Annotated in this window: 49 protein-coding genes and 1 riboswitch (1 of these 50 only partly in view); of the genes, 42 read left to right on the top strand and 7 right to left on the bottom strand. The window is 44.7% G+C overall.

What is annotated here, in order from left to right; translation table 11 throughout:
- Positions 1-179 precede the first annotated feature (179 nt).
- Positions 180-2,594, top strand: a complete 2,415-nt coding sequence (locus tag DWX28_RS04955; protein WP_118252038.1) for a GH36-type glycosyl hydrolase domain-containing protein — start codon at positions 180-182, stop codon at positions 2,592-2,594.
- A 12-nt stretch (positions 2,595-2,606) separates the two neighbouring features.
- On the top strand, positions 2,607-5,306 hold the full coding sequence (locus DWX28_RS04950) for a GH36-type glycosyl hydrolase domain-containing protein (RefSeq protein ID WP_118252037.1): 2,700 nt from the start codon (positions 2,607-2,609) through the stop codon (positions 5,304-5,306).
- A 93-nt stretch (positions 5,307-5,399) separates the two neighbouring features.
- On the opposite strand, the gene DWX28_RS04945 is transcribed toward DWX28_RS04950, so the two are convergent.
- The gene (locus DWX28_RS04945) at positions 5,400-6,140 is read right to left on the bottom strand and encodes a helix-turn-helix domain-containing protein (RefSeq protein WP_118252036.1); all 741 of its coding nucleotides are present in this window, start codon (positions 6,138-6,140) and stop codon (positions 5,400-5,402) included.
- Positions 6,141-6,293: 153 nt separating this feature from the next.
- On the opposite strand from DWX28_RS04945, the gene DWX28_RS04940 reads away from it, so the two are divergent.
- The 4 genes from DWX28_RS04940 (at position 6,294) to DWX28_RS04925 (ending at position 12,061) form a co-directional block, all read left to right on the top strand.
- The gene (locus tag DWX28_RS04940) at positions 6,294-7,655 is read left to right on the top strand and encodes an ABC transporter substrate-binding protein (protein ID WP_118252035.1); all 1,362 of its coding nucleotides are present in this window, start codon (positions 6,294-6,296) and stop codon (positions 7,653-7,655) included.
- A gap of 58 nt (positions 7,656-7,713) precedes the next feature.
- Positions 7,714-8,676, top strand: coding sequence for a carbohydrate ABC transporter permease (locus tag DWX28_RS04935; protein WP_022215751.1), 963 nt, complete (start codon positions 7,714-7,716; stop codon positions 8,674-8,676).
- A complete protein-coding gene (locus tag DWX28_RS04930) occupies positions 8,673-9,518 on the top strand; it encodes a carbohydrate ABC transporter permease (protein WP_022215752.1) in 846 nt (281 codons plus the stop codon). Before DWX28_RS04935 ends, DWX28_RS04930 begins: the two co-directional genes overlap by 4 nt.
- Positions 9,519-9,637: 119 nt before the next feature.
- The gene (locus DWX28_RS04925) at positions 9,638-12,061 is read left to right on the top strand and encodes a glycoside hydrolase family 3 protein (protein ID WP_118252034.1); all 2,424 of its coding nucleotides are present in this window, start codon (positions 9,638-9,640) and stop codon (positions 12,059-12,061) included.
- 5 nt (positions 12,062-12,066) lie between these two features.
- Here the strand turns inward: DWX28_RS04925 and DWX28_RS04920 are convergent, their stop codons facing one another.
- The 4 genes from DWX28_RS04920 to nudC form a co-directional block, all read right to left on the bottom strand.
- Positions 12,067-13,143, bottom strand: coding sequence for a CdaR family transcriptional regulator (locus DWX28_RS04920; RefSeq protein WP_118252033.1), 1,077 nt, complete (start codon positions 13,141-13,143; stop codon positions 12,067-12,069).
- Entirely contained in the window at positions 13,140-13,520 is a 381-nt protein-coding gene (locus DWX28_RS04915) for a diguanylate cyclase domain-containing protein (RefSeq protein ID WP_022215757.1), read from the bottom strand. The genes DWX28_RS04920 and DWX28_RS04915 overlap by 4 nt, the downstream gene beginning before the upstream one ends.
- 146 nt (positions 13,521-13,666) lie before the next feature.
- A complete protein-coding gene (locus tag DWX28_RS04910; RefSeq protein WP_118252031.1) occupies positions 13,667-14,788 on the bottom strand; it encodes a glycerate kinase family protein in 1,122 nt (373 codons plus the stop codon).
- A gap of 311 nt (positions 14,789-15,099) precedes the next feature.
- A complete protein-coding gene (gene nudC, locus DWX28_RS04905) occupies positions 15,100-15,948 on the bottom strand; it encodes an NAD(+) diphosphatase (protein ID WP_022215759.1) in 849 nt (282 codons plus the stop codon).
- Between the two features lie 208 nt (positions 15,949-16,156).
- Positions 16,157-16,348: riboswitch (cobalamin riboswitch) on the top strand.
- Between the two features lie 366 nt (positions 16,349-16,714).
- Between nudC and DWX28_RS04900 the strand changes: the two genes are divergently transcribed.
- Positions 16,715-16,996 carry a cysteine-rich small domain-containing protein gene (locus tag DWX28_RS04900; protein WP_022215760.1) on the top strand — a complete coding sequence of 94 codons (282 nt, stop codon included), beginning with the start codon at positions 16,715-16,717 and terminating at the stop codon, positions 16,994-16,996.
- A 608-nt stretch (positions 16,997-17,604) separates the two neighbouring features.
- On the opposite strand, the gene DWX28_RS04890 is transcribed toward DWX28_RS04900, so the two are convergent.
- Positions 17,605-18,318, bottom strand: a complete 714-nt coding sequence (locus DWX28_RS04890; protein ID WP_118252029.1) for a phosphatase — start codon at positions 18,316-18,318, stop codon at positions 17,605-17,607.
- A gap of 335 nt (positions 18,319-18,653) precedes the next feature.
- On the opposite strand from DWX28_RS04890, the gene DWX28_RS04885 reads away from it, so the two are divergent.
- The 17 genes from DWX28_RS04885 (at position 18,654) to recQ (ending at position 35,163) form a co-directional block, all read left to right on the top strand.
- Positions 18,654-21,173, top strand: coding sequence for a glycyl radical protein (locus tag DWX28_RS04885; RefSeq protein WP_118252063.1), 2,520 nt, complete (start codon positions 18,654-18,656; stop codon positions 21,171-21,173).
- 12 nt (positions 21,174-21,185) lie between these two features.
- Positions 21,186-21,977 (top strand): glycyl-radical enzyme activating protein, encoded by a 792-nt coding sequence (locus DWX28_RS04880; protein WP_199611797.1) that lies wholly within the window; start codon positions 21,186-21,188, stop codon positions 21,975-21,977.
- 208 nt (positions 21,978-22,185) lie between these two features.
- Positions 22,186-23,064, top strand: a complete 879-nt coding sequence (locus DWX28_RS04875; protein WP_022215764.1) for a class II aldolase/adducin family protein — start codon at positions 22,186-22,188, stop codon at positions 23,062-23,064.
- Between the two features lie 43 nt (positions 23,065-23,107).
- Positions 23,108-24,496: an aldehyde dehydrogenase family protein gene (locus tag DWX28_RS04870; RefSeq protein WP_118252027.1), complete on the top strand. Its 1,389-nt coding sequence runs from the start codon at positions 23,108-23,110 to the stop codon at positions 24,494-24,496.
- Positions 24,497-24,514: 18 nt separating this feature from the next.
- The gene (locus tag DWX28_RS04865) at positions 24,515-25,756 is read left to right on the top strand and encodes a zinc-dependent alcohol dehydrogenase (protein WP_022215766.1); all 1,242 of its coding nucleotides are present in this window, start codon (positions 24,515-24,517) and stop codon (positions 25,754-25,756) included.
- A gap of 23 nt (positions 25,757-25,779) precedes the next feature.
- The gene (locus DWX28_RS04860; protein ID WP_005427726.1) at positions 25,780-26,094 is read left to right on the top strand and encodes a BMC domain-containing protein; all 315 of its coding nucleotides are present in this window, start codon (positions 25,780-25,782) and stop codon (positions 26,092-26,094) included.
- A 58-nt stretch (positions 26,095-26,152) separates the two neighbouring features.
- A complete protein-coding gene (gene pduA / locus DWX28_RS04855; protein WP_022215767.1) occupies positions 26,153-26,428 on the top strand; it encodes a propanediol utilization microcompartment protein PduA in 276 nt (91 codons plus the stop codon).
- 42 nt (positions 26,429-26,470) lie between these two features.
- The gene (locus DWX28_RS04850) at positions 26,471-26,782 is read left to right on the top strand and encodes a BMC domain-containing protein (RefSeq protein ID WP_022215768.1); all 312 of its coding nucleotides are present in this window, start codon (positions 26,471-26,473) and stop codon (positions 26,780-26,782) included.
- A 180-nt stretch (positions 26,783-26,962) separates the two neighbouring features.
- Positions 26,963-27,241 carry a BMC domain-containing protein gene (locus DWX28_RS04845; protein ID WP_118252026.1) on the top strand — a complete coding sequence of 93 codons (279 nt, stop codon included), beginning with the start codon at positions 26,963-26,965 and terminating at the stop codon, positions 27,239-27,241.
- A 70-nt stretch (positions 27,242-27,311) separates the two neighbouring features.
- Complete coding sequence (locus tag DWX28_RS04840) at positions 27,312-27,923, top strand: phosphate propanoyltransferase (RefSeq protein WP_417192168.1); 612 nt, start codon at positions 27,312-27,314, stop codon at positions 27,921-27,923.
- Positions 27,924-27,999: 76 nt separating this feature from the next.
- Positions 28,000-28,266 (top strand): EutN/CcmL family microcompartment protein, encoded by a 267-nt coding sequence (locus DWX28_RS04835; protein ID WP_118252025.1) that lies wholly within the window; start codon positions 28,000-28,002, stop codon positions 28,264-28,266.
- Between the two features lie 4 nt (positions 28,267-28,270).
- Entirely contained in the window at positions 28,271-29,599 is a 1,329-nt protein-coding gene (locus DWX28_RS04830) for a 4Fe-4S dicluster domain-containing protein (protein WP_022215772.1), read from the top strand.
- 16 nt (positions 29,600-29,615) lie between these two features.
- The gene (locus tag DWX28_RS04825) at positions 29,616-30,164 is read left to right on the top strand and encodes a BMC domain-containing protein (protein WP_022215773.1); all 549 of its coding nucleotides are present in this window, start codon (positions 29,616-29,618) and stop codon (positions 30,162-30,164) included.
- Positions 30,165-30,196: 32 nt separating this feature from the next.
- A complete protein-coding gene (locus DWX28_RS04820) occupies positions 30,197-30,970 on the top strand; it encodes a DeoR/GlpR family DNA-binding transcription regulator (protein ID WP_022215774.1) in 774 nt (257 codons plus the stop codon).
- A gap of 16 nt (positions 30,971-30,986) precedes the next feature.
- Positions 30,987-32,138 (top strand): 1-propanol dehydrogenase PduQ, encoded by a 1,152-nt coding sequence (locus DWX28_RS04815; protein ID WP_118252024.1) that lies wholly within the window; start codon positions 30,987-30,989, stop codon positions 32,136-32,138.
- 27 nt (positions 32,139-32,165) lie between these two features.
- Positions 32,166-33,209, top strand: a complete 1,044-nt coding sequence (locus tag DWX28_RS04810) for a cob(I)yrinic acid a,c-diamide adenosyltransferase (RefSeq protein ID WP_022215776.1) — start codon at positions 32,166-32,168, stop codon at positions 33,207-33,209.
- Positions 33,210-33,324: 115 nt separating this feature from the next.
- Complete coding sequence (gene recQ / locus DWX28_RS04805) at positions 33,325-35,163, top strand: DNA helicase RecQ (RefSeq protein ID WP_118252023.1); 1,839 nt, start codon at positions 33,325-33,327, stop codon at positions 35,161-35,163.
- A gap of 56 nt (positions 35,164-35,219) precedes the next feature.
- Here recQ and DWX28_RS04800 read toward each other — a convergent pair whose 3' ends face one another.
- Positions 35,220-36,068, bottom strand: coding sequence for an AraC family transcriptional regulator (locus tag DWX28_RS04800; RefSeq protein ID WP_022215778.1), 849 nt, complete (start codon positions 36,066-36,068; stop codon positions 35,220-35,222).
- A gap of 214 nt (positions 36,069-36,282) precedes the next feature.
- On the opposite strand from DWX28_RS04800, the gene DWX28_RS04795 reads away from it, so the two are divergent.
- The 18 genes from DWX28_RS04795 to DWX28_RS04715 all read left to right on the top strand — a co-directional run.
- The gene (locus DWX28_RS04795; protein WP_118252022.1) at positions 36,283-38,079 is read left to right on the top strand and encodes an L-fucose isomerase; all 1,797 of its coding nucleotides are present in this window, start codon (positions 36,283-36,285) and stop codon (positions 38,077-38,079) included.
- A gap of 213 nt (positions 38,080-38,292) precedes the next feature.
- Positions 38,293-39,402, top strand: a complete 1,110-nt coding sequence (locus DWX28_RS04790; RefSeq protein WP_118252021.1) for a hypothetical protein — start codon at positions 38,293-38,295, stop codon at positions 39,400-39,402.
- Positions 39,403-39,603: 201 nt separating this feature from the next.
- Positions 39,604-42,252 (top strand): Ig-like domain-containing protein, encoded by a 2,649-nt coding sequence (locus tag DWX28_RS04785; protein WP_158565280.1) that lies wholly within the window; start codon positions 39,604-39,606, stop codon positions 42,250-42,252.
- A gap of 200 nt (positions 42,253-42,452) precedes the next feature.
- The gene (locus tag DWX28_RS04780; protein WP_158565279.1) at positions 42,453-43,358 is read left to right on the top strand and encodes a hypothetical protein; all 906 of its coding nucleotides are present in this window, start codon (positions 42,453-42,455) and stop codon (positions 43,356-43,358) included.
- 18 nt (positions 43,359-43,376) lie between these two features.
- Entirely contained in the window at positions 43,377-44,246 is an 870-nt protein-coding gene (locus DWX28_RS04775) for a hypothetical protein (RefSeq protein ID WP_118252018.1), read from the top strand.
- A complete protein-coding gene (locus tag DWX28_RS04770; RefSeq protein ID WP_118252017.1) occupies positions 44,243-45,103 on the top strand; it encodes a hypothetical protein in 861 nt (286 codons plus the stop codon). Before DWX28_RS04775 ends, DWX28_RS04770 begins: the two co-directional genes overlap by 4 nt.
- 2 nt (positions 45,104-45,105) lie before the next feature.
- Complete coding sequence (locus tag DWX28_RS04765; RefSeq protein WP_118252016.1) at positions 45,106-45,888, top strand: hypothetical protein; 783 nt, start codon at positions 45,106-45,108, stop codon at positions 45,886-45,888.
- A 21-nt stretch (positions 45,889-45,909) separates the two neighbouring features.
- Entirely contained in the window at positions 45,910-46,722 is an 813-nt protein-coding gene (locus DWX28_RS04760; protein ID WP_118252015.1) for a signal peptidase I, read from the top strand.
- Complete coding sequence (locus DWX28_RS04755; RefSeq protein ID WP_118252014.1) at positions 46,719-48,374, top strand: hypothetical protein; 1,656 nt, start codon at positions 46,719-46,721, stop codon at positions 48,372-48,374. Before DWX28_RS04760 ends, DWX28_RS04755 begins: the two co-directional genes overlap by 4 nt.
- Before the next feature lie 21 nt (positions 48,375-48,395).
- A complete protein-coding gene (locus DWX28_RS04750) occupies positions 48,396-50,138 on the top strand; it encodes a DUF2357 domain-containing protein (protein WP_118252013.1) in 1,743 nt (580 codons plus the stop codon).
- On the top strand, positions 50,135-50,761 hold the full coding sequence (locus DWX28_RS04745; RefSeq protein ID WP_118252012.1) for a signal peptidase I: 627 nt from the start codon (positions 50,135-50,137) through the stop codon (positions 50,759-50,761). The genes DWX28_RS04750 and DWX28_RS04745 overlap by 4 nt, the downstream gene beginning before the upstream one ends.
- Positions 50,762-50,788: 27 nt before the next feature.
- Positions 50,789-51,472, top strand: a complete 684-nt coding sequence (locus tag DWX28_RS04740; RefSeq protein ID WP_118252011.1) for a PilZ domain-containing protein — start codon at positions 50,789-50,791, stop codon at positions 51,470-51,472.
- Positions 51,469-52,476: a hypothetical protein gene (locus DWX28_RS04735; RefSeq protein ID WP_118252010.1), complete on the top strand. Its 1,008-nt coding sequence runs from the start codon at positions 51,469-51,471 to the stop codon at positions 52,474-52,476. The genes DWX28_RS04740 and DWX28_RS04735 overlap by 4 nt, the downstream gene beginning before the upstream one ends.
- 209 nt (positions 52,477-52,685) lie before the next feature.
- Complete coding sequence (locus tag DWX28_RS04730) at positions 52,686-53,525, top strand: hypothetical protein (protein WP_118252009.1); 840 nt, start codon at positions 52,686-52,688, stop codon at positions 53,523-53,525.
- A 103-nt stretch (positions 53,526-53,628) separates the two neighbouring features.
- The gene (locus tag DWX28_RS04725; RefSeq protein ID WP_118252008.1) at positions 53,629-54,606 is read left to right on the top strand and encodes a hypothetical protein; all 978 of its coding nucleotides are present in this window, start codon (positions 53,629-53,631) and stop codon (positions 54,604-54,606) included.
- 187 nt (positions 54,607-54,793) lie between these two features.
- Entirely contained in the window at positions 54,794-55,012 is a 219-nt protein-coding gene (locus tag DWX28_RS19335) for a hypothetical protein (protein ID WP_158565278.1), read from the top strand.
- A 213-nt stretch (positions 55,013-55,225) separates the two neighbouring features.
- Positions 55,226-56,812 carry a GGDEF domain-containing protein gene (locus tag DWX28_RS04720; protein ID WP_158565277.1) on the top strand — a complete coding sequence of 529 codons (1,587 nt, stop codon included), beginning with the start codon at positions 55,226-55,228 and terminating at the stop codon, positions 56,810-56,812.
- A 52-nt stretch (positions 56,813-56,864) separates the two neighbouring features.
- Positions 56,865-57,671, top strand: partial view of an NAD(P)-dependent oxidoreductase gene (locus tag DWX28_RS04715; RefSeq protein WP_118252006.1) — the 5' end (the start) only. The gene runs 1,305 nt beyond the window's last position; 807 of the gene's 2,112 nt are visible here — the first part of the coding sequence; it begins with the start codon at positions 56,865-56,867; its stop codon lies off the right edge, out of view.

Genomic DNA, 57,671 nt, shown 5'->3' with positions numbered 1-57,671 from the left:
AGAAATTTGTGACCGGAGTAACTGTTTACAGGTAATATTCCGCAGTTTTTGAGTATAACAAAGACTTTCATGTCACGAATCTGATATTTTCAGCTTGTATTTTGTATATTCAAAATATGATATAGGGTATAGTGTAAGAAAAATCAGGCGAAGAATAGCTGGAACAGGAGATGAGAGATATGAGATATGGATATTTTGATGAAGCAAAAAAGGAATATGTGATCACACGTCCGGATACACCGGCACCGTGGGTAAACTATCTTGGCTCACCAGAGTATGGGGCAATCGTTTCAAATAATGCAGGAGGATACAGTTTTGCAAAATCTGGAGCAAATGGAAGAATCCTGAGATATATTTTCAATCAGTTTGATCAGCCGGGACGGTATATTTACCTTCGCGATAATGAAAGTAAAGATTACTGGTCTGCATCCTGGCAGCCGGTAGGCAAAGATCTGGAGACGTACAAAAGTGAATGTCATCATGGGACAGCATACACAAAAATGATGGCAGATTACAGTGAAATTCACTCAGAAGTAAGATATTATGTGCCGTTGGAGCGGTCTTATGAAGTATGGAGTCTGGCAGTAACAAACTATTCTGAGAAAAAACGTGAACTTACAGTAACAGGATATGCGGAATTTACCAACAACAGTAACTATGAACAGGATCAGGTAAATCTTCAGTATTCTCAGTATATCACACAGACGGTTTTCAGAGGGAACCGTGTACGTCAGATGATCCACGCAAACCTGGATCGTCTGGAAGAAGGTGAAAACATTGATAACAAAAATGTATTTAACAGATTCTTCGGACTGGCAGGAGCTGACGTGAATTCCTGGTGCGGAGACAAAGAAAGCTTTCTCGGAAGATATCACGGATATAACAATCCAGAGGGCGTGATCACGGGAAAACTCAGCAATAAGGGAAATTATAATGAGAATAGCTGTGGAGCACTTTCAACAGTTTTAAGCCTTGCTCCGGGGGAAACAAAAGAAATCACTTTTCTTGTTGGAATGAAAGGTGATGCAGAAGCGGGCGAGATCGTGGAGCATTACAAAAACTGCCAGGATGTATGTAAAAGAGAACTGGAAGAACTGATCGAATACTGGCATGGTCAGCTTTCTCACTTCCAGATCAGAACCCCAAGTCCGGAATTTAATACCATGATCAATACATGGAATGCATACAACTGTTTTATGACCTTTATCTGGTCACGGGCAGCTTCTTTTACCTACTGTGGACTCCGCAATGGATATGGATATCGCGATACAGTTCAGGATATTCAGGGAGTGATTCATCTGGCACCGGAGATGGCGGTGGAAAAAATTCGATTCATGCTTTCAGCACAGGTGGATAACGGCGGTGGACTTCCGCTTGTAAAATTTACACATAACCCGGGACATGAAGATACTCCGGACGATGCTTCCTATGTACAGGAAACAGGACATCCGGCTTATCGTGCAGATGATGCGCTGTGGCTTTTCCCTACAGTCTATAAATATGTTTCAGAAACAGGCAATGTGGCATTCATGGATGAAGTGATTCCGTTTGCAAACAAAGGTGAGGCAACCGTATATGAACATCTGAAACGTGCAATTGCATTTTCTGAAAATCATCTTGGAAAACATGGAATGCCGGCAGGTCTTTATGCAGACTGGAATGACTGTCTCAGACTTGGAAAAGATGGAGAATCAACTTTTGTAGCACTGCAGTATTATTACGCAATGACGATTCTCAGAGAATTTGCAGAATACAAAGAGGATAAAGAATATATTGAATATCTTAACGAAAGTCAGAAGAAACTTGGAAAACTGATCCAGGATCTCTGCTGGAATGAAGACCGCTTTATCCGTGGATTTACAGAAGATGGAGCTGTGATTGGAAAGCGCACAGATCCGGAAGCGAATATGTGGCTGAATCCGCAGAGCTGGGCGGTGATCAGCGGTCTTGCAGACGATGCACAGGCAGATCTTGCACTGGATATGGTTTATAAGAGACTGAATACAGAATATGGAGCAATCCTGATGGATCCTCCATATCATGCTCATGCATTCGAGGGTGCACTGGCTGTGATCTATAATGCAGGAACCAAGGAAAATGCAGGGATTTTCTCACAGTCACAGGGATGGATCATTCTTGCAGAAGCTCTGAGAGGACATGGAGAGAGAGCTTTTGGCTACTTTATGGAAAATGCGCCTGCGGCACAGAATGACAGGGCAGAGATCCGAAGGCTGGAACCATACTGCTATGGACAGTTTACAGAGGGAAAAGCAAGCCCGAATTTCGGACGCTCTCATGTACACTGGCTGACAGGAACAGCATCTACCGTTATGGTAGGGTGTGTAGAAGGTATCCTTGGTATGCGTCCTGACTTTGGCGGACTGCGAATTGCACCATCTGTTCCGAAAGAATGGGATAAATTTGAAATTGATAAAGATTTCCGCGGATGTAAACTTCATATTACAGTCCATAATCCGGGACACGTGGAATCTGGTTTCAAGAAGATGATCGTCAATGGAGAAGAACTGGGAGAAAATTATATTCCTCAGGAAAAGCTTACAGAGATTACAGAAGTAGAACTGTTCATGTCATAAAAAGGAGACAGCATGAAATATATAAAATTTCAGGATAAAAAAGGAACGTTTACCATTCAGAGTCCGGAAAACTACAGTGGTCTGTATTTTCCGCTGGCGGGTGATGGGGGACTGAAATCCAGTATCACTCCGAACCTTGGAGGAGACAGCAAGACAGATCAGAACCATTTTCTTTTGGAACCGGTAAGTATTGAAAATCTTCACAATAATCGCAGTACCAGAAATTTCTGGTGTCGTATAGAAGGTAAGGGATGCTGGTCTGCAACGGGAATTTCAGCAGAGCAGGAATTACAGAAATTTACAGAAGCTCAGGATAAAAGCATTCTGGAAGCCGGTTTTATGTGGCAGAAAGTGACCAGAACTTCTGCAAAATATGGTCTTCAGTCAGAAATCACTTCTTTTGTTGATGTGGACGGAGCAGCAGAGATTGAACTGGTCAGAATAAAAAATATATCTGAAGAAGTGACAAAAATAACTCCGATCGCTGCAATACCACTTTATGGAAGAAGCGCGGACAATATTCGAGATCATCGTCATGTGACATCGCTTCTTCACAGAATCAATACAACAGAATATGGTGTGGAAGTCACACCGGTTCTGTCTTTTGATGAAAGAGGTCATCAGAAGAATCATACCACCTATTTTGTATATGGATATTCAGAAAAAGGCGATGCGCCGGAGGCGTTTTATCCTACTGTGCAGGAGTTTATAGGAGAGGGCGGTACCTATCTGAATCCAGAAGCAGTAAGAGAGAACAAGCCAGGCAGAAAGGCAGGAAGCAGAGCTGAGGGAAAAGAGGCAATGGGAGGCATCCGCTTTGCGGATGTTGAGCTAAAGCCGCAGGAAACAGCAGGTTTTATCATACTGGCAGGACTGACAGAGAAGAAAGAGAGTATTGCCAAAACTGTCGCAAAATACAGGACAGAAGAACAGGTGGAGAACGTTCTTGAAGAGGTGAAATCCTACTGGCAGAAAAAAGTAAATGTATCTTATGAAACCGGTGATGCAGATGCTGATAACTATATGAAATGGATCAGCTTTCAGCCGGTACTGCGAAGAATCTATGGCTGTTCTTTTCTCCCATACCACGACTATGGAAAAGGCGGACGGGGATGGAGAGATCTCTGGCAGGACTGTCTTGCACTCCTGATCATGAATCCGGCTGTAGTGCGTCAGATGATTGTTGCCAACTATGGCGGTGTCCGCATTGACGGAACAAATGCCACGATTATTGGAAATAAACAGGGAGAATTTATCGCGGACAGAAATAATATTGCCCGTGTCTGGATGGATCATGCATTCTGGCCGTTTGGAACGACGAAGCTGTATATCGACCAGACCGGTGATATGAATATTCTGTTTGAAAAAGTTCCATATTTCAAAGATCTTCAGTCAGGAAGAGGAACAACACACGATGAAGAATGGAATACAGCTTACGGAAAACAGCAGAAAGTAGAGAGCGGAGATATTTATTTCGGAACAATTCTGGAGCATATTCTTCTGCAGAATTTAACTGCTTTTTATGATGTGGGTGAGCATAATGAAATGAAACTCCATGGAGCCGACTGGAACGATGCCATGGATATGGCGTGGGACAATGGTGAGAGTGTGGCGTTTACCTGTGCCTATGCAGGAAATATGAATAACATTGCAGACTGCCTGGAAAACCTGGAACGCATAAGCGGAATTAACCGGGTTGAGATTGCCAGTGAAATGGAATGTCTGTTTTCCTGTGGAAGAGATCTATATGAGAATGCAGACAAAAAAAGAGAACTGCTGGGTTCTTACACCAAAAAGTGTGCACACAACATCAGCGGCGACACAGTGATTGTCAGAATTGATGAGATAGTCAGAAATCTGCGTGAAAAAGCAGAATGGATGATGGAAAATATCCGAAAGAATGAATGGATCACAGATGGTGGAGACGGATGGTTCAATGGTTATTATGATGACCACAAGAATCCGGTAGAGTGCTGCGAAAAAGATCGTGTACGCATGATGCTGACCAGCCAGGTATTCGCGATCATGAGCGGAACTGCAACAAAAGAGCAGACTGCCGCGATCAGCAGAAGTGCAGATAAATATCTGTTCGATGAGAAAGCAGGCGGTTATCGACTGAATACAAATTTCAGAGAAGAGAAATTTGATCTCGGCAGGATGTTCGGCTTTGCCTATGGTGAAAAAGAAAACGGAGCTGTTTTCTCTCACATGGCAGTCATGTATGCAAATGCTCTGTACAGTCAGGGATTTGTAAAAGAAGGATATAAAGTGCTCAATACACTTCTTCATGCGGCAATGAACTTTGAAAGCAGCTATATGTATCCAGGTCTTCCTGAATATTTTGACAGTGATGGAAGAGGGCTGTATGCATATCTTACCGGTGCAGCAAGCTGGTATATGCTGACCATGATCACAGAAGCTTTTGGAGTAAGAGGAGAGATTGGCAATCTTGTGATCGCACCAGCACTTATGGCAGAACAGTTTGATAAAGAAGGAAATGCATCACTCTATCTGGAATTTGCAGGAAAGAAATTTGAGGTTCACATTTCCAATCCAGACAAAAAGGAGTATGGAGAATATCAGATTGTTCAGGCGTACTGTGACGAAAAAGAAATAGAAAAAAGAGCAGGCGGAAGTGCCTGCATGAAAAAAGAGACGATTGAACAGTTGTCTTCAGATGAGACACATAATATTACTATAGTATTACAATAAAAACAACCCGACATTATGTAGCAAAATGACATAATGCCGGGTTGTTTTCTGTTTTTCTCAATGCCGGAGAGAGACAGAGGCATGTCTGCTGGTCTACCACATGGATTTGTAGTATTTGTCGCGGTATTTCTTTGGTGTCAGTCCTGTATAGCCTTCAAAAATCTGTATAAAGTGACTCTGTGAGGAAAAGGAAAGATACGCCGCAATATCCACGATAGACTGATCAGAATATCTGAGAAGATGAGTGGCTTTTTCTATTTTCTGTTCACGGATGTAGTCACTGATCGATACACCAAGATTCTGCTTGAATATACGGGAAAGATAATTGCAGGACAGCCCTGTATGTTCAGCCAGATCCTGAATGGTGATTCTTTCTTTTATGTGACTGTAGATATAGTTGATGCATTCAATGACAGGTTTGGACAGAACAGAACTTTTTTTCTGAAGAAGCATTTTTCCGGTAAAATCTTTTGCCATAATATGGTGGAGGTCTGCAACTTCACGGATCGAGGTACAGGAATCCATTTTTAAGATATAGAAGTCACTGAGGCGATAAGCCTGCTCCGGTTCCAGTCCTCCGTCAATGCAATAACGGGTCAGCATGGCGGTGGTTACCACAAAATGATATTTGATATTGGTCAGAGGATTTCTTGAAAGGACACCAGTTCCTTCGAGATGAAGAAAGGAATCGTTTTTGCAGTTTGCAGTGACAGTCTCCATGTCTCCGCTTCGGACTGCATTATAAAAAGAGTATTCTACGGAGGGAGAACGGTGCAGGATCTCCATATCATCGTTTTTCATTTCAGTGTGGTACCAGTCTTTTGAAATTGCCATAAACATCACTCCTTAATGTGTTGATTTTTTATATTATGACATGAATCTGACATTTTGTTAAGATTAATAATATATTTTGAATGTCAAAAATGATATAGTATCATCATCAAAGAGAAAACAGTGAAAAATGCTTTGAACAAGGAGGAATTTTTAATGAAAAGAAAATTTGTATCTGTAATCCTGACAGCAGCAGTTGTTGCAGGAACACTCTCAGCAGCAACTGTAGTAAGTGCGGATTCCGGAGAAGGAAAAGTGATCAATATTTATTCCTGGAATGATGAATTTCGTCAGAGATTGGAAGCTGTATATCCGGAAGTAGAATCTACATCAAAGGATGGAACAGTTACAACACTGAAAGATGGAACAGAGATTCACTGGGTCATTAACCCGAATCAGGATGGCGTTTACCAGCAAAAACTGGATGAAGCATTGATGAACCAGGCGGATGCGGCAGACGATGACAAAGTAGATATTTTCCTGTCAGAGACAGACTATGTAAATAAATATACAGACAAAGATGCAGATGTGGCAATTCCACTTAAAGACCTCGGAATTGATCCTGACAAAGATCTTGCAGATCAGTATGATTTTACAAAAACAACAGCATCTGACACTGATGGAGTACAGAGAGGTTCTACATGGCAGTGCTGCCCGGGAACTCTGGTATATCGTCGTGACATCGCAAAAGATGTATTTGGAACAGATGATCCGAAAACAGTAGGCGAGAAATTAAAGGACTGGGATACAACAAAAGCAACAGCAGAAGAACTGAAAGCAAAAGGATACTACACATTTGCTTCTTATGCAGATACATTCCGTCTGTATGGAAACAGCATCGAAAATTCATGGGTAGAGCCGGGAAGCACAACGATCAAAGTTGACCAGAAGATCATGGATTGGATAAGTGATTCAAAAGAATGGCTGGATGCAGGATATCTGAACAAAACTGTAAAAGGTCAGTGGAACGATGACTGGAACAAAGCTATGAGCTCTGACTCCAAAGTATTCGCATTCCTGTTCCCGGCATGGGGAATTGACTTTACCCTGAAACCAAACTGGGATGGCGAAGACGGTGCCTGGGCTGTTACAAACCCACCGCAGGAATACAACTGGGGCGGATCTTATATCCATGTAGCAACAGGAACAGACAACACGGAACATGCAAAAGATATTATCCTTGCTCTGACTGGAAACAAAGACAACCTGTTAAAGATTTCCCAGGACTATGCTGACTTTACAAATACAAAATCCGGTATGCAGGAGGCTGCTTCTGACGATGCATTCGCTTCTGATTTCCTCGGTGGACAGAATCCATTTGAATATTTTGCACCGGTTGCAGAAAACATCAAAATTGCCCCGCTTTCCCCTTATGATCAGGGCTGTGTAGAGCTGATCCAGAATGCTTTCAGCGATTATTTCCAGGGAAATGTTGAGTTTGACAAAGCAAAATCAAACTTTGAAACAGCAATCATGGAACGTTATCCGGAAATCACAGAAGTACAGTGGCCGGAATAAATGATCAGATCAGCAGGGTACAGAGTGCCCTGCTGTTTATTGGAAAGGAAAGGCATTTATGAAAAAAAAGAAAAAAAATATTGATTACGGAAAATGGGGCTTGTTATTTATTCTTCCATTTTTTATCGCGTATCTGATATTTTCTCTTATTCCTTTGATCGATACTGTAAGATACAGCTTTTTCGAATATTATCGTTCGGGTATCAAGGTAGTAGGTCCGAATTTTGTCGGCATGAAAAACTACATCAGTCTTTTGAAATCAGATATGTTCCTGTATGGAAAAAACACATTGATCCTGTGGCTGATCGGTTTTGTTCCGCAGATCGTGGTTGCACTTGTACTTGCCTGCTGGTTTACAGATCTTCGAATGAAGATCCACGGCAAACAGTTCTTTAAAGTAGTTATTTATCTGCCGAACCTGATCATGGCGTCTGCATTTGCCTTATTATTCTTTACGATGTTCTCTACCAATGGTCCGGTCAACTCTATTCTGCTGTCTCTGGGTGTTCTGAAAGCACCGATTGATTTCCTGGGTTCTGTTCTGGGAACAAGAGGACTGATCGGATTTATGAACTTTATGATGTGGTTTGGAAATACAACGATCATGCTGATGGCGGCAGTTATGGGTGTAAGTGTGGAGGTCTATGAGGCTGCTGATCTGGATGGATGCAATGGAATTCAGAGATTTTTCTATATTACACTGCCAATGATCCGTCCGATCCTTGCATACACACTGATCACATCTATCATCGGTGGTCTTCAGATGTTTGATGTTCCTCAGATCCTGACAAACGGACAGGGTAATCCGGACAGAACATCCATGACACTGATCATGTTCCTGAACAGTCATCTGAAGAGCAAGAATTATGGAATGGCAGGTGCATTATCTGTTTACCTGTTCATCATCAGTGGTATCCTCTGCTTCTTTGTTTACAGAATGACCAATGACAACGATCCAGATGGTTCAAAAAAGGCAGCTAAGAAACGTGCAAAAGAAGAAAGGAGAAGAGCAAGATCATGAAAACAAATTCAGGAAAACGTGTGATGAGCATTTTCGCACATATTGTACTCATTCTCTTATCTTTTATGTGTCTGTTTTTCTTTGCGATTCTGCTTATCAATGCAACGCATTCACATGCAGAACTGCAGAAAGGCTTTTCTATCATTCCGGGTAAACATTTTCTGGATAACCTGAAAAGTGTGGCAAATGATGGAAGCTTTCCAATGTTCAGAGGAATCATTAACAGTGTGATCGTGTCCGGATGCTCTGCAGCATTATGTACATACTTTTCTTCCCTGACTGCATATGGCATTTATGCTTATGATTTCAAGGGAAAGAAAGTTGCTTTTACTTTCATCATGGCAATCCTTGTTATGCCGACACAGGTAACTGCAATGGGATTCCTGAGACTGATCACAAAGATGGGAATGTATGATTCACTTCTTCCGCTGATTATTCCGTCCATTGCTTCACCGGCAGTATTTTACTTTATGTACAGTTATTTACAATCTTCTCTTCCGCTGTCACTGGTGGAAGCTGCCAGAATTGACGGATCTGGAGAGTTCCATACATTCAACCGTATTGTACTTCCAATCATGAAACCGGCGATCGCAGTTCAGGCAATCTTTACCTTTGTTGGATCATGGAACAACTACTTCGTACCGGCATTGGTTATCCAGTCCAAGAACAAGATGACGGTTCCGATCCTGATTGCAACATTACGAGGTGCTGATTACATGAACTTTGATATGGGTAAGATTTACATGATGATCACTGTTGCTATCGTACCGATCATTATTGTTTATCTGCTTCTGTCAAAATATATCATCGCAGGTGTTACGCTGGGTGGCGTAAAAGAGTAAAAAATAAAAGTTATCATCAGTCAGAAGAACGCAGCAGGATATTCTTGTATAAAGGATAAAGAATGCTGTCGTTCTTTTGTTGTATAAAATAAATTCAAACGTTAGCAGGAGGATTATATATGAAAGATGTATGGGGACACAGTGGAAGTATGGATCAGAGTCTGTCTGAACTTGAAATCAGACACCGGACTCTGGCAAGAGAAGCGGCGGTGGAAGGTATTGTACTTCTGAAAAACGAAGGAGTACTTCCTCTTTCCACAGCTTCAGCTATTGCACTGCTTGGAAGTGGGGCAGAAAAGACTATTAAAGGCGGAATTGGTTCCGGTGATGTAAATAACAGAGAAAATATTTCCATTTATCAGGGAATGAAAGAAGCAGGTGTGACTATTACCAGCGAGGACTGGCTGGAGGATTATGAAGAACGTTATAAAAACGCACGAAATGTCTGGAAAGAAAAAATCCTTGAGGATGCAAAGCACGTAGATAATCCATTTGATGCATACGCAAGCAACCCTTTTATTCTTCCGGAAGGACGGGCTGTTGAAGCAAAGGATATAGTAGATGCAAAAGCAGCTGTGTATGTGCTCAGCCGTATTTCCGGAGAGGGTAAAGACCGCCGCAGGGTAAAAGGAGACTATTATCTGAGTGAGAGAGAAGCAGCAGATCTTTTTTTCCTGAATGAAAAAAAGATTCCGGTCATCCTGCTTCTGAATGCGGGTGGTCCGATCGAACTGACTGACATTCTGGAAAATACAGAGAACATAAAGGCAATCCTTAATATTTCCCAGCCGGGGCAGGAGAGTGGATATGCGGTTGCAGACATCCTGCTGGGAAACTGTGTACCAAGTGCGAAACTGACGACAACCTGGGCGAGAAGATATGAAGACTGCCCTTTTGCAGAGGATTACAGTTATCTGAATGGAAATCTGGATACCGAAGAGTACAAAGAAGGGATTTTTGTCGGATACCGTTATTTTGACAGCTTTGGCAAAAAGCCACTGTTTCCGTTTGGATTCGGACTGTCCTATACAGAGTTTAAAATAGAATTCAAAGGGATTGAGACTTCGGAGAAAGAACTTACAGTTGAAATGAAAGTTACTAATATCGGAGATACTTATGCAGGAAAAGAAGTTGTGCAGATTTATGCATCTCTTCCTCAGACAGAGGTAAAGAAAGAATATCGCCGTCTCGTTGGGTATGCAAAAACAAAGCTTTTGCAGCCGGGAGAAGCTGAAACATTGAAGATCACAGTTGGACAGAAAGAACTGGCATATTTTTCTGAGGAAAAACATCAGTGGATCGTAGAAAAAGGAACCTATGGTATCTGGACCGGAAACAGTTCTGTATCTCTCGAATACAGCAGCACTGTGAAAGTAGAGCAAAGTGTATCGTTGGAGGATACCTGTGTCCTGGAAAACACAGCAGAGATAGAAGAAGAACTGTGGAAAACGTACGAATGCAGAAAAACAACGGCAGATAACAGCCATTGTATTGTTTTTACACCGCATCCAGAAGAGAAAAAAATATACAGATCAGCTTATGCCACGGAACAGATGGCAGAAGATCTGATTCCTCTTCTCTACGGAAATATTGCAGAAACAACAAGTACTCTGGGGGCAGCAGGAATCCGCGTTCCGGGAACCGCAGGTGAGACAACAGAAGGACTTCTTGACAAGTATGGTGTTCCATCGCTGATCATGGCAGACGGGCCGGCAGGTATCCGATTGCAGCAGCACTATGAAGTGGACAGGGCAACAGATACCGTTTATGGAATTGGTGTACTGGGGGCACTGGAGAATGGCTTCCTGGTAGACAGAGAAGAGCATGAGGGTGCTGACCAGTATTATCAGTACTGCACTGCATTCCCGGTAGGAACTGTAATGGCTCAGACATGGAACAGAGATCTGATGCAGAGATTTGGAGAAGCGGTTGCACTTGAGATGGAAGCATTTCACGTCAATCTGTGGCTGGCACCGGGTCTGAATATCCACAGAAATCCTCTTTGTGGACGAAATTTTGAGTATTATTCAGAAGATCCGTTCCTCTCAGGAACGCTGGCAGCATCTGTAACAAAAGGTGTGCAGTGCCGTAAGGGATGCGGTGTTACAATTAAGCATTTTGCATGTAATAATCAGGAAGACAACCGCATGGGGGTGGATGTAAAGATTTCAGAGAGGACACTCAGAGAAATTTATCTTCGTGGATTTGAAATTGCAGTGAAAGAGGGTCAGCCGGCAGCAATCATGTCTTCTTACAATCTTGTCAATGGAGTGCATGCGGCGAACAGCAAAGATCTGTGTACCAGAATTGTCCGGAAAGAGTGGGGATTTGATGGAGTTATCATGTCCGACTGGAATACAACCGTACCGGAAGATGGAAGTGTTGCATGGAAATGTGCTGCAGCAGGAAATGACATCATCATGCCTGGAAATGCAGAAGATGCCGAAAGTATTCGCGAAGCATACAGAAACGGAGATCTTACAGAAGAAGAAATCCGTTCCTGTGCAGGCAGGATTCTTGAACTGATCAGTCAGCTGGCATAGAATTGTTACATCTTTAGTGCCAGATACAGCCGCACAGCATCCTGAAACTCCCGCGGGTTGTATCCGCATTTCTTATGGATATGATTGAGCCGATACTGGATTGTATTCTTATGCAGATACGTTTCCTCGCAGGTCTTTTTGAGGGACATGTCACAGGAAAAGTAAATACGAAGTAATTCAAGGTCTTCCGGAGAAAGCTTATCGAGGGTTTTCTCCAGGAAGGCTTTTTTGTTACGGGAATTTATGGAGGCGAGGATCAGTTCCAGATCCAGAGAGGAAGCCTCTGCATAGTTAGATCCGGCAGGTATGGATTTCAGTGCAATCTCGGCAGAAAAAGCAGAATCTGCGATTTCATGGATTGAGGACGGGTTTCCCACAGCTATGCACAGAGTGCCTGCATATTTCTGTGCGAAATCCAGCAGAATCTGTCTTTGCCGGTGGAAAACCTTGTCTTCGATGACAGCAAGATACTCATCCGGGTACACAAAAGTAAAAAGCTGATTGTCAAGCTTCTGAAAAAGCCGGGAGATGGCAGTGTCCAGAGAAGCGGAGAGTGCAGGTCCATTGTCAGAATGGATTTTCAGGCGAAGAAGCTGCCAGGACTTTTTTTCACTGATGTTCCACCGGGTTAGATTTTCTCTGAGATAATCCGGGTGGATATCCTCATGGTCGATCAGCCCGCGCAGGATATAGCTTTTTTTGTCAGATTCTGTGCGGTTAAAAGCGTCCAGTTCCTTCTCACGGATCAAAAGCCGGGTGATCCGTTCAGCCAGTTTGGCATATTTGCGTACTTCATCGGGATTTCCGGTGATACCGATGACGGCGATCATCTTGTGATTATGGTAGACAGGAAGATTGACACCCTGCTGTGTGCCGGTAAAACGGTCATTTTCCCGAACTTCGATCACAGTACCGCGCTCGGCCGTCTGCTGTCCGATTTCATGAAAGGTCCCGATGCGTGTCGCATCTGTGCTGGCAAAAATCGTCCCGGAACAGTCAATGAAATTCACGTTCTGTCCGCACAGATCCCGGACGGTATCTACGATCTGCTGTGCGAGTGCTCTGGTGATGTAAGGTGTCATGGTGTTGCTCCTCGTGCTGCTTTGTGGGCTTTTTTAGTCTGGTACATTTTCTGGTCGGCGAGATTGATATAGTCATTGAGAGAGAATACAGGATCGTCAGCGATGACACTGCCAATGCTTGCTTCAATTGGAAACGAGAAATGACTGGCAGAAGAAAGTTCAGCCAGAGCGTGCTGGATATTTTGTTCCAGTTGATGAAGCTTTCTTATGTCAAGATCAGGAACGACACATACAAACTCGTCGCCACCATAGCGCATACATATGGAACCGACAGGACAGTTCTGCCGGAGAACGGAAGCAAAGCGGCGGTATCCCTCTACCCAGGCATAGGTAACGTAACGTTTCCAGCCGTCTGTGATAAGTGCTATTTTTTTCATGATAAAATACCCCATTATTTTATATAGTAAAAAACCCGTTCTTCATATTATAACGAATCAGCCGCCAAAATACCAGTTTTATACGCAAAAAAGCCCGCTGGCATACGGGAGAGGGACCAGCGGGCAAAGGGAGAAAAGGGACAAAGTTAAAGCAGACGGAATACCTGTTCCACCGCTGCAGCCATATTGGCTTTGGCAGTAGCCGGATCCATGGCTTCACTGAGGGTGGAGATTCCACGGACGATCGGAAAAAATGCATCAATACCGGCTTCGTTGCAGGCAACGGCTTCTTTTGTGACGCTTCCTGCAAAAGCGACGGTTTTTGCACCATATTTTTTGCCGAGTTTTGCGACGCCTACAGGAGCTTTTCCCATGGCGGTCTGATGATCCAGACGACCCTCACCGGTTACGACAACATCGGCGTTTTTCATTTCGTCCTCAAGATGGACAGCATTCAGGATAAGCTGGATGCCAGGAGTCAGTTCTCCGTTTAAGTAGCTTAAGAATGCAAAACCAAGTCCGCCTGCGGCACCTGCACCGGATGCGTTCATGTTGTCTTTTCCGATGGTCTGTGAGGTAACTTTTGCATAGTTTTCCATTCCGGCATCGAGGACCGGAAGCATTTCGGAAGTAACGCCTTTCTGCGGACCATAGATGTAAGTGGCACCCTGGAAGCCGCAGAGCGGGTTTGTGACATCACATGCGATCTTGAAATTACACTGGGAGAGAAGCTCAGCATTGTCGGAAAGTCTGACAGAAGCCACTTTGGCAAGCGCCTGTCCGCCTTCGCCGGTGTCCTGACTGTCTTTGTCAAGGAAAGTAAATCCAAGAGCCTTAAGCATTCCGATCCCACCGTCATTGGTAGCACTGCCGCCGATTCCGATGATGAAATTGCGGATTCCCTTGTTGATGGCGTGAAGGATCATTTCACCGACACCGTAAGTGGTAGCGATCATAGGATCTTTCTGCTCGGAGATCGTGATCCCGGCGGCAGAAGCCATCTCCATGACAGCAGTGTTGGTGTCCTTGAGATAACCATAATATGCGTTGACCGGTTCATGATAAGGTCCGGTAACTGTGACATCGACACGTTCTCCATTCAGCCCTTCGATCAGGGCATCCGTAGTTCCCTCGCCGCCGTCAGCCAGTGGTTTGACGATCACTTCTGCATCTTTATGTGCGGCAAGAACGCCGGCTTTGACAGCCATGCCGGCTTCCATGGAAGTCATGCTTCCTTTAAATGAATCAACAGCAACTACAACTTTCATAACAAAACCCCCTGTTGGTAATGTGAATGTTTTTTTGAAAAAGCTGCTCAGGCAGTAAACGCAAATGTGTAAGGTGATTGGAGGAACTGAACAGCTTTGATGATGTTACTATAGCATGTGCGGGATGAAAAAGATATGTCTTTGATACTGAAAAATAAAGATAAATTTACGAAATATATATACTATATAACAAAATATTTGAAATGAAGCGGATAAAAGAATTGTAAAGTGCAGATCTGCATGATGAGTATAATGCGATAGTCTGAACGTGGTGTCTGCTTGTAAAAACAGATACCACGTTTGTCTATTCTTTATTTTGGTTCTTTTCCAGCAGCAAATACCATCATCATCTCGTTGGTAAGACTGCTGTTGTTGTCCTGACCGATAATTTGATCACGCTCAAACCACTGTGCTATGGAAAGCTCTTCGTGATCCACCGTGAGAGTATCCTCTCCGTCTACATCACAGAAAAATCCGAAAAGTAAAGTGCCGGAGAAGGACCATGGCTGGCTCTTGTAATAACGAAGATTTTTGACTTTAAGGCCGACCTCTTCCATGACCTCACGCTGGACGGTCTCTTCAATGGTTTCCCCAATTTCTGCAAATCCGGCGATCAGAGCATATTGTTTAAAACTCCGGCCTTCATATTTGGAACAAATGATCTTGTCACCGTTTGTGATGCCGACGATGACAGCCGGCATAAGTACCGGGTATTCCCGACGGCCGCAGGAAGGGCAGTACATCATACGCTCTTTTGTGTCATGCTTCATTGGTTTTCCACAGCATCCGCAGAAACGCCGATTTTTGTACCAGAACCAGAGCTGATATCCAGTGACTGTGGCGAAAGCAAGATACTGTGGCTGGACATAACGAAGCTCTCTTGTTTCATGGAATTCATAGCCCGGCAGCAGGGATGTATCAAGTCCCGGGATCAGATAAAAACGTTCCTGATCAATGGAAAAAAGATAGATATAATTTTCGTACAGATCGCTTACATTTCCTTCCAGTTCGCGAAAACGTGGAAGAGAGATGGAAACGTCATCTTCTTTTTTATGGAAGAAACACTTTCCATTTTCGTAAGCGAGAATGATGCTGTTGCCATCCGGTGTGACTGGTTTATATTCATTGTGATAAGTATGCGGTGCGATATCCTGAATCATAAAAAATCCTCCTTTTGGTGATAACTACGTAGTGGTCATGCAGGACCGGAAAATATAATTCAGTATAGGACACACGCAGAAAAAATGCAACACAGAGAAAAAACGGGTGTGAAAAGAGATTATAACTTTTTACTTATGAATTTGTGAAAAAAGTATCAGATACTATTGACAATGACCAAAGGGTATGCTATTATAATGTCAGTATAATTCCATATTGAACATATGAAGTGCTGGCTGTGTCCGCGTAGCAGTCAGAAGAGGGAATCAGGTGAGAGTCCTGAGCGATCCGGTCACTGTAACAGAGGAGCGAACCTTCATTATCCCATTGTACATAGTATGAGAAGGGGAAGGCAAGCGATGATCCTGAAGTCAGGAAACCTGCTTTGTATGGCGAGGTTAAACTTCCGTGTAAAGTGTAACAACCAACTTAGGGATATCCGCAGTCCCAGAGTGTTGTCTGCTTATTGGAAGCAGGCATTTTTTTATGGAATTCGCCTGTTCGTATGAATTATACCTCATGCTTGTAATTGCGGTGGCCGCCGCAGAGCATGGTAACCCATTAAGGGTATGATTAAATGGCAGGCGATACTGCTTCGGATGCATTCGTTCCCTCCGCATATTTGAACGGATTCATTGTCTACCCCGGAGCAGCATCGCAAATCCTCTATAAGAATGTTTGAATGACAGCATGACATTGGTCATAGCTGCTTTTTTTATATCTTCTTATAGGATATAATAGGATGAAAAGGGGATGGAGGTGAATATTATGGAGAAACCGTATTGGGAAGGGAAACATTATTCCTATTTCAGCAATAAGGAGTGTGAATATTTTCCATGCCATAAAGGGGCAGACCCGGAGAACTTTAATTGTCTGTTTTGTTATTGCCCGTTGTATGCACTGGGTGATAAATGTGGCGGGAATTTTAAGTTTACGGATAAGGGATTTAAGGACTGCACGGATTGTCAGCTGCCGCATAAGAGGAAGAATTATGGGTATGTGACTGGGAAGTATGCGGAGTTGGTGGAGTTGATGAAGAAGATGGGGTAGGTGAGGAATGGGGACGCCTACGGAGAAACACCTCCTGTGCGGGGACACGCTGCGTTTTCGGGATATGGTGAAATCCGCCTATGGATAACAGTTTTTGCAAACTCGCGCATGCTGCGCTCAGACAGAGCAAAAAGCTGTTATCGCGGATTTCGCCATATCCTCGAAAGCCTTGCTAAGTCCCCGTACAGGAGGTGTTTCTCCTACGGCTGACATTCGCTCACCGGGGTGTGGCCCCTGAACGCCGCCCGTAGGACGGCAGATTAGGGATGTTACAGTGGGAAAGCTGTTGCCATTATCTGCAATCTTGAATTTACTTACCAATACCAGGGCAGTGGCGCTCAAGGTGCCCGTACCCCGTCACAATTTGGCGCGTCGCGCGAACCTAAAACTACCCTGTGGAATTGCCAGGAGAGGTGCAGATGGGAGGCTGGCGGGCATTGCGAGGCTTCCGAGATTTGAGATGGGCTGGCTGCGGAGGGTGAGCATCTGTCTGAGCACCGTAAGGTGCGAGTTATGCGAACCCTCCCGCAAATAAGCCGCCCGTCTCAAACCCGGAAACGCAGCACCGCCCGCTGGACTCCCATCTGCACCTCTCCGTCCAACTTTCACTACCTCTCCTCTAACACCATCTTCAGCCGTGGAATGTCATTATTCAAGATCAGTTTTGCTGGGAACATCTCCTCATGCACGAATTCGGCGGCGTAGGTGAAGTCTCCGATGTGCTCAGCGCCGTGGCTGTCGCTGGAGAGGACGATCGGGATGTTGTATTTGCGGCAGCAGCGCAGGATCTCGCGGTTGTTGGCTCGGGTGTCTCCTCGGTAGCCGTAGGGGGCGAGGGAGGCTTCGTTGATTTCAAAGATCACTCCGAATTCTTTTGCTGCGACTGCAAGTGTCTCATAATCTGCTGGAAAATGCGGATTATCGCAATGTCCGAGGATTTTGACGCAGGGATGCTTCATAGCGTTCAGGTAAGCACTTGTATTTTCTTTTACAGAACCACTCTTATAATTTTGCGCGTGCATGCTCGCAATCGCGTAATCCAGTTTGTCAAGAAGTTTATCACTTAAATCTACATGTCCATCAACATCAAGGATATTCAGTTCAACTCCAAACAATAATTCAATCTCAAAGCGTTTCTTGGGAGAATAAGAAAGACTTCTGAAATAAGAAGAAGTTCCCGCGGCAAGTGTGCCAGGTCCATGGTCTGTGATCCCGAGCAGTTTAAGCCCCTTCTTTGAAGCCGCTTTTGCCATATCAGAAACGGTACAGGTCGTTCCGTGCCCGCTTGCGATGGAATGTGTATGTACATCAGAAAGATACATGTTTGTTCCTCCTCCGATCGGAAAAAATCGTTACTGTCAGATCCAATTACAGTAACAGAAACTATACTGATCTCAGTATGGCAGTCTAAAATCCAAAAGTCAACTCAAAAATCAAATTCCAAATAAAAACCAACACAAAACAAACAAAAACCACAACAAAACCCGCACAAAAAACCGATAAATACTGTTGGATTTCGTTGACATGCAGGAGCGTGTAGAGTATAATGGTTCTATATGAATCGTGGCGTCATAGCGCCTTAAGAGGTGCCAGTGGCATGTCCGCTGATACATATGAGATATGGCGTTTGAGACACCATAAGAAAGGAGACGTGGAGATGTTTAATACCACAGATATTCCAAAGTCATCCAGAATTCCGAAACTGGTTGAGGCACTTTATGCCCACATGCCGGTTATCGAATCTGCAAGGGCGAAGCTTATCACAGAATCGTACAAGGCCACAGAGGGACAGCCTACGATCACCAGACGTGCAGAAGCTTTTGCCCACATTCTCCGTAATATCCCGATCATCATCCGTGACAACGAACTGATTGTTGGAAGCAGCACGATCGCACCGCGAGGATGTCAGACTTTCCCGGAATTTTCCTACCAGTGGCTGGAGGATGAACTGGATACGGTTGAAACGAGGAGCGCAGACCCGTTTTACATTGCTGAGGAGACCAAGCAGGAGTTAAGAGAAGTACATAAATACTGGAAGGGCAAAACCTCCAGCGAACTTGCAACCTCCTACATGGCGCCGGAAGCAATCAGAGCAATCGAACACAATATTTTTACACCAGGCAACTATTTTTACAACGGTGTCGGACATGTAACTGTTAAATATGAAGAAGTTCTTGCAATCGGTTACAAGGGAATCATCGACAAAGCACAGGCAGAACTCGACAGATGTCAGGTTGGAGACGGCAATTACGTCAAGAAATCACATTTTCTTAAGGCAGTCATCCTTTCCTGCCAGGCAGTCATCGAATACGCAGAGCGTTATGCAGAGCTTGCGTCCCAGATGGCAGCAGAGTGTACCGATCCTGTACGTAAACAGGAACTTCTGCAGATCTCACAGAACTGCAGCCGTGTTCCGGCAAATGGAGCAACAAGCTTCTATGAAGCATGCCAGTCCTTCTGGTTTGTACAGCAGCTCCTTCAGGTTGAATCCAGCGGACATTCCATTTCCCCTGGACGTTTTGACCAGTATATGTATCCTTATTATAAGGCAGATCTTGACAAGGGCATCATCACAAGAGAATCCGCACAGGAACTTCTTGACTGTATCTGGGTCAAATTGAATGACCTCAACAAAGTCCGTGATGCAGCTTCCGCAGAGGGATTTGCAGGATACAGCCTTTTCCAGAACCTGATCGTCGGTGGTCAGGACAAGGACGGAAATGATGTTACCAATGACCTTTCTGTTATGTGTATCCTTGCATCTATGCATGTACACCTGCCGATGCCTTCCCTTTCCATCCGTGTATGGAATGGCTCCCCGCACGAACTGCTGATCAAGGCAGCCGAGCTTACAAGAACAGGTATCGGACTTCCGGCCTACTATAATGATGAAGTTATCATCCCGGCACTTCTGAACAGAGGACTGACTCTTGCAGATGCCAGAGAATACAACATCATCGGATGTGTAGAACCGCAGAAAGCCGGCAAGACAGATGGATGGCATGACGCAGCATTCTTCAATATGTGCCGCCCGCTGGAACTCGTATTCTCCAATGGTATGGACAAGGGCGAGCTTGTTGGTATCCAGACAGGCGATGTCACCAAGATGACAACCTTCGAGGAATTTTATGACGCATACAAGAAACAGATGGAATACTGTATTTCCCTTCTTGTAAATGCAGATAATGCGATCGACGTTGCACACGCAGAACGTGTACCGCTTCCATTTGAATCCTGTATGGTAGATGACTGCATCAGCAGAGGAATTTCCGTTCAGGAAGGCGGCGCGATCTACAACTTCACAGGACCGCAGGGCTTCGGTATCGCAAATATGGCAGATTCCCTGTATGCGATCCGCAAACTTGTATACGAAGACAAGAAAGTTTCCATGGAAGAATACAAAGAAGCTCTTGCATGGAACTATGACAAAGGACTTGATGAGCAGTCAGTCAAAGATATCTCCGAGATGATCCTCAAGGGAATGCAGGACGGCGGCATGAATGTTACAGAAGACACAGCCAAAGCAGTCCTTACAACAGTCATGAGACTGAAACCTACAGAGGAGCAGCTTCGCAGATTCACAGAGATCCATCACATGATCGACGAAGTTCCGAAATACGGAAATGCGATCGACGATGTTGACTATTTTGCAAGAGACGTAGCTTATACATACACACGCCCGATGCAGAAATACCACAATCCACGTGGAGGACAGTATCAGGCAGGTCTTTATCCGGTATCAGCAAACGTACCGCTTGGTGGACAGACAGGTGCAACACCGGATGGCCGTTATGCACATACACCGGTTGCAGATGGCGTTTCTCCATCCGCAGGCAAGGATGTCAAGGGACCGACAGCGGCAGCAACTTCCGTTTCCAGACTGGATCACTTCATCGTATCTAACGGAACACTGTTCAACCAGAAATTCCATCCGTCAGCACTGGCAGGAAGGGAAGGACTGGAGAAGTTTGTTTCCCTGATCCAGACCTTCTTTGATCAGAAGGGAATGCATATGCAGTTCAACGTTGTTGACCGTGAGACTCTTCTCGACGCGCAGAAACATCCGGAGAAATATTCTCATCTGGTTGTACGTGTTGCAGGCTACAGTGCACTGTTTACAACACTTTCCCGTTCTCTTCAGGATGATATAATCAGAAGAACAGAGCAGGGCTTCTAAAAGGAAGATATTATGGATTATTTACAGACAAAAGGTCGTATTTTTGATATCCAGAGATATTCGATCCACGATGGCCCGGGGATCCGTACGATCGTCTTTCTGAAGGGCTGCGTGCTCCGCTGCCGCTGGTGCTGTAATCCGGAATCACAGGAATACAAGATCCAGACCATGAAAGTCCTCGGTGAGGACAAGGTGATCGGCAGAGATGTTACAGTAGAAGAGATGATCCAGGTGGTTGAACAGGATCGCCCGTACTACCGGCGTTCCGGCGGCGGCCTGACCCTCTCCGGAGGTGAGAGCCTCTGCCAGCCGGAGTTCGCGAGAGACCTTCTCAGAGCTGCCAAGGAGCGGGGAATCAACACCGCCCTGGAGAGCATGGCATGTGCACCGTTTGAGGTGATCGAGGAAATCCTTCCATATCTTGATCTGTATCTGATGGATATGAAGCATACCAATCCGGCAAAACATAAGGAATTCACTGGTCGCCCGAATGATCTGATGATGGAAAATGCCCGTAAGGTTGCACTTTCCGGCAAATGCAAGCTGATCATCCGAGTTCCGGTTATTCCGACGTTCAATGCGACGGTAGAGGAGATCCAGGGAATCGCATCCTTTGCGAATAACCTGCCCGGAGTAGAGCAGCTTCACCTGCTTCCGTATCACCGTCTCGGACAGGATAAGTACACCGGACTTGGCAGAGAATATCTGATGGATGGCATCCTTCCACCGACCGCAGAGGAGATGAATACCCTCAAGAGAGCGGCAGAGGCAGTAAGCTCCCTGCACGTTCAGATCGGCGGCTGAGGACAATAAAGTTATGTTGCGAAAAACAACAAAAACAACATTCAAGAAACAATAAAAACAACATAAAACAACGATAATTTCTTGACAATCCAGGTTATGAGGAGTAAAATCTTCTTAGAAATAAAACAAAACCCAAGCTATGCCCTGAGGGTTATCCTAATCGCCCCCAGGGTACGGCAAACCACACTGCTTTAGGAGGAAAATAAGCATGGTAAACGAATTTGAAATCAAAAAACAAATCTGTGACATCGGAAGACGTATCTACAACCGTAACATGGTTGCAGCAAACGACGGAAACATTTCCGTAAAACTGAACGACAACGAATTCCTCTGCACACCAACAGGTGTATCCAAAGGATTCATGACACCAGAGTTCATCTGTAAAGTAGATGCTCAGGGTAACGTAATCCAGGCTAACCCGGGATTCAAACCATCTTCTGAGATTAAAATGCACATGAGAGTATATCAGAAGAGACCAGACGTAGGATCTGTTGTACATGCTCATCCGATCTATGCAACATCCTTCGCTATCGCTGGTATCCCGCTTACACAGCCGATCATGCCAGAAGCTGTTATCGCTCTTGGATGCGTTCCGATCGCTGAGTACGGTACACCTTCCACAATGGAGATTCCGGACAACCTTGAGAAATATCTGCCATACTTCGACGCAGTTCTTCTTGAGAACCACGGAGCTCTTACATGGAGCACAGACCTGAACGCTGCATACATGAAGATGGAATCCGTAGAATTCTACGCACAGCTTCTGTATCAGAGCAAACTCCTTGGCGGACCGAAGGAATTCGACAAAGAAAACATCAAGAAACTGTATGAGATCCGTCGTAAATTCGGTATGCCTGGTAAACATCCTGCAAACCTCTGCCAGAACAAAGACGGCGTAAACTGCCACAACTGCGGTGGAGCATGCCACAACGAAGAATACAAACAGTTCCCAGGATATCAGTATGATTTCGTAGGCGGAGCAGCACCGGCAGCAGAAACTACTACAGCAGCACCGGCAGCTAACGCAGATGCAGAACTGGTTGCAAACATCACAAAACAGGTTATGGCACAGCTTGGCCTGAAATAATTTACGGTCAGATAACCGGTAGACATTAAAGGAGGACAATCTCATGCCAATTAGTGAGAGCATGGTACAGGATATTGTACAGGAAGTAATGGCAAAAATGCAGATTGCAGATGCTCCGACAGGAAAACATGGCGTTTTCAAAGAAATGAACGATGCGATCGAAGCTGCCAAGAAAGCAGAACTGATCGTTAAGAAAATGTCCATGGATCAGAGAGAAAAAATCATCACCTGCATCCGTAAAAAAATCAAAGAAAATGCAGAAGTTATGGCTCGTATGGGCGTTGACGAAACCGGAATGGGTAATGTGGGAGACAAAATCCTCAAACATCATCTGGTAGCAGACAAGACACCTGGTACAGAGGACATCACAACAACTGCATGGTCAGGAGACAGAGGACTGACACTGATCGAAATGGGACCATTCGGTGTAATCGGTGCGATCACACCATGTACCAACCCAAGTGAAACAGTACTCTGCAATACAATCGGTATGCTGGCTGGCGGAAATACAGTAGTATTCAACCCGCATCCGGCTGCTATCAAGACTTCTATCTTTGCAATCAACCTGGTAAACGAAGCTTCTCTTGAAGCAGGCGGACCGGACAACATTGCAGTAACAGTTGAGAAGCCTACCCTTGAAACAAGCAATATCATGATGAAACATAAAGATATCCCGCTGATCGCAGCAACAGGCGGCCCTGGCGTTGTAACCGCAGTTCTTTCTTCCGGTAAGAGAGGAATCGGAGCCGGAGCAGGAAACCCGCCGGCAGTTGTTGATGAAACAGCTGATATCCGTAAGGCGGCACAGGACATCGTAAACGGATGTACATTTGATAACAACCTTCCATGTATCGCAGAGAAGGAAGTTGTTGCAGTATCTTCTGTAGTAGATGAACTGATGCACTACATGCTGACAGAAAACGACTGCTACCTGGCTTCCAAAGAAGAACAGGACAAATTAACAGAAGTTGTTCTGGCAGGCGGTAAACTGAACCGTAAATGTGTAGGTCGTGATGCAAAGACCCTTCTTTCCATGATCGGAGTAAACGCACCGGCAAATATCCGCTGCATCATCTTCGAAGGACCGAAGGAACATCCGCTTATCACAACAGAGCTTATGATGCCAATCCTTGGTATTGTAAGAGCCAAAGATTTTGATGATGCTGTAGAACAGGCTGTATGGCTTGAACATGGCAACCGTCACTCAGCACACATCCATTCCAAGAATGTTGATAACATTACCAAATATGCGAAAGCAATCGACACAGCAATCCTTGTTAAGAACGGCCCGTCCTATTCTGCACTTGGATTCGGTGGAGAAGGTTACTGTACATTCACAATCGCAAGCCGTACAGGAGAAGGTCTTACAAGTGCAAGCACCTTTACCAAGAGAAGACGCTGCGTAATGTCAGACAGCCTTTGCATTCGCTAATCAGGAGGAAATATTAAAATGGATATGAATAACGTAAATATTGAAGAAATCGTAAAACAGGTTCTTTCCGGAATGACCGGAAATGCACCGGCTCAGACAGCAGCACCGGCAGCTCAGGCTCCGGCAGCACCGACAGCTGATCCGGTAATCCCGAAAACAGCTCATGTTGCAATGCTGACAGCTCTGGAACACTATGAAATCAAAGAATTCCCGATGCCGGAAGTTGGAGATGACGATATCCTTGTTAAAGTAGAAGGATGCGGTATCTGCGGAACTGACGCACACGAATTCAAGAGAGACCCATTCGGTCTGATCCCTGTAGCTCTTGGACATGAGGGAACTGGTGAGATCGTAAAAATGGGTAAAAACGTTAAAGTTGATACAGCTGGAAAACCAGTTAAAGTCGGCGATAAAGTTGTTACATGTATGATCTTCAAGGATGATCCGGAAATCACAATGTTCGACCTCAACAAGAAAAATGTTGGTGGAGCAGATGTATACGGACTTCTTCCGGATGATGATGTACATCTTAACGGATGGTTCTCTGATTACATCCTGATCAGAGGAGGATCTTTTGGATCTACATTCTTCAACGTAAGTGATCTGGATCTGGATTCCCGTATCCTGATCGAGCCATGTGCAGTACTTATCCATGCAGTAGAAAGAGCAAAAACAACAGGAATCCTTAAATTCAACTCAAGAGTTGTTGTTCAGGGATGTGGACCGATCGGTCTTATCTGTATCGCTATCCTTCGTACCATGGGTATCGAAAACATCTGTGCAGTAGACGGAAATGCAAAACGTCTTGATTTCGCTAAGAAGATGGGTGCTGAAGTATCCGTTGACTTTACACAGTACAAAGGCATTGAAGCTCTTACAGAAGCTGTTAAAGAAGCTCAGGGCGGACATCTTGCAGATTTTGCATTCCAGTGTACAGGAAACCCGCACGCTCATGCAAATATCTACAAATTCATCCGCAACGGCGGTGGACTTTGCGAGCTTGGTTTCTTCATCAATGGTGGAGATGCAACAATCAACCCGCACTTCGATCTGTGTTCCAAAGAAATCAACCTGGTTGGTTCCTGGGTATACACACTGAGAGATTATGCAACAACATTTGATTTCCTCAAGAGAGCAAAAGCTATCGGACTTCCGATGTCTGATCTTATCACAGACAGATTCCCGCTTGAGCAGATCAATGAGGCACATCAGACAAACCTTGCAATGACAGGTCTTAAGATCGCGATCATTAATAAATAATCCGGAAATAAAGGAGAAGCAAAATGGCAGAAGCTGTAGGAATTTTGGAAGTATTTGGGCTGGCAACAGCCTTTGTAGCGGCAGATGCAGGTTGCAAGGCAGCCAATGTCCGCCTGGAGGTGTTCGACAAGAACAAACCTGCAAATGCTGACAGCCTGCCAGTACCGCTTCTGGTATGCATCAAATTCCGTGGAAGCGTTGAGGATGTTACCGCAGCTGTGGAAGCAGGAATGGCAGAAGCAAACCGGAGAACTGGTGTAGTGCAGCACTACGTAATACCGAATCCGACAGAGGATACGGTCAAGATGCTGAAAATCAGCGCCCTGGATAAAAGCTGACGCAGCTTAGATCCTGGTACAGTAATTAATTAAACAGATGATTCAGGAGGAAGAAATCATGGCACAGGAAGCTTTAGGAATGGTAGAGACCAGAGGACTGACAGCTGCAATCGAGGCAGCCGATGCAATGACAAAGGCAGCAGAAGTTGCACTGGTAGGAACTGAGAAGATCGGATCCGGACTGGTAACAGTTATGGTACGTGGTGATGTAGGAGCTGTCAAAGCAGCAGTAGAGAGCGGAAGCGCAGCAGCATCCAGACTTGGAGAGCTGGTAGCTACTCACGTAATCCCGAGACCACACACAGACGTAGAAAAAATTCTTCCAAAGATCTGATCTTAGCAGAATACATACAGATCAGTCAAAAGGAGTTCGCTCATGAATAAAGCATATGGTTTTATTGAGATCACAGGTGTCGTAGCTGCGATCAATGCGCTCGATATCATGTGCAAAACTGCAGACGTTGAGCTGGCGTCATGGGAACGTAAGCTGGGCGGACGACTGGTAACTCTTATCATACAGGGCGATGTATCGGCAGTAAATGAAGCAGTTGAAGCTGCCGTTGCAGGCGCGATTAAGAAACCGGCAAGTTATGCAGTAATCGCACGGCCACACGAGGAGATCGTCAAACTCGTAGAGCTGAGTGCGAGCCGATGGAAGAAGAAAACACAGGAAGTAGCAGACAATTAGTTACTGTTTATAGGGAATATCCCGCGAGGTGTTTTGCCATGAATATGGCAAAATCCCGAGACATGCAGGGCAAAATGCTATCACCGTAGGTGATTTGGAATGCATTTTGACCAAGTTGCTGTGAACGAAGTGAACAGTAACCAGAATTAATTTTTATTTATCCATAAGGAGGATATGATCATGACACAGGAAGCATTAGGAATGGTAGAAACCAGAGGACTTACAGCAGCTATCGAAGCAGCAGACCAGATGTGCAAAGCAGCTAACGTTGCACTTGTAGGAACAGAGAAGATCGGATCCGGACTGGTAACAGTTATGGTACGTGGAGACGTAGGAGCTGTTAAATCTGCAGTAGAGAGCGGAAGCGCAGCAGCATCCAGACTTGGAGAACTCGTTGCTACACACGTAATCCCGAGACCACACACAGACGTAGAAAAAATCCTTCCGTCAATCAAATAACCAAAGATCCTGAAAACGGAAGAAAGCAGGTGTAATCTTGGAATCAAAGAATATCGAACTGATCACAAAGATGGTCATTGACGCCATCAATCAGTCAGAAGAAAAAGGCAATGGCTTCATGGTTCCGATCGGAGTTTCCGCAAGACACGTTCACCTGACACAAGAGCACGTAGAGACATTATTCGGACCTGGATATCAGCTCACCAAGAAGAAAGATCTGATGGGCGGACAGTTCGCATCAAACGAAACTGTTACGATTATTGGTCTGAAACTCCGTGCGATCGAGAACGTCCGTGTACTCGGACCGGTCCGCAGTGCAACACAGGTTGAGGTATCAGCAACAGATGCCATCAAACTTGGAATGAATGTTCCGGTACGTATGTCCGGTGACATTGCAGGAAGCGCACCGATCGCGATCGTTGGACCGAAGGGCGCCATCTATCTCAAAGAGGGATGTATCGTGGCTATGCGTCACATCCATATGTCTCCTAAGGATGCACAGGCAGCCGGTGTCAAGAACGGTGATATCGTTTCTGTCAAGGCAGATAACGAGCGCGGAACTATTTTCAATCATGTTGCGATCCGTGTAGACGACAGCTTTACACTGGAAATGCACATTGATACAGATGAAGCGAATGCAGCAAAGATTGCCACAGGCAATACAGTTACCATCATAAAGTAAATACGAATCTCCTGGATCAGCCGGTGGCGTATGCCACCGGCATTAGGGGATTATATAATAATGCGGAGGCACACACATGATAGTAGGTAAAGTAGTTGGAAGCGTGGTTTCCACGCGGAAGAGTGACAAGTTAATAGGACAGAAATTCATGATTGTGGAGCCGGTGCATCATATGAAAACTGACTTATCCCAGATCGTTGCGATCGATATCATCGGCGCAGGAATCGGGGAATATGTATTGGTGGCACAAGGAAGCGCAGCAAGGATTGGCTGCGGTGAAGAAACAGCACCGATCGATGCCGCAATCGTCGGAATCATCGATGATGGTGCAGGATTGGAGTAACGCCATGGAAATCAAAGATTTACAGAAAATTATACAGGACAGTGGCGTCGTAGGTGCAGGTGGAGCCGGTTTCCCGACATACGCCAAGCTTACTGACAAGGCGGACACAATTCTTATGAACTGTGCAGAATGTGAACCATTGCTGAAACTTCACAGACAGTTACTTGAAAAACATGCATATGAGATCATGAAAACTTTCCATATGGTTATGGAAACCGTTGGTGCTTCACAGGCAATCATCGGAATCAAGAAATCCTATGTTCAGACGATCAAGGCACTGCAGCAGCACATTGAGGAATTCCCCGGCCTGAAGATCCATCTTCTTGATGAAGTGTATCCGATGGGCGATGAAGTTGTGCTGATCTATGAAGCTACAGGACGTGTTTGCAGACCTGGCGGACTGCCGATTGAGCAGGGCGTCATTGTATTCAACGTAGAGACGATCTACAATGTATATCAGGCAGTGACATCACAGAAGCCTGTAACAGAGAAATACGTGTCTGTAGTAGCAGAAGTCGGTCATCCTGTAACAGTCAAGGTTCCGCTGGGCTGTACACTGGATGAAGTAGTAGCACAGGCTGGTGACATTACCACAAAAGATCCTGTTTATTTTGTAGGCGGACCGATGATGGGACGCATTGGCAACGGATCAGATCCGGTGACCAAAACAACAAACGCAGTTCTCGTTCTTCCACACGATCATCAGATCGTCATGAAGAAAAGAAGAACTTCAGCAATCGACTTAAAACGTGCAGCATCTATTTGCTGCCAGTGTAATACCTGTACAGACCTTTGCCCGAGACATAACCTCGGACACCCGATCGACCCGGCACGCTTTATGAGAGCAGCATCTGCCGGAGATTTCAGAGATGTAAATCCATACATCAATTCCGCATTCTGCAGTTCCTGCGGTGTATGCGAAATGTATGCCTGCCCGCAGAGTCTTGCACCAAGATCACTTCTTGCAGACATGAAGGGCGGACTTCGTAAAGCAGGTATCAGACCTCCTCAGGGAGTTCAGCCGGTACCGGTTAAACCTTCAAGAGAATATCGCAAGGTTCCGGAAGAACGTCTGATGGCCCGTTTAGGACTGACAAAATACGACAAGGACGCACCGATGGACGAGAACGTAGTTCCGGTATCCAAGGTTAAGATCCTTCTGAGCCAGCATATCGGAGCACCGGCACAGGCAATTGTGAAAACAGGCGACACAGTAACAAAGGGACAGATGATCGCGCAGCATGCTGACGGATTAAGCGTAAGCATCCATGCAAGTATCTCAGGAAGAGTAACTGAAGTAACAGATCGCCATATCATAATCGCAGCAAAGTAGAAAGGACGTGCAGAACATGAGTAAAGCAATCGGAATGATTGAATTTAAAACGACTGCCACAGGTATCACAGCAGCAGATACCATGGTAAAGACCTCTGATGTAGAGATCGTCGAGGCACAGACCGTATGTCCGGGAAAATATATTGCAATTATCACAGGCGATTTAAGTGCAGTAAAAGCCGCTGTTGACGCAGCAGTAACCACATATGAGGACAAATGTATCGACAGCTTTGTACTTGGTAACCCGCACGAATCCCTTTTCCCGGCAATGTATGGAACAACACAGGTAGAAGGAATCAGTGCTCTGGGAATTCTGGAGACATATGATGCCGCTTCCATTATCGAAGCAGCAGACCAGGCAGCCAAGACTGCGATCGTAGACGTTATCGAACTTCGTATCGCAAAAGGTATGTGTGGAAAATCCTACATGCTTCTTACAGGAGAAGTTTCAGCAGTAGAAGCTTCCATCGAGAAAGCAAAAGAATTCGTGGCAGAAAAAGGTATGTACCTGGATTCATCTGTCATTGCACATCCGGATAAACGAATGATGGATTCTCTTTTATAAAAAATAAATGTTCTCAAAAGGGGGCAAAGTAAATGCTGGCATTAGAAAGACGGAATTTAATTCTGGAGAAACTTCAGACAGAAAAGAAGGTCGTAGTAAGCGAACTCAGTCAGCTCTACGAAGTTTCAGAAGAAACGATCCGCCGCGATCTTGACAAGCTCGAAAAGGAAGGGCTTGCTATCAAAAGCTATGGCGGTGCAGTCATAAACGAGGATGTAAGTATCGATTTGCCCTTCAATATCCGCAAAAACCAGAACGTAAGCGGAAAACAAAAAATGGCGGAGATTGCCGCCTCTCTGGTGCAGGAGGGAGACCACATTTTTCTTGATGCAAGTACCACAGCTGTCTTTGTAGCAAAAGCACTTAAGGAGAAAGAGCGTCTCACTGTAATCACAAATTCCATGGAGATTCTTCTTGAACTTTCTGACGTATCCGGCTGGAATATTATTTCAACCGGAGGTGTCATGAAAGAAGGATATCTTGCATTCCTGGGCTCCAGAACAGAGGAGTCGATCCGGTCCTATTATGTAGACAAGGTCATTATCTCCTGCAAGGCACTGGATCATGAGTGGGGAATCATGGAATCAAAGGAATCCTTTGGCACAACAAAAAAAGCCATGATCGCATCAGGGCGTGAGAAGATTCTGGTTGTAGACAGCACAAAATTTGATCAGACCGCTTTTTCTGTAGCAGGAAAACTGCGGGATGTAGATGTGGTTGTAACGGACAGGAAACCATCAGACAAATGGATGGGTTATTTCAAAGATGCAGGCGTAAAATGTCTCTATCCTGACATGCAGCCATAGAAAGGGAGCAACAGATATGAAGACCTTTGAAATGAAAACAGCGATTCATTTTGGAGAGAATGCACTGGAACGTCTTGAGAACATTCCATACAAAAGAGTTCTGATCATTACAGACCCATTTGTAGTGCAGAGCAAAATGATTGATCTGATTACCAGACCTCTGGAAAAAGCTGGTAAGGAATATGATATTTTCCATAACGTTGTACCGGATGCACCGGTCAACAAAATCGCAGACGGAGTTAAGAAATTCCTGAGCTATCAGCCGGAAGCAATCATCGCAGTTGGCGGTGGTTCTGCAATTGACTCTTCCAAGGCAATCCGTGAGTTTGCCCTGAAGATCAACCATTACGGCGAGGTTGGACTGATCGCAATTCCGACCACAAGTGGAACAGGATCAGAAGTAACTTCTTTTGCAGTTGTAAATGATACCGAAGCAAAAGTTAAATACCCACTGGTTTCTGACAGCCTGACAGCTGATGAAGCGATTCTGGATGCAGAGCTTGTTAAGAGCGTACCTCCGGCGATTACAGCAGATACAGGAATGGATGTGTTCACACATGCACTGGAATCCTATGTAAGTACCGGACATAACGAATTCTCAGCAGCACTCGCAGAGAAAGCAATGGAAATCTGCGGAGTATTCCTCCTCAGAGCATATCTCGACGGAAGTGATATGCACGCAAGACAGAAGATGCACGTGGCCTCCTGTCTGGCAGGACTTTCCTTTAACACAGCGGGACTTGGTATCACACACAGCATGGCCCATCAGCTTGGTGCGATGTTCCATATTCCTCACGGAAGAGCAAACGCGATGCTCCTTCCTCACATTGTGGAATTCAATGCGAACATCAACAAGAGAAGCAGAAGCCAGAAGACATATCTTCCTGCAGTAGAACGATATGCGTCAGTTGCACACATCCTGGGACTGAGCAATTACAACCAGGTTATGAGTGTACGTTCTCTTGTGAACTGGATCCAGTTCATGCAGAAGGAAATGAATATTCCGATGACTATCCAGGAGCTTGGTACCATCACTCCAGATGCATATTTTGCAGCAGTGGATAAGATGGCTGAGGCGGCACTTGCGGATGCCTGCACACCAACGAACCCACGAACACCGACCAAAGAAGATATCATCAAGATCTACACCAAACTTTGGTCCTTCTAAATCAAAAATGACATGGGAGATGCCGAGATGAGCATTTATACAACAAACGGTGACAAGGGGACTACGAACCTTGTCCGTACAAAAAATGTCTCCAAGTCAGATGACCGTATTCAACTGGTAGGAACGATTGATGAGCTGACCAGTCATCTTGGACTTATCAAGACCATGATGGATAAAGCTGAGGATATCCACTTTCTTGAGGATATCCAGAAGAATCTGAATACGATCGTATCAGGCGTGGCAGATCCTTTTAACAGAGAGTTCAGGACAGAAGATGATCAGACAGGACAGCTTGAAGACGAGATCGATCGTCTGGATGGCCTGTTCAGCTGCCCGAAGGAAGAAAATATCCTTCCGGGCAGCAGCCGTCTGTCAGCAGAACTGGATATCGCAAGGGCAGTTGCAAGGAGAGCGGAGCGTGATCTGGCAGCTGTCAGTGTGAAATTCGGAGCAGACAACGGCGCAAAGAAATACATGAACCGTCTGAGTGATTATCTGTATATCATGGCCAGATATACAGAAACCACAGAGCAGCCGGTACAAAACCAGGAAGAAAGCAGACCTTCCGGTGGAAAAGAGGCAGAACCAGTGGCAGCAGTACAGACTCCGGCGACAAGCGAGGCAGTGATCCAGGAAGTTCTCAAACGAATGGGAATCCAGGGACGGATCACTCTGGACAGCGCAAAGCGCCTGATAGACAAAATCGAACAGGAAGCAGCGCGTCGTGGCAAGAAAGCGGTGATCGCGGTCTGCGGTCCGGATGGAAATCCGATCGCAGTCCATGTCATGGACGGAGCATTCCTTGTAAGTTTTGATGTAGCCACCAAGAAAGCCTACACAGCAGTCGCAGTCAAGATGTCTACGAAGGAACTCAGTATCCTGGCACAGCCGGGAGGAACTTTTTACGGCGTAGACAAGATGGATGGCGGCAGGATCGTGATCTTTGGCGGCGGTGTACCACTTAAGGTTGGAGATACGATCATCGGAGGCCTGGGAATCAGCGGAGGAACCGGTGAGGAGGATCACAGCCTGGCAGAGTATGGATTATCTGTCCTGAATGAAGTACTGTAAATAAATGTTTGACATAAGGAAAAGAATCTGTTTCAATGATGTACAGGAAACAGGTTCTTTTTTTATGAGAAAAACTTCATAAGCAGACAAGGCAGGAAAGAGAGTAATTGAATTGATGACAGACGAGAAATATGACATTTTAAAAAGATATTTTGGATATGATACCTTCCGTGAGGGACAGGAACAGGTGATAGATGAGCTGATCTCAGGCAGGGATGTGCTTGGCGTGATGCCGACAGGTGCAGGGAAATCTTTGTGCTATCAGATCCCGGCATTGATCTTTCCGGGGATCACGCTGGTCATTTCCCCGCTGATCTCTCTCATGAAAGATCAGGTGCGGGCGTTGAATGAGGCGGGTGTCCACGCGGCATATCTCAACAGTTCACTGACGCAGGGACAGTATTACAAGGCTTTGTCACTGGCAGTAGAGGGAAGATATCCGATCATCTACGTGGCACCGGAGCGGCTTCTGACAGATTCGTTCCTTTCATTTGCGGTGAATGCAGATATCGCGATGGTTGCTGTGGATGAGGCACACTGCGTTTCACAGTGGGGACAGGATTTCCGGCCAAGTTATCTCAAGATCACAGAATTTATTGAGAAACTTCCGAAGCGCCCGGTCGTGGCAGCATTTACGGCGACTGCAACGAAAGAAGTCAGGGATGATATCCAGAATATCCTTATGCTTAAGACACCTTATGTCGTGACTACTGGATTTGACAGGAGCAATCTCTTTTTTCAGGTAGAATCACCGAAAGATAAATACGCAGAAGTGAAGAATTACATAGAGCAGCACCCGGACGAGAGCGGGATCATCTACTGCCTGACCAGAAAACTGGTGGAAGAAGTCTGTGGGAAACTGATCCGGGACGGATTCCGCGCGACGCGTTATCATGCCGGACTTTCCGATGAAGAACGACGCATCAATCAGGATGATTTTATCTATGACCGCAGTCCGATCATGGTGGCGACAAATGCGTTCGGAATGGGAATCGATAAGCCGGATGTCCGCTACGTCATCCACTACAATATGCCGAAAAACATGGAAAGTTATTACCAGGAGGCAGGAAGGGCAGGACGTGACGGAGAGCCGTCAAAATGCATCCTTCTGTACAGTGGACAGGATGTAATCACAAATCGCTTTTTCATTGAAAATAATCAGGACAATGAGGAACTGGATGATGCTACACAGGAACTGGTCATGCAGCGCGATGAAGAGCGACTGCGGCAGATGACTTTTTACTGCTTCACACATGACTGTCTGCGGTCCTATATTCTGAGATATTTCGGAGAATACGGTGCAGCCTACTGCGGAAACTGTTCCAACTGCCTGACAGAATTCGAAGAAAAAGATGTCACCGAAGAGGCAAAAGCAATCGCGGAGTGCATCAACAGCAGTCATCAGAGATACGGTGTGAATGTGATCCTGGACACCTTGCACGGCGCAAATACTGCCAAGATCCGACAATACCATATGGAAGAAAATCCTTCCTATGGAAAACTCTCCAAAGTCCCGGCCTATCGTCTGCGCCAGATCTTCAACGAACTTCTGGTGCAGGATTACCTGCGGCTCTCAGACGACGGCTATACGATCGTGAAGTTTGGCCCGCGGATCGGTGAACTTTTGGCGCAGGACAGTACGATACAGATGAAACTTCCAAAAGAACAGGAAAAGAAACCAAAAGAAAAGCTATCCCGGAAACGCAAAGCACCGGTCAGCGGACTCACCGAAGAAGACCAGCCGCTTTTCCAGAAACTCCGTGAACTCCGCACCGAGATCGCCCGCCGGGAGAAGATCCCGCCGTATATGGTATTTTCAGACAAGACACTGATCCACATGTGTATCCTGAAGCCAGTAGATAAGGAAAGAATGCTCCAGGTAACGGGAGTTGGAGAACATAAATATGAGAAGTACGGCAAAGAATTCGAAATCAGGATAAAAGAACTCATATAAAATGTAAAACTCAGGGTTATTATGTGCCCTGAGTTTTGTTACATCATGAGATAGAGTTAGGAACGCTTATATTTCCCAGGCGTCATCCCCTTGTACTTCTTGAATGTTCGAATAAAGTAGCTCAGATCATTGAACCCATTCCGATAAGCGATCTCCGTGATCGAATCATCCGTAGTCGACAACTGATAACACGCCTGCTCGATCCTCTGATGGTTCAGATAATCCATCGGCGTCTGATGTGTCATCTCAGAGAAAAATCTGCAGAAATACTTCGGAGACATGGATACGGAAGAGGAAAGCTGCTGAAGAGTAAGGGGGGAGGCATAGTTGTGTTCGATAAAGTCAAGTACCTGTTTCAGCTGCAGGATACGCTTGTAATCACGCCGCGTTCTGGTAACGCTTTCCAGGTAGTAATGATTGCCAAAAACAATACCGAAAAAGTGGTAAAATTGTCCAATAACGGTCATTTCATATCCGGATGGCCGCATCCAGAGAGCATCAAAAATACTGTTCACAGTGGCACAGATTTCCTCAGATGCCGGGGTGAAATGATGATAAATAAGGATTTCCTGATGAATAATTTTCTGCATATAGGTTGAACAGACAGAATTATATTTCAGAAAAGTATTTCCGTCAAAAACAATACACTGATACACACAATCCTCGGGAATCCCGCTGTGCAGGATGCCGCTGTGTATAAAAATGATATCTCCCGCTGTTGCTGTGAAGCTTTTTTCGTCTAAAGTGACAGAGAGAGAACCCTTCAGGATGCGTATGATCTCATATTCGACATGCCAGTGATAGGACATGACATAGCGGGGGTGATTCGGTTCTATATGATGAAATTCAAATGGAAATTCATAAGTTCCCCTCAGGCGGTCTTCGTTGTGGTCCAGATCATGCAAAAAAATCTCCTCCTTATATGGTTTTTGCTAAAAAATCATATTTACAGTCAAAAAAGTGAATATTGTACTACTTTTTGCCATTATAACACAAGTAATTATCACTTGGCAATTGTATACTATGAAGTATAGAAAACAAGGGAGCTTTTTGTGGACTGTTCACAGTTGTTGTCAGAAACTCCCAATAGACAATTACTTATAATGGAGGTAATTTAGCATGGCAAAGAGCAGATTAGTAGGCAGCTATCCGGTTATCGGTATCAGACCAACAATTGATGGACGTAGAGGAGCCCTGGACGTAAGAGGATCTCTTGAAGAGCAGACAATGAACATGGCTAAGTCCGCTGCAAAGCTTTTTGAAGAAAATTTAAAATATTCCAACGGTGAGCCGGTTAAGGTTGTTATCGCTGATACAACAATCGGACGTGTAGGTGAGAGTGCAGCATGTGCTGATAAATTCCGCAAAGAAGGCGTTGATATCACAGTTACAGTTACACCTTGCTGGTGCTATGGTGCAGAGACAATGGATATGGATCCGCAGACAATCAAAGCTGTATGGGGATTCAACGGAACAGAGAGACCTGGAGCAGTTTATCTTGCATCCGTTCTTGCTACACATGCACAGAAGGGACTTCCGGCATTCGGTATCTATGGACATGATGTTCAGGAAGCTGATGATACATCTATCCCGGAAGACGTTAAAGAAAAATTACTCAGATTTGGACGTGCAGCAGTTGCAGCAGCTTCCATGAGAGGAAAATCCTATCTGCAGATCGGTTCCGTTACAATGGGTATCGGCGGATCTATCATTGATTCCGATTTCATCGAATCCTATCTTGGAATGCGTGTTGAATCCGTTGATGAGGTAGAAATCATCCGTCGTATGACAGAAGGTATCTATGATCATGCAGAATTTGAAAAAGCTCTCAAATGGGCTAAAGAAACATGTAAGATCGGCTGGGACAAGAACCCGGAAGAACTGCAGTTCTCTCCAGAAAAGAAAGAAGAGCAGTTTGAATTCGTAGTTAAGATGGCAGTTATCATCAAAGAGCTGATGAACGGCTGCGATAACCTTGATCCTGCATTCTCTGAAGAAGCAATCGGACACAACGCTCTGGCAGCTGGTTTCCAGGGACAGAGACAGTGGACAGACTTCTATCCGAACGGTGACTTCGCAGAAGCAATGCTGAATACTTCATTTGACTGGAACGGAGCTCGTGAGCCGTATATCCTTGCTACAGAGAACGACGTTCTCAACGGTCTTGGAATGATGTTCATGAAACTCCTTACAAACAGAGCTCAGATCTTTGCTGACGTTCGTACATACTGGAGCCCTGAGGCAGTTAAGAAAGCTACAGGATATGACCTTGAAGGTGTTGCCAAAGAAGCTGGAGGATTCCTTCACCTGATCAACTCCGGTGCTGCCTGCCTTGACGCTAACGGCGAAGCAAAAGACGAAAACGGCAATGCTGTTATGAAACAGTGGTGGGATATCACAGAAGAAGACCAGAAAGCAATCATGGATAACACAGAATGGTGTATGGCTGACAACGGATACTTCCGTGGAGGCGGATACTCCAGCCGTTATGAAACAAAAGCTCAGATGCCTGCAACAATGATCCGTCTGAACCTTGTTAAAGGACTTGGACCGGTTCTGCAGATCGCAGAAGGATGGACAGTAGCCCTTCCGGAAGAAGTATCTGACAAACTTTGGAAACGTACAGACTACACATGGCCATGTACATGGTTCGCACCAAGATGCGATGGCAAAGAAGGACCGTTCAAGACAGCTTATGATGTAATGAATAACTGGGGAGCTAACCACGGTGCTATCTCCTATGGACATATCGGAGCTGACCTGATCACAATGTGCTCAATGCTTCGTATTCCGGTATCCATGCACAACGTTCCGGAAAAAGATATCTATCGTCCGGCAGCATGGAATGCATTCGGAATGGATAAAGAAGGTGCAGACTTCCGTGCTTGCAAGAACTACGGACCTCTGTATAAATAAATTAAACTGTTAAACTGATTTTAATCAAATGCCATGATTAAACGACATCCCCGAGGATTTCTTCGGGGATGTCCCTTTTTATCCACAGAGTTTCCTGTAAAAGTCGAAAAAATTCCCATTTTTTATGATAAAAAGGATTATCATTAGAACTTCACTATGGTATGATAGAAACAGAATTTGTAGATAAAGCCAAACCATACAGGAGAAGATAAAATGAAAAAGATAATAAAAAGTTTTCTGGTCGTTCTGATGGGATTCCTGATGAGCGTAAATGTTATGGCAGATGTACAGCAGGAGAAGCAAAATCCTGATTATACGACAGATTATTACATGATCGTAGAATCTAAAGCGGGAGGGATCGACATATATTCTCTGCCGGATCTGAGTTCTTCGAAGCTGAATGACAGTCAGATCCCGAACGGTACAGCCTTACATATCGAGGGCGAGACAGAGGATAAGGAGAATAACAGAACCTGGGGCTATACAGAATACCATGGCATGCATGGATACGTGCCGCTCGATGACTGTAAGCCGGCACAGTCCCGCAAGGAAGCAATAGATTCCGAACTGTATATCGCAGGAAGTGACAATGTGGATTACAATGCAGATTACGATGTCAAAGCTTACTCCGAGGACGGAAGTCAGAAACTCTATCAGGGGCCGGGAATCAAATACGGTGAAGTTCCAGGAGTTCGTGATATCCAGAATGGAGAGACTCTTCATATCACAGAGGATGCAGAACTTGTCGATGGAAGTCACTGGGGTGTTACAACGATCGACGACCAGGAAGGCTGGGTAGATCTTGAGAAGACAGAAGAATGGGCGAAGGAACATGGTACTTATGAGAACTCTGACGGGACAGAATTGCTGGATATGACACCGGTACCGGAAAATTCCGGCACAGCGGCAGCAATTTCCGAAAATACTGCCACACCATCGACAGCACCTTCAACGACAGAGAATCCACAGGTGCCAGCAGTACCGTCCGTAACAGGAGCAGCAGATTCAGTTACACCAACGGAAGCACCGGAAGTGACTGATATACCAGAGGCAACCGACACACCGGTACCGACAGAGACATCAGCACCGACGGAAACTCCGGAGCCAACAAATACACCGGCATCGACAGAGAGCCCAGAGTCGACCGATGCACCAGATTCAGAGACCACCGGACAGCCAGAGAAGGACGATATTCAGACTTCAGGCCAGACTGTAACCACCAGCAAATCTTCCAAAAGCCAGAATCCCCTCCTCTGGATTGCTGGAATTGCGGTACTTGCAGCAGTCGGAGTTATAATTTATCATTTCATGAAACGAAACTGAAAATTTATCCAGGTATAATGGCAGGCACTCAATCAGAAACTTTTTGGTTGGATACTTTTTATGTAAAAGTTTATCGTAAATTTTTACAAATGTGAAAAATCGGAATTGTGAAAGTTGTCGAAAATAAAAAAATCTGTCATTAAATTTACGAAAATAAAAAAATACGATAAAATGATAAAAAGAACATCAGGAGGGGTGAAAATGAAGAAAAAAATAATAGGGATTTTGCTGGCAGTTACATTGACTGTATCACAGGCAGGAATTGTTGTTTATGCAGAAGATGTAACCTGGGAAGATGAATTTACGCAGATGGATGAAGCGGATGAATCAGAAACTCCTGAAGCGGATGTGGCCTGGGATGGAGAATCAGAAATCTCAGAAACCGAAGATGATGAAGAACAGGTGGAAGTGACCGAAGAGGACACAGAAGCGGGCGTGGAGGAAACAAATACAGAAACCGAAGAATCACCTGTCAGTGAAGAAGAAAGCTTATTTTCAGATGGCGTAGGAGAACTTTTTTCTTCCGGGGACACAATCGTATACGATGCAGACGAAATGGAACCGTTCAAAAGCAGAACCTTAAAAGAGGTTGCTGATGAATATGCAAAGGCAAGATATGCCGGAGCAACTTATTCAAATTCAGACAGTTCCACATGGTATCAGGAACCGTGCTCTACTTCCGCGCCATATGCGGCAGGAGTGCTGACCCAGGATACACATACAGCGATGACAGCAATGACAAATTTCTATCGCTGGCTGTCAGGTCTGAATTCACTGAAGAATAGTTCCACACATTCGGATTCTCTTCAGGTGCAGGCTCTCGTTCGTAATTTTGAATTCAGCCATTGGGTGAGTGATTCCAGCAAGCCGGCTGATATGAGTGACGAGATGTGGAATGCAGGCGCTCCGTGCAGACATAACATTCTTGCGAGAGGATATACTCCTCAGGGAGCTATCACAGGCTGGATGAACGAGGGATATTCTCTCAGATCCCAGTCATGGGATACAACAGGACACAGATATGCATTGATCGAAGCTTCTCTGTCAGATGTTCAGTACGGATTCTCCGGAGGCATTGCAATCGGAGCAGGTGTAGCATCTGGAAATACTTCAGACCTGCCGTTCAGTGCGTTTCCGGCACCAGGATATATGCCGTCCCGGCTGGTGTCACCGTCTTCAAGTGCCTGGTCCGTACGAATAAACAAAAACACACTGAAAATTGCGGATTCCACGAAAGTAACCGCAGTGATCACAAACCTTAACACCGGAAATTCCTATGAATGCACGAAGGAGAACGGGAAACTGAGAGTATCAGGAGTCGAGATCGACATGGTACAGCCTTCTGATTATTCTGGTTCCAGATATACAGACAGCTATCGGGTGCAGATTACGGGACTTCAGGATGCAGCAACAGGTTCAGAGGCACAGATCAGTTATACAACCAGATTTGCGGACATCACAGAGGAAATGCCATCTTATGTGACGAGTGTGACGGCAGATGCCAGAGAATATGTTATTTATAAGACGATGGATAACATAGAAAGCATCAAAAAAGTTGCAGCAATTCTGCCGAAACAGGTATGGGCAACAGCAGAATCCGGAAAGAAGATCAGAGTATCTGTAAAAGGAGAATGGGAAATAAATGAAGCAGATAAATGCTTTGTAAACTCTGCAGATCCATCCGGACTTCCGGAAAACATAACCGACAAAAATCATCTGCTGGATGAAGTTAAGGTTCCGTACAAAATCTCGGATGATTACTATGATTCCTATAATACGCTGTATATTTCTCCGCAGAAGGTCAAGGAGGGAGAAAACATCGAACTGGGGGTATACAGAACCAATATTTCTACAGACACCAGCCAGATCTATAAACTTACCGCAAAAGAAGACGGAACCTATTCCGCAGTAAAGAAATACGATTCCTCAGAATCACCGGAATTTGACAAGGAAGCATCGGATGCGTCGGTATATTCTGCAACACACATATATAAGAAATCGGGTGTGACGCTGGACGATGCAGGAGAATATATTTCTGTGTACTACAGTTCCTCAAGTCAGAGCAGAATTTACGTCTGCAGAGCCACAAAGACCCTTGAGGTTGAACATACACACACCTGGGATGAAGGAAAGATCACAAAAGCAAGCACCTGTACAAAGAAAGGTACAAAAACATTTACCTGTACAGTATGCGGAAAAACCAGGAACCAGGAAGTATCGGTTGTGGCACATAAATTTACAACATGGAAAACGACAACAGCGGCTACTGCCCTGGCATCGGCAAAACAGACCCACAAATGCAGCACCTGTGGCAAAACAGAGACAAGAAATTACGGAAATAAACTGAAACCATCCATAAAAGTAAACATAAGCAGCATCCTCCTGAAAACCAGCCAGAAAACAACACTTCTGAGAGTTTCAGGACTTGCAAAAGGAGATTCCATCGTATCCTGGAAATCCAGCAATACGAATATTGCAAAAGTTTACGGAAGAAGCAACGGAACCTGCACGATCCAGGCAGGAACCAGAAGTGGAAAGGCCATAATAACCATAGCACTGAGAAGCGGACTGAAGAAGAATATCACTGTGACAGTACAGAAAACAACTGTAAAAACCACGAAGATCACAGGCGTTGCCACTTCTCTGAAACTAAAAAGAAATCAAAAAGCAACACTCAAACCGGTCCTTCAGCCACTGACCAGCGGAGAAAAAATCACTTATAAATCCAGTAATACCAAAATAGCCATTGTAAACAGTAAAGGACAGATCACTGCCAGAAGTAAAGGCACAGCAACAATCACCGTTACATCCGGCAGAAAATCTGTCAGATGTAAAGTAATAGTTAATTAATCAAATAAAAAATAAAGAAAGACCTGAGTTCTGTTCAGCAGTGGAACCCAGGTCTTTCTTTCTCTTATACGGGAAAACAAATAAAATTTTCAATTTTGTCGCTACAAATGCGAAAATCTGTAGCCTTGACGCATTGCTGAATGGAAATCAATGTGCTATTATAGTGTATAAATGGGATTATCATGTAGAAAGAAGGGGAGGTGTCCATAATTTCCAATGTTATGGAACAGGTAAATAAATCAGACAAAAAACAGCTCAAAGGCAAATTAAGAACAGGCACAGTTGCGCTGCTTATCGCATTGCTTGCAGCCGCATCAGCAACATATGCCTGGTATATATATAATACCAGCCGCCATACAACAAAAGTCCGTATGGCAGCAGGCGCAGGCGTAAACCTGCAGATCAGCAATTCATATAATGGCACCTATGGTTCAGCCGCAGTCCTGGACAGCTTTTCCGGACAGCTGAATCCGGTTTCTACCAACAGGATCAGCGGCGGTTTCCAGAAAGTACTTGGCTTTACCAATGGAACCGAGAATCAGTCCAATCTGGTGGCAAATCTGTTTGGAAAGGGTGCATATACTGATTATTACAAGACAAGCCTTTTTCTTAAAAGCAACGGGGAGTCAACCGATATTTATATTGCGGATATCGGCTTTGAGGATAGCGATGAGAAGAATCCGATTTCTTCCGCGATCCGTGCAGGTTTTGTAGTACACAAAGCAGGCAGGAACCAGCCGACAGAAGCAGAATATATTTTTGCAATCAGCGATAAGAAAAACCCCGAGGCAGAATACAATACAGCAACAGGTAAGGAAGGAGATGTACTGGACTGCACCAAAACAGACGGAACAACCGTCTCCTTTACGCCATATACCTCAGCGGCTTATTGTACATATGACAAAAATACAGGAACTGTCAGTCTGAAGTCAGGCTCACTGAAATTATGTACAACAACCGGAAAGAATGGTTCTGCAGGAGATCCGGTACAGATCGATCTCTATATCTGGCTGGAAGGCTGTGACGAGGACTGTACCAGAAATCTTTGCAGCCAGACACTTAAGAACCTTTCCGTGTCTTTTGCAGGAGCCGTAAAAGAATCCTGAAAATAAGGAGGCAAGGCTTTGAATACAGAAGTTGATCAGTTAAAAAAATCATTTTCAAAAGCTGTGTTGTGGATTCTGCTTCTTCTGGCAGCAGCAACCGGTACTACATATGCCTGGTTTACACTTACAGGAATCAATTCCACCAATGTTACTCCAATGGCAGGAACTGTGAGTAAGGGTGATACCGTTTTACTGATATCGATAAGTGAGAGCGGGCCTTTTGACAAGACCTGCGATCTGGTTCTGAATGGAAATCCGGATTCACTGAAACCACTTTCAACAGAAAATCTGGAACATTTTTACAGATCGACTGCTCAGAACAAGAATGGAATTGCAGTACTTTACAGCAATGCAGACAGCAGAGTAGATCAGGATGCAGTGCATGGAACGGTTTATCTGCAATGCCAGAATGCACCATGTAAGGTATATTTTGACAGAGAGAAACTGAGCCTTGGAAGCGATGCGCAGGCACTGGCAGCAATGAGACTTGGAATGAAAATTACATCACATGAGGGAACCAGTACCTTTATCTGGAGACTGGATGAAATGGGCAGCACATCAGGTGCACAGTCTGTACTGACTGTTCCACGAAGCTCAACAGTTGTTTCCTCTGTTTCTGATAATGGACAGGCTTCTTATGCAGATGACCCGGCACAGGACATCACAGCCTATATGGCAGAGAATGGCGAGGCCGAAAATGAATACAAAGATGGAAGCCAGATTCTGGTGCAGTTAAATGCAGATGAAGTGGCTTCCGTAGAATACTGGCTGTATCTGGAGGGCTGTGATGAACAGTGTTCCAACCCGGTACAGAACAGAGATTCTGAGATACAGCTTGCTTTTGCAGGTGTTGATCTGGAAGAAAGTGAGAAGGGAGAACAGCCATGAAGCGTAGTTTCAGGACATGGTTCCTGACAGTAACAATCATTTTAATTTTGTTTGTAGTGGTATTTTTCACTTATGCATGGTTTACTTCCAACAGGGCAGTTTCGACCAACACTGTAACAGCAAGAACCGATGAAGAAAATCTGGAACTGCAGCTCAGCAGCACAGGAGGCAGCAGTTTTCGGGATTCACAGCCGGCATCCATTACGCAGGTCAATAAGACTGATGCAGAGTATCTGATTCCGGTTTCGACAAATGACCTTCAGAACTTTGTTTATTCACCGTTTACATATTCCGGAATGGCATCTTCTTTCGAAAGAGTCCAGAATGAAGAATATTATTACCACGGACGGGTTTATATCCGTGCGGTTGGCGAAGGAATGGACGATGGAAGTACGATGAAGCTGTATCTGGACCAGAGCGATGGCATTCTGGGACAGAAAGTATCCGGTCAGATGCTGAATGCGGCAAGACTTGGGCTTGTATTTGACGAGAATTATTCTTCAGAAGTGATTTTTAAGTTGAGTGAAAGTCAGAATGCATCAGGTCAGCAGACATACAATACAGTCATTAACGGGCAGATACTTGGGAACAATCAGGTACTGTCATACACAAACGGGACAGTACGGGCGGCTTCCGACCCGTCTGTATCGGCAGATGGATATACCATCAGTTTTTCAGACGATTCTGTAGATGTTCCGCAGAATGCGCTTCTGACAATGCAGCTTAACAAAATATATACCGTAGATATTTATTTTTATCTGGAAGGCTGCGACCCGGACTGTTCCAACAGTATACAGTACAGTACGGTAGACCTGCAGCTTGGATTTTATGGCGTGCTTAGCCAGGAAGGGGCATGAGCATGAACAAAAAAGAAAACAACAAAACAGTCCGAAGCAGGCTGTATACATCAGTTTTGCTGGTTCTGCTGGCGCTGGTCGCAGTTACAGCAGCCACGGTAGCCTGGTTTTCCATTGCGGACAGGGCAAAAGTAAAGACCATGAGTCTGGATATCGTGACAGATGCTGATCTGAGAATGGATCTTGATCCGCACAGCACGATCGACCAGTATGTAAAGACTCTTTCGTTTGAGCAGATCGCGGCGAGGATCCAGCAGGAAAAGGGATTTTCCATGGAAACAACCCCGCTGGAACCGGTGACAACAACCGATTATGAGACTTTTTCCTATGAGAATGGCACAACAGTCGAAAACACCAGCGGAGCATATCTTGAATTTACGCTTCATTTTATGGCAGCCAAGGATATGGTCGTCCACCTTACAAGTGCCAACAGCAGCTCCGGTGCAGAGGATGGAACGCTGGTCATGTCAGAGAATGCAGCACTGCCGGAATCCATGCGAATTGCTTTTTTCACAGACGGAACGATATGGAATTACGATCCGGGCATGGGAAGCGCAAGCAGCACAGAAGGTACAGCAAAGACATTCGGGCTTCCGGAAGCTTCCACAATGCAGATAAACGAAGACAATGCCATGTTTTCTCTGAAAGAAGGAGTGGACAAAGCAGTAACAGTCCATATCTGGATGGAAGGAACTGATGAGGCGTGTACAGATGAACTGAGAGGATCTGATTATTCAATCCGGCTGAGATTTACCGGGGATAAAACAGATGATCAAAATAAATAAAATAACCAGGGAGAAGAAACTATGAAAGCATTAAAGAAAACGGGAACAATTGTGATCAGCGTATTGCTGTGGCTGGTAATACTGGTAGCCGCGCTGTATGCCTTCACAACAATAGCAACAAGAGACAATCAGAATGTATCAAGCCTTCTGGGGTATACCCCGCTTGTCGTAAAATCAGATTCCATGGCACCGACATTCAGTGCAGGAGACCTGATCTTTATCAAAAAATGTGACACATCCACCCTCAAAGAAGGCGATATCATCTGTTTCCATACGATCATTGATAACGAATATGCACTGAATACCCACCGTATCCAGAAAATCGATACAGTTGGAGACACAAGAAGCTATACAACGCTCGGTGATAACAACAATGGTATAGCAGATGCACATATCATTTCCGATGGTGATATTGTAGGTAAATATGTCGGAGATCTGCCAAAGGCAGGAAAAGTCATGGATTTCCTTTCCAGCAGCATGGGATTTTTGATCGTGATCGTACTTCCGATGCTTTTGTTCTTTATCTATCAGGTTTACAATCTGATCATGATCGCTATCCGCCTCAAAAAAGCAGTTGCAGTAGAGACTGCCAGAGAAACAGCAATCGCACAGGAAGAGGCCGCACAGAAAGCAGCAGCACAGAGACCGGAACCTTCTGAAGCTCAGAATGAGGCAGAAGCAGCCAAAGCAGCACTGGAAGAAGCAAGAAAAATGCGTGAAGAAGCAGAAGCGATCCGTGCCAAAGCAGAAAAAGAACTTGCAGATGCCAGAAAACAGCAGGGTCAGAGCGATTCCGGCGATGACCAGACCAAAGAGGAGGGTACAGAGTCTTGAGCGAATTCCTGAAGTTTGCATTTGAGGTTCTTTCACAGGTCGTTTACAACATCGTAACCTGGCTGGTGGCTTTTGCCAAAGTGTTCGTTACCGGCTGGTTTGAATATTTTGTGATTTTCAAAACTTACTTCCCGACGCTGAGCATTGTAGGCAAAGTTCTTTCGGTTCTGCTAATGATCCTTCTTGCGGCAATTCCGATCGTGATCATTCTGCTTCTGATCCGCAGGGCGATTCTGAATTACCAGTTAAAGGCTGACAAATCAGACAATGCGGCATTGTACAGAGAAATCGGAAGACTGAACAAGCAGGTGCTGGATCTGATGGAAGAGAAGAACAGCATACTTGCCCTCAAGGTAAATGCCATGGGAGGCACAGAGAGAATTCCATATATGGGAGCTTCTGCACTGACTGATGATGTGATTCCAAGTGTTGGAAACGTTACTGATCCAGGCAAGGCTGTACAGGGAGCGGCAGCAAAAGCAGGAGCTGCTGCGATCATCTCGGGAACTGACGATCCGAAGAAAGCACCTGTTGTACGTGCAGTAGTTTCTTCTGACCCGGGAGAAACCGTAGAACACCGTTTCCCGAAACTTACACTTGTCGATCAGAAATATGCAGCTTTCCAGTATCCGCAGTATAACAATGATATCACACTGGAAGAATTCGTAGAGGGCTACAGACTTTTTGCCGCAAGCCAGATGAAACTGTATTATACACCTGAGATCATCCGGCGATTTGTTGCAGGTATGGCAGCAAGTAAGCTTCTGATCCTCGAAGGTATTTCCGGTACCGGTAAAACAAGTCTTCCATATTCCTTCAGCCGATATATGGAAAACCCGGCAACGATCGTATCTGTACAGCCGTCCTATCGTGACCGTACAGAGATCCTTGGTTATTTTAACGAATTTTCAAAGAGATTTAATGAGACAGAATTTCTCCGTGCACTGTATGAGGCAAATTATCGTCCGGACCCGACTCTGATCGTACTCGACGAGATGAACCTTGCACGTATCGAGTATTATTTTGCAGAGATGCTTTCCGTACTGGAAATGCCGAACGAGGATGAGTGGGTACTTGACCTTGTGCCGACGGCATGGGAGGGAGATCCTGTCAAAATGGAAGGCGGCAAGATCCATGTAAGCACCGCTACCTGGTTTGTCGGAACCGCAAACAACGATGACTCCACCTTTACGATCACGGATAAGGTTTATGACCGTGCTATGCCGATTGAGCTGAATGAAAGAGCAGATGCTTTTGAATGTGAACTTCAGCCTCGCTGCGATATCACAGCAGAGCATCTTCAGTACCTGTTCCAGAAAGCAAAAACAGAACATCCGATCAGCGAGGAATCCCTGGAGAAGCTGCAGAAGATGGACAATTACCTGGTTACCAGGTTCAAGCTTTCTTTCGGAAACCGTATTATGAAGCAGATGTACGACTTTATCCCGGTCTATGTTGCCTGTGGTGGCACAGAACTTGGCGGTATGGACTACATCATTGCACGTAAAGTACTCAAGAAATTTGAAAGTATGAACGTTACCTTTGTAAGAGATGAGATCACAGGTCTGATCAACTACATTGACAAAACATTTGGAAAAGCAGAGATGGAAGACAGCAAGTCATATCTGAGAAGAATCCAGAATTTGTATTAATCGCAGTAAGGGGATAAAACGATGGCAGAAACAACAATCAGTGATTTATATGAGAAATATACGAATCAGGTTGGCGAGGCTCTTGAGGATGACCGGTACTTCCAGTATCTGTTTGAGATGGTTCAGGCAGGTGACAATACCCTCGAGCAGAAAAACAGGATTCTCCACAAAGTGATCGATGAGCAATGGCTCACCGTAGTAGAGGAAGGAATCGAAGCTATTTTTAACATTGTGGATAAACCACGTCGTTTTATTGCCACCTCAGAAGAAGTAGTACCGGTGGCACTTGCCAAGAAGATTACGGCTGACAGTGTGCGGCACTTAAGCCAGCATACGCAGTTCATCACAGAAAATGCAGCAGGAGAGATCCAGCCGACCAGGATCCTCAATGTCACGACCGAAGAAAGCTATGATCTGTATGAAAACCGCTTCGTATATCATCTGATCCAGCGGCTATTTGCATTTGTGGACAAGCGAACAGATGTAATCTTCTGGTCAACAGGAGATGAAACCTGTAATGTCATGAGCATGGAGAGTAAGATCGATGATGCTTACGAAGAAATTTCCTATAGGGTAGAAATGACGATCAAAAACCGTCAGAGCTATGTCGAAAACGACACCGACCATATGGACCTCTTCAAAAGGATCGACCGTGTACGAAGACTGTCAAGGACTTTGCGGACAAGTTCTTTCTGCGATATCATGAACGGCTGTGCCAAGGTGCGAAGCCCGATCCAGAGAACCAACCTTATGATGAAAGATCCGGATTACCGCACCTGTTACAAACTATGGCACTTCATTGAGAGCTATGATGAAGTGGGATATACCATTGAGGAACAGGATTCTGCGTTACAGTTCGATGAAGAATATCTCCTGCAGATGTACATCAACTTTATCACAAATTACACCGTATTCAAGAGTCTTCTGGAATCTGACCAGAGAAATGTGACAGAGCTTGCCAAAGAGAAGCGGGAACCTGTTAAGCCGAAATTTGTCAAAGAGATCAAGGAACAGATCGTAGAGGACAGAAATATCCCGGATGTTGAGATCCGACAGGTGTTTGTAGAAGAAGTCACACAGGCGCAGCTGGATGCAGAGGCGAAACTGGAAGAAGAAACGAATCGAAGAGAAGAACTGGAACGTTCCCTCTCAGAACTGGAATTTCAGATGGACTCCCTGAACCAGCAGATGGAATTCCTGGAGCAGACCAGAATGCAGATGGAGCAGGAGCGGGCAGAACTGGAAGAACAACTCCACAACGAACAGAAAGTCCGCCAGGAAACAGAAGCTGCGATGGCAGCAGCAGATATTGAGGCGAAAAATTCAATAGAGATTGCGCAGGCAGAGGCAAAGCGTTCTGTCGAGAATCTCCAGACGATACTTGACACTGTGCGAAAAGAGAAAGAACGGGAGCTGACAGCAGCACTGGATCGTGCAGAAAAAGCAGAAAAGGATGCAAAAAACTCCCGCAAAGAAAAAGAAAAGAAACAGAAAGCTGCATCAGAAGAAATCGACAGGATCCGAAAAGAAGCAGCAGACGCGGCAGCGAGATCAAAGAAAGAATCACGGGCAGCCGTTGCCGCAGCACAGCGCGAGGCAGCCAAAGCGATCGAAGAAGCCAGACGCAAGCAGGAAGAAGCCGAGGCAGCGATGCAGAAAGCCCTGCAAAAAGCAGAGTCTGCCAGCCTTTCCCATTATATTGTAAAGCGTTTACAGGAACGCCGTGACCGCAAAAACACAGACGAGGATGACAGCAACTCATGATAAAGAAATTTTTTCTGACATTGATAAATATTATTTCCGTAATGATCATTGCGGCGGCAGTCGTGGTTCTGTGCCTGGTAGTCTTTACAAAACAGGGGGAGGCTCCGAATCTTGGAGGGTATACGGTCTTTCGTATCACGACAGGAAGTATGCGGCCTTCTTATGATACAGACACCCTGATCCTTGTAAAGAAAACCGATCCGTCACAGATCCAGGTCGGAGATGTTATTTCCTTTTATTCCGCAGACCCGGCGCTGGATGGTGCTGTAAATACGCACAGAGTCATAGCAATAGAGCAGGATGGAACGGAATGGAAATACACAACACAGGGAGATGCGAACAATATCCCTGACCAGTACGGAACCGATTCCGAGGCTCTGATCGGAAAGGTAGTCGCGTCGTCCCTGGCACTTGGAAAACTCGCACGTCTGGTAGCGAATCCGCTTGTTTTCATACCAGTGATCCTCATACCACTCGCAGTGATCCTCATCAGTAATCTGGTTCGGACTATCAGACTGGCAGGTAAGATTGCCAAAGATGAGGAAGAGGCAGCGGTCAGAGAAGCAATCCGTGAGATCCAGGAAAAAAGACAGAAAGAAAATTCTTCAGATAAAGAACAATAAAACAGGATTTATTAGGAGGAAAATAACATGGCAGGAAGTATACAACTGAAGAAAGGTACCAAAATGCAGCTTGCATTTGACGTACCGGTAGGGCAGGAGCCTCAGTTCAATATGCTCTGCACATTTAATAAAGCACTGGACGAATCAGCATTTCTGGTATCTGCCCCAATGGTGGACGGCAAGAGGCTTGTGCCGGATGAAAGCCAGAAATTATTGTTTAAATATACCGAAGGAGAGGAAAGCAACATTCTTGCCGGATACGTGGATGATGTTGTAAAAGAAGGAATCCGACATTATCTCAAAGTCAGACGTGTGGCAGAACAGAGACAGTTCATCAAACGTATGGATGTCCGTATGAAAGTTGAGCTTCCGATTACCTATATGCAGGATACCTGGGAACTGAATTCCGAGGGAGAAGTGGATAAGGAAAAAGGACAGACCATGGATATCTCCAACAACGGTCTTGCGGTATACATGAACCGTTGGTTTGAAGTAGGAGAGTCCTGTATCTTCACCCTTCCAAGACTTGGAACGGCAGCCGAAGGACAGCCTTCCAGAGAAGTCGTGGGAGTCATCTGCTGGACGAGGGAAATGCCGAAAGGCAGCCCGTTCCGCTTCGTAGCAGGTATCCAGTTAAGATTTGCAGACCAGCAGGAATGTCAGGATATGCAGGATTACGTGGCATACGTAAAGAAAAGGTATAAACTGTGAAAAAGAAAACCGAAAAAAAGATAAAAAAACTTGAAAACAAGGCAGAAAAAAAGAACAGACGGCGTTTTTTCAAAAAGAAAAAATCAAAGACGGACCAGATCATCCGAATTGAGGAACTGGAAGCCCTGATGGAGCAGGAGGGCGGAGATGTCGATCCGGAAAAGATCGTCAGTATGTACCGGCCTCACAGGAAACGGCGGCAGATCGGAGCGGCACTGCTTCGACTGGATAAACTGAATCTTGCTCTGCTTGCAATGCTTGCTACGGTCGGTGTTCTGTTTGCTGCTGCGTTTATGCAGGAAAAAATGGGTAACTTCACGATCAATCTTGACCGTCTGGAAATGTACAGAAGAGGTATCAGCATTGCTGACAATGGTGATTTCAAGGGTGCAACTGCGAGACTTACCGCAGCCATGGTCAAAGATGCCACGAATATTTCGATCGAAGATCTTCCAGATGACCTGGACGATCATGAAGGTGCACACAATGGCAAGAACTATATGGCATATACATATTTTGTCAGAAATGCAGGAAAGATCGACCTGAGTTATAAGGCCAGGATCACTCTGGATTCCTGTTCCAAGGGAGCCGAGAACGCTGTCCGTATCGCAGTATGGCGAAACGGAGACAAAATGATCTATGCAGAACCGGCAAAAGATGGAAAACCTGAGAAAGACTGCACAAATTTCTTGTCAGACGATGTCGTATGCGAGTATAAGGAAGATAGCTTCCTTGTAGGAAATGTCGATAAATATACCATTGTCATCTGGATGGAGGGTGATGATTCGGAATGTGTAGACTCTATTATCGGAGGCAGTGTGGAGATGAGCATGCACATCGACACAGACTTCGACGATGACACCAGTCTCCTGTGGAAATTTGTGACGGATATTAAGGATACCCTGAACAAGAACAAGCCGATCAATGCAGCAGGAAACGAAGCTCCAAATGACAGCTATTACACAGATAAAGAAGTAACCTGGAAAACCAGAAGAAATCAATAATATCGTTATAACCGGTGCCACAACCGCCGATTATATATATTACAGAGGGAATTCCCGTGGCAGGGAAGAGATTTTGTGGTTAGCTGAAAGCCTCACCGGAAACGGTAGAGGGAAACTCTCCTAACCGGGCCCGGTGGGAGTTTGATCTAAATACAAAAAAGAATTCTAACTGCAGGAAATTCCCAAAACTGTACGAAGGAGAGAATGATATGAACGAAACAAAAAACAACAGCGTAAAAGCGCTGAAAAAACAGATGGCAGCAGCTGTTGCCATGGTATGCGTTGCCGCTGTAGCGCTCGGATCAAGTACATATGCTTGGTTTGTAAGTAATAATAATGTAAAAGCTACAACAACAAATATCAGTGCGCAGAGTAACTCTGCTTATCTGGTAATTGATACAAAGAAAACAAGTACATCTTCTACATCTTCAGCAACTGCTGCCGAAGAAGTTGGAACTGGAAAGACATATGAAGACGCTGCACTTTATCCAGCACAGTGGGCAAAGAACTTTAATGTTTCTAAAGAAAATGCAGATACAAAAATTTATCAGTTTGAATCTGCTTATGCTGAAGAAAAAGAAAATGCAGCAGAAAAGAGTGGTACTCGTTTTGCTGTAGGTGATCCAACTGCAGCTGTTACTGCTGACTATGCACTTCTGAATCAGTTCTATATTGGTACTGGTACATATGACGGACAGTTTACAAATCTGAAAGTTGATAGCATGACAGTATCTACTGGTTCTGACAAAAAGTTAGCAGGTGCTATTAGAGTTCTTGTATATATTGATCAGAACAACTGGGCATTGGTTTCTCCGACAGGTGTTGAGGCTTCTTGTCTGGCAGGTACTGTTGTGACAGATGATACGACAAAGAAACTTGGCATTATCCGTACTGATGTATTTGGAAAAGCAGAAGGCGATGTTAGTGTTAAACTTTATGCGTTCTATGATGGTGCAAATGAAGAGGTTAAAACAACACAGCTTACAGCACTTCAGGAGAATGTTGGTGCAACAGTATCTTTTTCTGCAACACCAACAGAGTTCAAATAAGATAGTTATAGTATCCCACGGTTGTGGCGTGGGGTACATGCCAAAGAGTAGAAAAGAATTTCTACTTTTTGGCATGTAGAAACTGAAAAAGGTGGGATGGAAAATGAACATAAAGAAAATGAGAATGCAGTTAATAGCGACTGCTGCTTCCGTTTTAATATCTGGAATAGCCTTAACATCGGCAACTTACGCATGGTATGTTGCAAACAATACCGTTGAAGCGGTCACAACCAATATCAGTGCAACAACAAATGGATTTATTTTGCAGATTGCAACTGCTAAGCAGGGACCACAACATGGTGGGGAACAGACATCATTGGTGGCATCAACAGAGGGTGGAAAGATAAGTCCATCATCTACAAATGACTTAAAAACATGGTATGTGAATCAGGGAATTAACGGTGAAGGAAAAGTTGCTTCCTATATGCAGCCCACTTTTATTACCGGAGAAAATTCAAAACCTGGAGAATATATGGCAGGTGGGGAAACTCATTATGCATATATCAAGAGTGAGTATGTTCTTTACACAATTACCGAAACGGGTCTTGCTGATGTATATTTAGATGCGTCAGAAGGAAGTCCAGTTACCTTGACTACGAACGGAACACCAACAACGGATACCATTCCAAAATCTCTGCGTGTGGGTATTACTATTCAGAATATCAAGAAAAACGCAGATGGCACATACAGTGATGATGGAAACGAAGAATTGAAAGTAGTCTATGCACCATATGAAGAAACAGGCAAGGGCAATGATGCTGAAGGAGTCGATGGTTGGACGTATATTGGTACAGCCGATGATGGAAAGTTAAAGCCGCTTATGGTTACATACCCGTATATTTATGCGACTCATTATACAGATCAGCAAAATAGAAACTGGGTTGCGACAAAGAATGGTAATGATTATGATGCAACGAGTGATACACAGAAAATTGCTTCTTCCGTAGGATATGATGGCGTAAAGATGCGAGTATATATCTGGATGGAAGGTACGGATGCTGACTGCATTAATAATGCAGCCGCAGAAGATCCGGCAACTTATAACGTAAATGTAAAACTGGCAGGTATTTCTGCTGAATAAGACAGCAAATATGAATTGAGAGGTCACGGCACAAGCCATGGCTTTTCTTTTACCCAAATATCCCCATATTGTCTACTATCCCCAATCTCCTCCACGCATTTTCGGTACATCTGATGAATTGCTATTTCCACGACTTCTGGTATAGTCATGTAACTGAAAAGAGAACTTCAGAAGGGAGAAATGCAATATGCGAAAAAAGCAGGACATCATGTGGGAACAAAGTACACTACGGGAATCAGTGGAGAAATGGGTGACTAAGTATTTGAAAAAGAATCACTCAGAATATCGTGAACTCCAGGTGAAAGCAATGAGAATTGTGGACGAAAATCCAGCACTGCGGATACTGATATTTTCCTGCGGAAGAGCCGGAATCACATCAAGTTCATCAGGGGTGATTCCTTTATAACGTTACCTTATCTTACTTTTTTGATCGGCGATTGAGCCGACTTTCTGCTCATTTTCGTTCATGACTTACCACCCTTTATTACTGTGTTGGATTTTTATTCTAAAAATAAACTCAAAAATGAGAATCTATGGTATAATCAGAAATAATCCAGCAGTTATGCTGACGCGATTATTTCTGCCGGAATGGCAAAAAATATTATAAGAGAGAATGATTATGAAAAAGATACATACTGCAGTTACTCTTATAATTATCTTCTTTATGGTAGCTGCATTATACATTTGCGGGAGATATGAGAATGCTCCCGACAGAGTTTTTACAGGAAAAGTAAGTGCTCCGGAAGGTGAGTGGACGATTGATGCTTTCGACGGTGTTACGAAGGCGGAGGTCACCTTCAGCCTATCAGATAGAGGAGAGCACGAGGAATGGGTGCTGCTTCTCAGATCCCATTGGAAAAATTATTATGTGCGTGTGGGCAATGAGACGATCTATCACAGGAACGGAAAAAGAGATGGATCAGTGCATTTGTTTGATATTCCATCAGGAGACAGTTTGACGATCAGCTTTATCGGTGGGACGAAAGATAATCTGAAAGGCATTGAGAGCTCGGGGATATTGATAGGAGACAATACCAGTATGTACAGACGGATCATAAAGGATAACCTTTATGCGGTGCTTATCGGTGTGCTGTCGCTTGCTTTTGGTGTGCTGTGTATTGTCGCCTGTCTTTATATGAAAGCGGGAAAAACGGAGAAGATCTACCGTGCACTGCGGAATTTGGGAATCTGTATTTTGACCGAAGGAATCTGGGTGGTGACAGACTCACAGATTTTGCTGTTAGTCACTCAGCACACCAGTATTATTGAGCAGATATCATTCTTGTCCTTTTTCACATTGCCGTTCCCTCTTCTGGAATTTATCAAAGAGATCATGCCGGGTAAACACAGGATGCTGTCCGTGATGCGTAAGCTGTTTGTTTTTAACTTAGTCCTTTATCTGTTAAATTATATCAGCGGATGTGATATGGTGATCATAATACTTATCTGTGAACATCTGCTTATGACAGTAACACTTCTGCGCGTGATCTGGAATGGGGTCAATGAGAACAAAAAGCATAAAAATCTTAAATTGCAAATAGTTATTAATGGATGTGTAGCATATTGCGTTTTCAGCATTATAGCACTCGTTTTATTTTATTATGGAAATGTAGTGAGCTATTCCTATATCTATTCGGTCGGTATTGCGATATTTATCGCATTTTTGATCAATGCAGCCTGTATCGTAATGTATGAGCAGGTTCAGGAGAATGCCAATGTCGAGATCTATGCAAGAATGGCCTATATGGATACGATGACCGGTCTTGGAAACAGAACGGCATTTCTGGAGGAGAACAAGAGTAATGCTGTTTTCCCGGGAATGATTTCCTACATAATGATGGATGCCAACAATCTGAAGAAGATAAATGACAGCCTGGGACATAATAAAGGTGATGAGCTTATTATCACAATCGCAAAGTGTATGAGAGCTGCCGTTGGACAGAACGGTCAGTGTTACAGAATCGGCGGTGATGAGTTCGTGATTATCCTGAAAAACAAGACAGCCGAAGAAACAGAAGAGATCATAAGGCAAGTCAGAGCGGAGATTGAATTTGCCGATGAACAAAGTGACATTCCTATCTCTGTTGCAATGGGATATGCCTGGACAGATGCGGAGGAAAAGAATCTGCCGGAGCTGATCCATTGTGCTGACGAGAAGATGTATAAAGACAAAAAGAGGATAAAAGAAAATACATCTTCTGCATAAATGATAGGTTGGAAATGATAGAAATGTGCAATATATGATTACGAGGTGACGTATGAAATTACTGGTGACCGGAAATATCGGATATATTACAACAGAATTTATCGAGGAGGCTTTCCCTGAGTGTCAGATCCTTCTTCTTGGAGAGACTGAACAAAAGTCAAATCGCAATAAGAGCTTATCGGTATACCCGATGCCGAAGACGGAGGAAGAATTCAAAGACATTTTCAAGACGTATGAATTTGAGGGAGTGATTTATTTTTCTAATTATCTTACATTTCATGGGACGATGGAGGGTGAGATTGAGACTTTACACAAGCTATTACATTACTATAAGGGGAATCTGAATTCCAGGCTTCTGTATATTACAGGACCGGATAGTTTATATGAAGATACAACAGGAAATACGCTGATGGTCCGCTCGGCAGAAGAGTTCTGCAGGCAATACGGCGAGCTGCATCAGATCGCTGTCAAGATTCTGCGTGTGCCGTATCTTTATTCCGGTACTTATGAGGAGGATTATTTTTTCAAGCTGTTCTCAACTGTGATCAATAAGAAGCAGATTACATTTGAAGAAGCACCGGCACAGGAGATGCATTTTCTTGCTTTGAGTGATCTTGGGGATTTATTATACAAGATTTTTGATAACTGGGGAGAGGGGAGCGCCTGTCTTCAGGTTCCGCAGGTATTTCATTTTACTTTTCAACAGTTCGGGGAGAGACTGGCACAGATGTTTCCGGCTGCAAATATTACCTATTTGTCAGATGTGCTGATCCAGGATGGGATATCTGATGACCACGTTCTGAGAAATGAATACGGCTGGTTTCCGAAGATTTCTCTTTTGGAGGATCTCACAGAAATT

Origin of the sequence: Blautia sp. AF19-10LB (genome assembly GCF_003461245.1) — a bacterium.
GTDB classification, from domain to species: domain Bacteria; phylum Bacillota; class Clostridia; order Lachnospirales; family Lachnospiraceae; genus Blautia_A; species Blautia_A intestinihominis.
The sequence above is the reverse complement of the archived record's forward strand: the minus strand, read 5'-3'. Positions and strand labels throughout refer to the sequence as shown.

Excerpts from the sequence above, each read along its gene's own strand:
- DWX28_RS04955 (WP_118252038.1), top strand. The coding sequence starts at position 180 with ATGAGATATGGATATTTTGATGAAGCAAAAAAGGAATATGTGATCACA.
- DWX28_RS04950 (WP_118252037.1), top strand. The coding sequence starts at position 2,607 with ATGAAATATATAAAATTTCAGGATAAAAAAGGAACGTTTACCATTCAG.
- DWX28_RS04945 (WP_118252036.1), bottom strand. The coding sequence starts at position 6,140 with ATGGCAATTTCAAAAGACTGGTACCACACTGAAATGAAAAACGATGAT.
- DWX28_RS04940 (WP_118252035.1), top strand. The coding sequence starts at position 6,294 with ATGAAAAGAAAATTTGTATCTGTAATCCTGACAGCAGCAGTTGTTGCA.
- DWX28_RS04935 (WP_022215751.1), top strand. The coding sequence starts at position 7,714 with ATGAAAAAAAAGAAAAAAAATATTGATTACGGAAAATGGGGCTTGTTA.
- DWX28_RS04930 (WP_022215752.1), top strand. The coding sequence starts at position 8,673 with ATGAAAACAAATTCAGGAAAACGTGTGATGAGCATTTTCGCACATATT.
- DWX28_RS04925 (WP_118252034.1), top strand. The coding sequence starts at position 9,638 with ATGAAAGATGTATGGGGACACAGTGGAAGTATGGATCAGAGTCTGTCT.
- DWX28_RS04920 (WP_118252033.1), bottom strand. The coding sequence starts at position 13,143 with ATGACACCTTACATCACCAGAGCACTCGCACAGCAGATCGTAGATACC.
- DWX28_RS04915 (WP_022215757.1), bottom strand. The coding sequence starts at position 13,520 with ATGAAAAAAATAGCACTTATCACAGACGGCTGGAAACGTTACGTTACC.
- DWX28_RS04910 (WP_118252031.1), bottom strand. The coding sequence starts at position 14,788 with ATGAAAGTTGTAGTTGCTGTTGATTCATTTAAAGGAAGCATGACTTCC.
- nudC (WP_022215759.1), bottom strand. The coding sequence starts at position 15,948 with ATGATTCAGGATATCGCACCGCATACTTATCACAATGAATATAAACCA.
- DWX28_RS04900 (WP_022215760.1), top strand. The coding sequence starts at position 16,715 with ATGGAGAAACCGTATTGGGAAGGGAAACATTATTCCTATTTCAGCAAT.
- DWX28_RS04890 (WP_118252029.1), bottom strand. The coding sequence starts at position 18,318 with ATGTATCTTTCTGATGTACATACACATTCCATCGCAAGCGGGCACGGA.
- DWX28_RS04885 (WP_118252063.1), top strand. The coding sequence starts at position 18,654 with ATGTTTAATACCACAGATATTCCAAAGTCATCCAGAATTCCGAAACTG.
- DWX28_RS04880 (WP_199611797.1), top strand. The coding sequence starts at position 21,186 with ATGGATTATTTACAGACAAAAGGTCGTATTTTTGATATCCAGAGATAT.
- DWX28_RS04875 (WP_022215764.1), top strand. The coding sequence starts at position 22,186 with ATGGTAAACGAATTTGAAATCAAAAAACAAATCTGTGACATCGGAAGA.
- DWX28_RS04870 (WP_118252027.1), top strand. The coding sequence starts at position 23,108 with ATGCCAATTAGTGAGAGCATGGTACAGGATATTGTACAGGAAGTAATG.
- DWX28_RS04865 (WP_022215766.1), top strand. The coding sequence starts at position 24,515 with ATGGATATGAATAACGTAAATATTGAAGAAATCGTAAAACAGGTTCTT.
- DWX28_RS04860 (WP_005427726.1), top strand. The coding sequence starts at position 25,780 with ATGGCAGAAGCTGTAGGAATTTTGGAAGTATTTGGGCTGGCAACAGCC.
- pduA (WP_022215767.1), top strand. The coding sequence starts at position 26,153 with ATGGCACAGGAAGCTTTAGGAATGGTAGAGACCAGAGGACTGACAGCT.
- DWX28_RS04850 (WP_022215768.1), top strand. The coding sequence starts at position 26,471 with ATGAATAAAGCATATGGTTTTATTGAGATCACAGGTGTCGTAGCTGCG.
- DWX28_RS04845 (WP_118252026.1), top strand. The coding sequence starts at position 26,963 with ATGACACAGGAAGCATTAGGAATGGTAGAAACCAGAGGACTTACAGCA.
- DWX28_RS04840 (WP_417192168.1), top strand. The coding sequence starts at position 27,312 with ATGGTCATTGACGCCATCAATCAGTCAGAAGAAAAAGGCAATGGCTTC.
- DWX28_RS04835 (WP_118252025.1), top strand. The coding sequence starts at position 28,000 with ATGATAGTAGGTAAAGTAGTTGGAAGCGTGGTTTCCACGCGGAAGAGT.
- DWX28_RS04830 (WP_022215772.1), top strand. The coding sequence starts at position 28,271 with ATGGAAATCAAAGATTTACAGAAAATTATACAGGACAGTGGCGTCGTA.
- DWX28_RS04825 (WP_022215773.1), top strand. The coding sequence starts at position 29,616 with ATGAGTAAAGCAATCGGAATGATTGAATTTAAAACGACTGCCACAGGT.
- DWX28_RS04820 (WP_022215774.1), top strand. The coding sequence starts at position 30,197 with ATGCTGGCATTAGAAAGACGGAATTTAATTCTGGAGAAACTTCAGACA.
- DWX28_RS04815 (WP_118252024.1), top strand. The coding sequence starts at position 30,987 with ATGAAGACCTTTGAAATGAAAACAGCGATTCATTTTGGAGAGAATGCA.
- DWX28_RS04810 (WP_022215776.1), top strand. The coding sequence starts at position 32,166 with ATGAGCATTTATACAACAAACGGTGACAAGGGGACTACGAACCTTGTC.
- recQ (WP_118252023.1), top strand. The coding sequence starts at position 33,325 with ATGACAGACGAGAAATATGACATTTTAAAAAGATATTTTGGATATGAT.
- DWX28_RS04795 (WP_118252022.1), top strand. The coding sequence starts at position 36,283 with ATGGCAAAGAGCAGATTAGTAGGCAGCTATCCGGTTATCGGTATCAGA.
- DWX28_RS04790 (WP_118252021.1), top strand. The coding sequence starts at position 38,293 with ATGAAAAAGATAATAAAAAGTTTTCTGGTCGTTCTGATGGGATTCCTG.
- DWX28_RS04785 (WP_158565280.1), top strand. The coding sequence starts at position 39,604 with ATGAAGAAAAAAATAATAGGGATTTTGCTGGCAGTTACATTGACTGTA.
- DWX28_RS04770 (WP_118252017.1), top strand. The coding sequence starts at position 44,243 with ATGAAGCGTAGTTTCAGGACATGGTTCCTGACAGTAACAATCATTTTA.
- DWX28_RS04765 (WP_118252016.1), top strand. The coding sequence starts at position 45,106 with ATGAACAAAAAAGAAAACAACAAAACAGTCCGAAGCAGGCTGTATACA.
- DWX28_RS04760 (WP_118252015.1), top strand. The coding sequence starts at position 45,910 with ATGAAAGCATTAAAGAAAACGGGAACAATTGTGATCAGCGTATTGCTG.
- DWX28_RS04750 (WP_118252013.1), top strand. The coding sequence starts at position 48,396 with ATGGCAGAAACAACAATCAGTGATTTATATGAGAAATATACGAATCAG.
- DWX28_RS04745 (WP_118252012.1), top strand. The coding sequence starts at position 50,135 with ATGATAAAGAAATTTTTTCTGACATTGATAAATATTATTTCCGTAATG.
- DWX28_RS04740 (WP_118252011.1), top strand. The coding sequence starts at position 50,789 with ATGGCAGGAAGTATACAACTGAAGAAAGGTACCAAAATGCAGCTTGCA.
- DWX28_RS04730 (WP_118252009.1), top strand. The coding sequence starts at position 52,686 with ATGAACGAAACAAAAAACAACAGCGTAAAAGCGCTGAAAAAACAGATG.
- DWX28_RS04725 (WP_118252008.1), top strand. The coding sequence starts at position 53,629 with ATGAACATAAAGAAAATGAGAATGCAGTTAATAGCGACTGCTGCTTCC.
- DWX28_RS19335 (WP_158565278.1), top strand. The coding sequence starts at position 54,794 with ATGCGAAAAAAGCAGGACATCATGTGGGAACAAAGTACACTACGGGAA.
- DWX28_RS04720 (WP_158565277.1), top strand. The coding sequence starts at position 55,226 with ATGAAAAAGATACATACTGCAGTTACTCTTATAATTATCTTCTTTATG.